General features: G+C 59.0%; 55 protein-coding genes and 1 pseudogene (1 of these 56 cut by a window edge). 26 read left to right on the forward strand and 30 right to left on the reverse strand.

The features are described 5' to 3' along the window. Positions 1-36 precede the first annotated feature (36 nt). From BFW87_RS17210 to BFW87_RS17245, 8 genes are all read right to left on the reverse strand, one after another. Entirely contained in the window at positions 37-366 is a 330-nt protein-coding gene (locus BFW87_RS17210; protein WP_176159771.1) for a GlpM family protein, read from the reverse strand. Between the two features lie 8 nt (positions 367-374). Next, positions 375-1,724: a sigma-54-dependent transcriptional regulator gene (locus tag BFW87_RS17215; protein WP_078740955.1), complete on the reverse strand. Its 1,350-nt coding sequence runs from the start codon at positions 1,722-1,724 to the stop codon at positions 375-377. Beyond that, positions 1,721-3,622 carry a sensor histidine kinase gene (locus tag BFW87_RS17220; RefSeq protein WP_078740956.1) on the reverse strand — a complete coding sequence of 634 codons (1,902 nt, stop codon included), beginning with the start codon at positions 3,620-3,622 and terminating at the stop codon, positions 1,721-1,723. Before BFW87_RS17220 ends, BFW87_RS17215 begins: the two co-directional genes overlap by 4 nt. Positions 3,623-3,794: 172 nt before the next feature. Then, complete coding sequence (locus BFW87_RS17225) at positions 3,795-4,529, reverse strand: amino acid ABC transporter ATP-binding protein (protein WP_049709764.1); 735 nt, start codon at positions 4,527-4,529, stop codon at positions 3,795-3,797. Then, positions 4,526-5,197, reverse strand: a complete 672-nt coding sequence (locus BFW87_RS17230) for an amino acid ABC transporter permease (protein ID WP_078740957.1) — start codon at positions 5,195-5,197, stop codon at positions 4,526-4,528. The genes BFW87_RS17225 and BFW87_RS17230 overlap by 4 nt, the downstream gene beginning before the upstream one ends. Next, on the reverse strand, positions 5,197-5,943 hold the full coding sequence (locus tag BFW87_RS17235; protein ID WP_078740958.1) for an amino acid ABC transporter permease: 747 nt from the start codon (positions 5,941-5,943) through the stop codon (positions 5,197-5,199). Before BFW87_RS17235 ends, BFW87_RS17230 begins: the two co-directional genes overlap by 1 nt. Before the next feature lie 193 nt (positions 5,944-6,136). Further along, positions 6,137-7,063 (reverse strand): glutamate/aspartate ABC transporter substrate-binding protein, encoded by a 927-nt coding sequence (locus tag BFW87_RS17240; RefSeq protein ID WP_078740959.1) that lies wholly within the window; start codon positions 7,061-7,063, stop codon positions 6,137-6,139. Between the two features lie 364 nt (positions 7,064-7,427). After that, positions 7,428-9,752, reverse strand: coding sequence for a TonB-dependent receptor (locus BFW87_RS17245; protein ID WP_078740960.1), 2,325 nt, complete (start codon positions 9,750-9,752; stop codon positions 7,428-7,430). A 123-nt stretch (positions 9,753-9,875) separates the two neighbouring features. Here BFW87_RS17245 and BFW87_RS17250 point away from each other — a divergent pair, with 123 nt between their 5' ends. Beyond that, the gene (locus tag BFW87_RS17250; protein ID WP_078740961.1) at positions 9,876-10,601 is read left to right on the forward strand and encodes a tetratricopeptide repeat protein; all 726 of its coding nucleotides are present in this window, start codon (positions 9,876-9,878) and stop codon (positions 10,599-10,601) included. Between the two features lie 61 nt (positions 10,602-10,662). On the opposite strand, the gene glpD is transcribed toward BFW87_RS17250, so the two are convergent. The 4 genes from glpD to BFW87_RS17270 form a co-directional block, all read right to left on the reverse strand. Continuing rightward, the gene (glpD, locus tag BFW87_RS17255; RefSeq protein ID WP_078740962.1) at positions 10,663-12,201 is read right to left on the reverse strand and encodes a glycerol-3-phosphate dehydrogenase; all 1,539 of its coding nucleotides are present in this window, start codon (positions 12,199-12,201) and stop codon (positions 10,663-10,665) included. A gap of 316 nt (positions 12,202-12,517) precedes the next feature. Beyond that, positions 12,518-13,273 carry a DeoR/GlpR family transcriptional regulator gene (locus BFW87_RS17260; RefSeq protein ID WP_010212755.1) on the reverse strand — a complete coding sequence of 252 codons (756 nt, stop codon included), beginning with the start codon at positions 13,271-13,273 and terminating at the stop codon, positions 12,518-12,520. Positions 13,274-13,368: 95 nt separating this feature from the next. Beyond that, complete coding sequence (gene glpK / locus BFW87_RS17265; RefSeq protein WP_078740963.1) at positions 13,369-14,874, reverse strand: glycerol kinase GlpK; 1,506 nt, start codon at positions 14,872-14,874, stop codon at positions 13,369-13,371. 80 nt (positions 14,875-14,954) lie between these two features. Beyond that, on the reverse strand, positions 14,955-15,812 hold the full coding sequence (locus tag BFW87_RS17270) for an MIP/aquaporin family protein (protein WP_078740964.1): 858 nt from the start codon (positions 15,810-15,812) through the stop codon (positions 14,955-14,957). 327 nt (positions 15,813-16,139) lie between these two features. Here BFW87_RS17270 and ybaK point away from each other — a divergent pair, with 327 nt between their 5' ends. Then, positions 16,140-16,610 carry a Cys-tRNA(Pro) deacylase gene (gene ybaK, locus BFW87_RS17275; protein WP_078740965.1) on the forward strand — a complete coding sequence of 157 codons (471 nt, stop codon included), beginning with the start codon at positions 16,140-16,142 and terminating at the stop codon, positions 16,608-16,610. 135 nt (positions 16,611-16,745) lie between these two features. Here ybaK and BFW87_RS17280 read toward each other — a convergent pair whose 3' ends face one another. Together BFW87_RS17280 and argF are read right to left on the reverse strand one after the other, a co-directional pair. After that, positions 16,746-17,855, reverse strand: a complete 1,110-nt coding sequence (locus BFW87_RS17280) for an ABC transporter ATP-binding protein (RefSeq protein ID WP_078740966.1) — start codon at positions 17,853-17,855, stop codon at positions 16,746-16,748. Next, positions 17,852-18,772 (reverse strand): ornithine carbamoyltransferase, encoded by a 921-nt coding sequence (argF, locus tag BFW87_RS17285; protein WP_078740967.1) that lies wholly within the window; start codon positions 18,770-18,772, stop codon positions 17,852-17,854. The genes BFW87_RS17280 and argF overlap by 4 nt, the downstream gene beginning before the upstream one ends. Before the next feature lie 433 nt (positions 18,773-19,205). On the opposite strand from argF, the gene BFW87_RS17290 reads away from it, so the two are divergent. Then, complete coding sequence (locus BFW87_RS17290; RefSeq protein WP_078740968.1) at positions 19,206-21,314, forward strand: molybdopterin oxidoreductase family protein; 2,109 nt, start codon at positions 19,206-19,208, stop codon at positions 21,312-21,314. Positions 21,315-21,398: 84 nt separating this feature from the next. Further along, positions 21,399-21,737 carry a Grx4 family monothiol glutaredoxin gene (grxD, locus tag BFW87_RS17295; protein ID WP_078740969.1) on the forward strand — a complete coding sequence of 113 codons (339 nt, stop codon included), beginning with the start codon at positions 21,399-21,401 and terminating at the stop codon, positions 21,735-21,737. A gap of 69 nt (positions 21,738-21,806) precedes the next feature. Here the strand turns inward: grxD and bfr are convergent, their stop codons facing one another. Together bfr and BFW87_RS17305 are read right to left on the reverse strand one after the other, a co-directional pair. Then, entirely contained in the window at positions 21,807-22,277 is a 471-nt protein-coding gene (gene bfr, locus BFW87_RS17300; protein ID WP_078740970.1) for a bacterioferritin, read from the reverse strand. A 200-nt stretch (positions 22,278-22,477) separates the two neighbouring features. Then, a complete protein-coding gene (locus BFW87_RS17305) occupies positions 22,478-22,696 on the reverse strand; it encodes a bacterioferritin-associated ferredoxin (protein WP_078740971.1) in 219 nt (72 codons plus the stop codon). A gap of 231 nt (positions 22,697-22,927) precedes the next feature. On the opposite strand from BFW87_RS17305, the gene BFW87_RS17310 reads away from it, so the two are divergent. Beyond that, a complete protein-coding gene (locus BFW87_RS17310; RefSeq protein ID WP_003172097.1) occupies positions 22,928-23,530 on the forward strand; it encodes a peroxiredoxin in 603 nt (200 codons plus the stop codon). A 297-nt stretch (positions 23,531-23,827) separates the two neighbouring features. On the opposite strand, the gene rnt is transcribed toward BFW87_RS17310, so the two are convergent. Both rnt and pyrC read right to left on the reverse strand, forming a co-directional pair. Continuing rightward, positions 23,828-24,499, reverse strand: a complete 672-nt coding sequence (rnt, locus tag BFW87_RS17315) for a ribonuclease T (protein ID WP_078740972.1) — start codon at positions 24,497-24,499, stop codon at positions 23,828-23,830. Further along, positions 24,496-25,542 (reverse strand): dihydroorotase, encoded by a 1,047-nt coding sequence (gene pyrC, locus BFW87_RS17320; protein WP_078740973.1) that lies wholly within the window; start codon positions 25,540-25,542, stop codon positions 24,496-24,498. The genes rnt and pyrC overlap by 4 nt, the downstream gene beginning before the upstream one ends. A gap of 156 nt (positions 25,543-25,698) precedes the next feature. Here pyrC and BFW87_RS17325 point away from each other — a divergent pair, with 156 nt between their 5' ends. From BFW87_RS17325 to BFW87_RS17335, 3 genes are all read left to right on the forward strand, one after another. Then, a complete protein-coding gene (locus tag BFW87_RS17325) occupies positions 25,699-26,607 on the forward strand; it encodes a flagellar protein MotY (protein WP_078740974.1) in 909 nt (302 codons plus the stop codon). Positions 26,608-26,736: 129 nt separating this feature from the next. Next, a complete protein-coding gene (locus tag BFW87_RS17330; protein WP_048720141.1) occupies positions 26,737-27,954 on the forward strand; it encodes an argininosuccinate synthase in 1,218 nt (405 codons plus the stop codon). 620 nt (positions 27,955-28,574) lie between these two features. Further along, positions 28,575-29,207 (forward strand): response regulator transcription factor, encoded by a 633-nt coding sequence (locus tag BFW87_RS17335; protein WP_053254650.1) that lies wholly within the window; start codon positions 28,575-28,577, stop codon positions 29,205-29,207. A gap of 84 nt (positions 29,208-29,291) precedes the next feature. Here BFW87_RS17335 and BFW87_RS17340 read toward each other — a convergent pair whose 3' ends face one another. The 4 genes and pseudogenes from BFW87_RS17340 to metG all read right to left on the reverse strand — a co-directional run bounded on the left by BFW87_RS17340 (position 29,292) and on the right by metG (position 33,547). After that, positions 29,292-29,474 carry a PA3496 family putative envelope integrity protein gene (locus BFW87_RS17340; RefSeq protein ID WP_078740975.1) on the reverse strand — a complete coding sequence of 61 codons (183 nt, stop codon included), beginning with the start codon at positions 29,472-29,474 and terminating at the stop codon, positions 29,292-29,294. Positions 29,475-29,581: 107 nt separating this feature from the next. Continuing rightward, positions 29,582-30,220, reverse strand: coding sequence for an endonuclease III (gene nth / locus BFW87_RS17345; protein WP_078740976.1), 639 nt, complete (start codon positions 30,218-30,220; stop codon positions 29,582-29,584). 629 nt (positions 30,221-30,849) lie between these two features. Further along, positions 30,850-31,236: pseudogene (gene rsxB, locus BFW87_RS32630) on the reverse strand (electron transport complex subunit RsxB); the annotation flags it as partial. A 259-nt stretch (positions 31,237-31,495) separates the two neighbouring features. Further along, complete coding sequence (gene metG, locus BFW87_RS17355; protein WP_078740978.1) at positions 31,496-33,547, reverse strand: methionine--tRNA ligase; 2,052 nt, start codon at positions 33,545-33,547, stop codon at positions 31,496-31,498. A gap of 172 nt (positions 33,548-33,719) precedes the next feature. Between metG and apbC the strand changes: the two genes are divergently transcribed. Then, positions 33,720-34,814: an iron-sulfur cluster carrier protein ApbC gene (gene apbC, locus BFW87_RS17360; RefSeq protein WP_078740979.1), complete on the forward strand. Its 1,095-nt coding sequence runs from the start codon at positions 33,720-33,722 to the stop codon at positions 34,812-34,814. 720 nt (positions 34,815-35,534) lie between these two features. On the opposite strand, the gene fdxA is transcribed toward apbC, so the two are convergent. The 8 genes from fdxA to BFW87_RS17400 all read right to left on the reverse strand — a co-directional run bounded on the left by fdxA (position 35,535) and on the right by BFW87_RS17400 (position 43,025). Next, positions 35,535-35,858, reverse strand: a complete 324-nt coding sequence (gene fdxA, locus BFW87_RS17365; protein WP_078740980.1) for a ferredoxin FdxA — start codon at positions 35,856-35,858, stop codon at positions 35,535-35,537. A gap of 142 nt (positions 35,859-36,000) precedes the next feature. Then, the gene (mutS, locus tag BFW87_RS17370; protein ID WP_078740981.1) at positions 36,001-38,592 is read right to left on the reverse strand and encodes a DNA mismatch repair protein MutS; all 2,592 of its coding nucleotides are present in this window, start codon (positions 38,590-38,592) and stop codon (positions 36,001-36,003) included. Between the two features lie 219 nt (positions 38,593-38,811). Continuing rightward, entirely contained in the window at positions 38,812-39,942 is a 1,131-nt protein-coding gene (locus BFW87_RS17375) for an acyltransferase family protein (RefSeq protein ID WP_078740982.1), read from the reverse strand. A 94-nt stretch (positions 39,943-40,036) separates the two neighbouring features. Further along, positions 40,037-40,261, reverse strand: a complete 225-nt coding sequence (locus BFW87_RS32450; protein WP_439848390.1) for a hypothetical protein — start codon at positions 40,259-40,261, stop codon at positions 40,037-40,039. A gap of 161 nt (positions 40,262-40,422) precedes the next feature. Then, positions 40,423-40,671, reverse strand: coding sequence for a hypothetical protein (locus tag BFW87_RS17385; RefSeq protein ID WP_078740984.1), 249 nt, complete (start codon positions 40,669-40,671; stop codon positions 40,423-40,425). 29 nt (positions 40,672-40,700) lie between these two features. After that, entirely contained in the window at positions 40,701-40,976 is a 276-nt protein-coding gene (locus tag BFW87_RS17390; protein WP_078740985.1) for a DUF3077 domain-containing protein, read from the reverse strand. 459 nt (positions 40,977-41,435) lie between these two features. Next, on the reverse strand, positions 41,436-41,861 hold the full coding sequence (locus BFW87_RS17395; protein ID WP_078740986.1) for a hypothetical protein: 426 nt from the start codon (positions 41,859-41,861) through the stop codon (positions 41,436-41,438). A 309-nt stretch (positions 41,862-42,170) separates the two neighbouring features. Next, positions 42,171-43,025, reverse strand: a complete 855-nt coding sequence (locus BFW87_RS17400) for a phytanoyl-CoA dioxygenase family protein (RefSeq protein WP_078740987.1) — start codon at positions 43,023-43,025, stop codon at positions 42,171-42,173. 188 nt (positions 43,026-43,213) lie between these two features. Between BFW87_RS17400 and BFW87_RS17405 the strand changes: the two genes are divergently transcribed. From BFW87_RS17405 to BFW87_RS17480, 17 genes are all read left to right on the forward strand, one after another. Then, positions 43,214-43,948, forward strand: a complete 735-nt coding sequence (locus BFW87_RS17405; protein ID WP_078740988.1) for a LexA family transcriptional regulator — start codon at positions 43,214-43,216, stop codon at positions 43,946-43,948. Positions 43,949-44,546: 598 nt separating this feature from the next. Then, the gene (locus tag BFW87_RS17410; protein WP_078740989.1) at positions 44,547-44,891 is read left to right on the forward strand and encodes a phage holin family protein; all 345 of its coding nucleotides are present in this window, start codon (positions 44,547-44,549) and stop codon (positions 44,889-44,891) included. A gap of 21 nt (positions 44,892-44,912) precedes the next feature. Beyond that, the gene (locus BFW87_RS17415) at positions 44,913-45,428 is read left to right on the forward strand and encodes a hypothetical protein (protein WP_078740990.1); all 516 of its coding nucleotides are present in this window, start codon (positions 44,913-44,915) and stop codon (positions 45,426-45,428) included. Positions 45,429-45,431: 3 nt separating this feature from the next. After that, positions 45,432-46,040, forward strand: coding sequence for a phage baseplate assembly protein V (locus tag BFW87_RS17420; RefSeq protein ID WP_078740991.1), 609 nt, complete (start codon positions 45,432-45,434; stop codon positions 46,038-46,040). Between the two features lie 12 nt (positions 46,041-46,052). Further along, on the forward strand, positions 46,053-46,385 hold the full coding sequence (locus tag BFW87_RS17425; RefSeq protein ID WP_078740992.1) for a phage baseplate protein: 333 nt from the start codon (positions 46,053-46,055) through the stop codon (positions 46,383-46,385). Next, entirely contained in the window at positions 46,382-47,377 is a 996-nt protein-coding gene (locus tag BFW87_RS17430) for a baseplate J/gp47 family protein (protein ID WP_078740993.1), read from the forward strand. Before BFW87_RS17425 ends, BFW87_RS17430 begins: the two co-directional genes overlap by 4 nt. Then, positions 47,374-48,003 (forward strand): phage tail protein I, encoded by a 630-nt coding sequence (locus BFW87_RS17435; RefSeq protein ID WP_078740994.1) that lies wholly within the window; start codon positions 47,374-47,376, stop codon positions 48,001-48,003. Before BFW87_RS17430 ends, BFW87_RS17435 begins: the two co-directional genes overlap by 4 nt. Beyond that, positions 48,004-50,127, forward strand: coding sequence for a phage tail protein (locus tag BFW87_RS32300; RefSeq protein WP_254865903.1), 2,124 nt, complete (start codon positions 48,004-48,006; stop codon positions 50,125-50,127). Positions 50,128-50,129: 2 nt separating this feature from the next. Then, the gene (locus BFW87_RS17445; RefSeq protein ID WP_078740995.1) at positions 50,130-50,768 is read left to right on the forward strand and encodes a hypothetical protein; all 639 of its coding nucleotides are present in this window, start codon (positions 50,130-50,132) and stop codon (positions 50,766-50,768) included. Positions 50,769-50,851: 83 nt separating this feature from the next. Next, positions 50,852-51,025 (forward strand): hypothetical protein, encoded by a 174-nt coding sequence (locus BFW87_RS31995; protein WP_176159767.1) that lies wholly within the window; start codon positions 50,852-50,854, stop codon positions 51,023-51,025. 2 nt (positions 51,026-51,027) lie between these two features. Further along, positions 51,028-52,194 carry a phage tail protein gene (locus BFW87_RS17450; protein WP_078740996.1) on the forward strand — a complete coding sequence of 389 codons (1,167 nt, stop codon included), beginning with the start codon at positions 51,028-51,030 and terminating at the stop codon, positions 52,192-52,194. Next, positions 52,194-52,700, forward strand: a complete 507-nt coding sequence (locus BFW87_RS17455) for a phage major tail tube protein (RefSeq protein WP_078740997.1) — start codon at positions 52,194-52,196, stop codon at positions 52,698-52,700. Before BFW87_RS17450 ends, BFW87_RS17455 begins: the two co-directional genes overlap by 1 nt. Positions 52,701-52,876: 176 nt before the next feature. Continuing rightward, positions 52,877-53,449, forward strand: a complete 573-nt coding sequence (locus BFW87_RS17460) for a phage tail assembly protein (protein WP_078740998.1) — start codon at positions 52,877-52,879, stop codon at positions 53,447-53,449. Positions 53,450-53,576: 127 nt separating this feature from the next. Next, a complete protein-coding gene (locus BFW87_RS32000; protein WP_176159768.1) occupies positions 53,577-55,334 on the forward strand; it encodes a phage tail tape measure protein in 1,758 nt (585 codons plus the stop codon). After that, positions 55,334-55,717, forward strand: coding sequence for a phage tail protein (locus BFW87_RS17470; RefSeq protein WP_078740999.1), 384 nt, complete (start codon positions 55,334-55,336; stop codon positions 55,715-55,717). Before BFW87_RS32000 ends, BFW87_RS17470 begins: the two co-directional genes overlap by 1 nt. Beyond that, positions 55,710-55,922 carry a tail protein X gene (locus BFW87_RS17475; RefSeq protein ID WP_078741000.1) on the forward strand — a complete coding sequence of 71 codons (213 nt, stop codon included), beginning with the start codon at positions 55,710-55,712 and terminating at the stop codon, positions 55,920-55,922. The genes BFW87_RS17470 and BFW87_RS17475 overlap by 8 nt, the downstream gene beginning before the upstream one ends. Positions 55,923-55,931: 9 nt before the next feature. Beyond that, positions 55,932-56,362, forward strand: the 5' portion of a protein-coding gene (locus BFW87_RS17480) for a contractile injection system protein, VgrG/Pvc8 family (protein ID WP_078741001.1). It continues 580 nt past the right edge of the window; only the first 431 of its 1,011 coding nucleotides appear in the window; its start codon is at positions 55,932-55,934; its stop codon lies off the right edge, out of view.

Below are 56,362 nucleotides of genomic sequence, written 5' to 3' on the forward strand. Positions count from 1 at the left end.
CCAAATGTGGGAGCTGGCAAGCCAGTTCCACATTTGTCAGGCGTGAACGCGCACCCAGACGCTCACCAACACGGTCGCGGCCATCAACCACGCCACCGCCGCAACGGCGAGTGAGGCCTCCAGCCGCATGCGGTCGACCATCACGTACAGCGTCGCCAAATACACAAAATACGGAATGATCGACCACATCCCGAACACGATGGTGGTCTTCAAATCCTCCGTGGAACGGCCTTTGCCGACGATGTAATGCGCGATCAGCGCAAAGGTCGGAAACAGCGGCACCAGCCCTGCGATGTAGTAGTTTTTGGTCTTGGCCAACGCGGCCAGGATCAACACCACCGCCGCGCCGATGGCGGCCTTCAGTATTAGATCCATCAGTGGCTCAACCCGTATTTTTTAACTTTGTCGAACAGGGTGGTCTTGGCCATCCCCAGTTCCAGGCTGGCCTGGGTCAGGTTGCCGCCGCTGCGTTGCAACGCGTCGTTGAGCAGGTTGCGTTCGAAAGCCTCTACCGCCTCGGTAAAGGCCAGGCCGTGGTTGCTGCTGCCGTGGCCGCTTTTCTTGAAGACCGGCAGGCCCAGAGCAAAGCGCTCGGCGACGTTGCGCAATTCACGCACGTTGCCTGGCCAATCGTGGCTCATCAGGATTGAGACGGTCTGGTTATCCAGCTCTGGCACGCTGCGGTCAAAGCGCAGGGAGGACTGCTGCAGGAAGTGTTCGAACAATTGCAGGATGTCTTCGCGGCGCTCGCGCAGGGGCGGCAGTTCAAGGGTGACCACGTTGAGCCGGTAGTAAAGGTCGCTACGGAATTGGTTGGCGCGGCTCAATTCGTCGAGGTCGGACTTGGTGGCGGCGATCACCCGGCAATCCACCGCCACGCTCTGGTTTGAACCCAGGCGTTCGAGGGTGCGTTCCTGCAACACCCGCAGCAGTTTGATCTGCAGGTTGATCGGCATGCTTTCCACTTCATCGAGGAACAGCGTGCCTTCGTGGGCGTGCTCGATCTTGCCGATACGGCGCTTGCCCGCGCCGGTAAAGGCGTTGGCCTCGTGGCCGAAGATTTCGCTTTCGAAGAGGTTTTCCGGCAAGCCGCCGCAGTTCAGCGCGACGAATTGGTGGGAGTGACGCCGGCTGAAATCATGCAGGCAGCGTGCGACCAGTTCCTTGCCGGTGCCGGTCTCGCCTTCGATCAGTACGTTGGCCGAGGTGTCGGCGACATTCGCGATCAATTCACGCAGGTTCTGCATGGCCGGCGAGCGGCCGATGATGCGGCCTTCCAGGGAGTCGCGCTCGGCCAATTGGCGGCGCAGCGACCAGACTTCCCGTGCCAGCCCGCGCTGTTCGAGGGCGCGGCGGGCCACGTCCACCAGGCGTTCGGGGGAGAAGGGTTTTTCCATGAAGTCGTAGGCGCCGTTGCGCATGGCGCCGACGGCCATGGAGATATCGCCATGGCCGGTGATCAGCACCACCGGCAGGCTTTTATCCAGGGCCTTGAGGCGGGTCAGCAGCTCCAGGCCGTCAATGCCCGGCAGGCGGATATCGCTGATGACAATGCCGGCAAAGTTCTCGCCAATGCGCTTGAGCGCTTCTTCGGCGCTGCCCACGCCTACGCTGGGAATGTCCTCCAGCGCCAGAGCTTGCTGGCAGCCGAGCAATACATGGGGGTCGTCTTCGACGATCAGCACGGTGAGGTCGTCTTTTGGCGCTGTAGTTTCTGTATTCATGTCGACTCAGCTTTTTGAGCGCCCACCAACGGCAGGCACAAGACAAAGGCAGTACCACCACTGGCCGGGTGTTCCACGGCAAGGTTGCCGCCGGTGGCCGCCGCGAGGCTGGCGGACAGGGTCAGGCCCAACCCCAGGCCTTGTTCGCCGGGTTTGGTGGTGAAGAAGGGTTCGAACAAATGTTTGCGCGCCTCGGGGTCGATGCCGTGGCCGTTGTCGCGCACTTGCAGGCGATATTTGCCTTCGCTGCTGTGGCCGTCCAGCCACAGTTCAGGGGCCGGTTGCGCCTGCATGGCGTCGAGGGCGTTGCCGATCAGGTTGACCAGAATCTGCTCCAGGCGCGTCTGGTCGATCTGCAATTGGGCGCTGGTGAAGTCGCGATGCACGTTCAGCGACAGGCCATCCACGCGCGCGCCGAGCACCTGGAACGCTGCATCCACGGCCTTGCCGAGGTTGGCTTCGCCCTGGTCATCACCGCGCCGGGCGAAGGAGCGCAGGCTGGCGGTGATGCGGCCCATGCGGTCGATCAGTTCGTTGATGGTCTTGAGGTTGGCGCTGGCGGTGTCGAGGGCGCCGCGCTCCAGGAAGCGCACGGTGTTGCCCGACAGGGTGCGCAAGGCCGCCAGCGGCTGATTCAATTCATGCGCGATGCTGGTGGACATCTGGCCGATGGCGGCGAGTTTACCGGCCTGCACCAGTTCATCCTGGGCATGGCGCAGGGTTTCTTCGGCTTGGCGTCGCTCGCGAATCTGGCCCTTGAGCCGTTCATTGCTGGCACGCAGGTCGGCGGTGCGTTCGGCAATCCGTCGTTCCAGCTGGCTGTTGGCTTCCTGCAGGGCTTCCCGCGCGGCGAGGCGGGTAGCAATGACTTTGCGCCGCTCGTTCCAGGCAATCAGCAAAAACGCGACCAGGCCAAACGCGACCGCCACCAGAATGCCTTGGTTGATCGCTGCGCGGCGCAGGTCATTGAGCGGGGTGAGCAGGGTGAAATTCCACGGCGTGTCGCTCAACGGGCGGGTTTGCGCCAGGTAGCTGACTTCGTGTTCGTCGTTGACCACTTCGCTGTTGGCGGGGAAGGTCAGTTTTTCGGTGCCTTCGTTGAGGCGCTCGCGGGCCAGGGGTTCCAGCTCGTTGAGCGTCGCCCAGTAATATTGCAGGCTGTGGGCCAGGCGTTCCTTGGTCTCGTCGCTCAGCGGGCGCACGGCCTTGAGGCGGCGGGCCGGGTCGCTGGACAGAATGATGATGCCGTTCTCGTCGCTCACAAAGGCTTCGAGACGCGCGCGCTGCCAGCGGTCTTCAAGGGCTTCGAGGCGCACTTTGACTACGGCTACGCCGATGATCTTGCCGTGTTCTTCCAGGCCGTGGGCCAGGTAGTAACCGGGTTCGCCGTTGGTACTGCCCACGCCATAGAAGCGCCCGGGCTGGCCACGTACGGCATTTTGGAAGTAGGCGCGGAAGGACAGGTCTTCACCCTGGTAACTGTCGGCATCGCGCCAGTTACTGGTGGCCAGTACGCGGCCTGTGGTGTCCATCACATAGATGGCCCGGCTGCGACTGCGGCGGTTCAGGCCTTCGAGGTAATCATTGACCGGTTGCCGGGTTTCCTGGTTAGGGTCGGCCAGCAGCGTGGACACGCTGGACTCCAATTCCAGAAGGCTGGGCAGGTAGGTGTATTTGCTCAGTTCGCTTTCGACGGTGCGGGCATGCAGCTCCAGCTGGCGTTCGCCATTGTCGCTGAGGGTGCGGATGCCATAGTACTCACTGACCCAGAAGCCGATATAACCCAGGCCGATCATCAGGGCGATGATCAGTGGCGGCAGGAACAGTTGGCGAATCAGGCGTGGTTTCACGGCAAGTGATGGCGGTGCGGCGCGAAATTGGTTGGGGTCGCATTTCATCACAGATGCCTTGGGTCAACCAGAGCTTGCCAGCCTGTGCGGTCCAATGTGGGAGCGGGCTTGCTCGCGAATACGATCTGTCAGTTGATATTTCAGTGACTGACAGACCGCATTCGCGAGCAAGCCCGCTCCCACAATAGATCCGGTTTCCACAGTGGAAGCGCTGTAATGCTTAGTGCTGCAGGATTTTCTCAAGGAAGTGCTGCGCGCGTTCGGAGCGGGCGCTGATGTCGCCGAAGAACTCTTCTTTCGGGCAGTCTTCGATGATCTTGCCGGCGTCCATGAAGATCACGCGGTCGGCCACTTTGCGGGCGAAGCCCATTTCGTGGGTCACGCACATCATGGTCATGCCTTCGTGGGCCAGTTGCACCATCACGTCGAGCACTTCGTTGACCATTTCCGGGTCGAGGGCCGAGGTCGGTTCGTCGAACAGCATGACGATCGGGTCCATGGCCAGGGCGCGGGCGATCGCCACACGTTGTTGCTGGCCGCCGGAAAGCTGGCCCGGGTGCTTGTGGGCGTGTGCCGAGAGGCCCACGCGCTCGAGCAGTTGCAGGCCTTTTTTGGTGGCTTCTTCCTTGCTGCGGCCCAGTACCTTGATCTGCGCGATGGTCAGGTTTTCGGTGATGGTCAGGTGCGGGAACAGTTCGAAGTGCTGGAACACCATGCCCACGCGCGAGCGCAGTTTCGGCAGGTTGGTCTTCGGGTCGGCAATGGAGGTGCCGTCGACCACGATGTCGCCCTTCTGGAACGGCTCCAGTGCGTTGACGCACTTGATCAGGGTGGATTTGCCCGAGCCGGACGGCCCGCACACCACGATCACTTCGCCTTTTTTGACATCAGTGCTGCAATCGGTCAGCACCTGGAAGTCGCCATACCACTTGTTGATGTTCTTGATAGAGATCATACGGCAAACCTTTTTTGCAGACGCTTGACCAGCAGCGAGGCGGAAAAGCTGATGATGAAGTAGACGACACCGGCGAAGATCAGGAACTCATTGGAGCGGCCGATGATGTCGCCGTTGGAGCGGGCGGAGTTGAGGAAATCCACCAGGCCCACGGTGTAGACCAGCGAGGTGTCCTGGAACAGGATGATCGACTGTTGCAGCAGCAACGGGGTCATCTTGCGGAACGCCTGGGGCAGGATGATCAGACGCATGGTCTGGCCATAGGTCATGCCCATCGCTTGGGCTGCGCCCATCTGGCCCTTGGGAATCGACTGCACACCGGCCCGCACGATTTCGCAGAAGTACGCGGCTTCGAACATCATGAAGGCCACGACGCAGGAGGTGAACGCGCCGATCGGGGTGTCTTCGCCGGTGATCCAGCGCAACACGAACGGTACCGCCAGGTAGAACCAGGTGATCACCAGCAGCAGCGGGATCGAGCGGAAGTAGTTCACATAAGCGCCGGCCAGGCGCGACAGCAGTTTGTTGGACGACAGGCGCATCAGCGCCAGGATCGTACCCAACGCGATGCCGCCGACCACGCCCATGACCATCAACTGCAAGGTCATGACCATGCCGTTCCACAGGCCCGGAATAGCGGGGATGATGCCGCTGAAATCAAATTCCATTATTTACCCCCCACGGAGATCAGGCCGGGCACCGCGACTTTCTTCTCGATCACGCGCATCAGCAACATCAGGCTCATGTTCAAGGTGAAGTAGATCAGCGTGGCCAGGGTGAAGGCTTCAAACAGGTTGGCCGAGAACTCGGCGGTCTGCTTGGTTTGCGCCAGCAGTTCCATCAAGCCGATCAAGGACGCCACGGAGGAGTTCTTGAAGACGTTGAGGAATTCCGAGGTAAGCGGCGGAATGATGATCCGGTAGGCTTGTGGCAGCAGCACGTTCCAATAGATCTGCGGCAGCTTGAAGCCCATGGCGCGCGCGGCGGCCTCTTGGCCACGTGGCAGCGCTTGAATACCGGTACGCACTTGCTCACAGACGCGAGCCGCGGTGAACAGGCCCAGGCACACGACAACGCTCAGGTAGGCCGAGGTGGTCGGGTTTAGGTCTTGTTTGTACCAGTCCTGCAGGTTCTGCGGCAGCATGTCGGGTATCAGGAAGTACCAGATAAACAGCTGTACCAGCAGCGGCACGTTACGAAACAGTTCCACGTAGCAGGTCGCGATGCCCGATACGATGCGGTTTGGCACGGTGCGCATGACCCCCAGAATGGAGCCAAGCAACAAGGCGATAATCCATGCCACGACAGCGATGGCAATGGTCCAGCCCAGCCCGGAGATGTACCAGTCGAGATAAGTCTCGCTGCCAACGCCGGTGGACTTGAAGAAAACGCCCCAGTCCCAGTTGTAATTCATTAGGGTCTCCCCTCGAAATCGATCGATGTACAAGCACCCGCTTGGGGAAGATCCTTTCCCGCCTGACGGTGAACGCCAGGCACACGCGATCGGCTCGAAAACCGCCAGGTCGAGTGTTCCACAGTAAAGCCAGCAGGTAGTAACAGAGGCCTGAGGGAGGGTGACTCCCTCAGGACATAAGCTTAGTCAGGTATCAGATTTTTACGTCAGGCGCCGGCTTGTCGCTCGGGTTGGCGATCAGATCTTTAACCTTGTCGCTCATCGGGAAGTTCAGGTTCAGGCCTTTTGGAGGGATCGGGCTCTCGAACCACTTGCTGTAGATCTTGTTGATCTCGCCGGACTTGTACAGGGCGACGATGGCGTCATCGACAGCTTTCTTGAAGGCCGGGTCGTCTTTACGCACCATGCACGCGTAGGCTTCGAAGGACTGCGGAGTACCGGTAATGACCCAGTCGTCCGGCTTCTTGGCCTTGGCTTCTTCACCGGCCAGCAGGGCGTCGTCCATCATGAAGGCTACGGCGCGGCCGCTTTCCAGCATCTGGAAGGATTCGCCGTGGTCTTTGGCGGAGATAACGTTCATGCCCATCTGCTTGTCGGCGTTCATCGCTTTGATGATGCGCTCGGACGTGGTACCGGCGGTGGTCACGACGTTTTTGCCTTTCAGGTCAGCGAAGTCAGCGTAGGACGGCTTGCCATCCTTGTCTTTCTTGACCAGCAGACGGGTGCCGATTTCGAAGATGTTGACGGTGAAATCAACTTGCTGGGCGCGTTCGGCGTTGTTGGTGGTGGAACCGCACTCAAGATCCGCGGTGCCGTTCTGGATCAACGGGATACGGGTTTGCGAGGTCACCAGGTTGTACTTGGCCTTCAAGTCTGGCTTGTTCAGGTCTTTTTTCAATTGTTCGACGACAGCCAGTTGAACGTCGTGGGAGTAGCCCACTGGCTTGCCCGAACCATCCGCGATGTAGGAAAACGGAATGGAGCTGTCGCGGTGCGCGAGGGTGATGGTGCCGGAGTCGTTGATTTTCTTCAGTGTGCCGGTGAGTTCGGCGGCGAAAACTGGAGTGCTGATCAGAGCAGCAGCGATAGCTGCGCCCAGGATATGGGGAACGATGCGCATCAATACTTCCTCGACATTTGTTTTTTTTATGAAGCCGGCTAAACGGCTCTCTTGTACAGCGAATGCCCGTAACGGCTCCTGAGGCGTCTCAGGCAATCGTCAGGGAGTGTAGAGCATGAGTCGTGCCATACCCGGGATAAAAGGTTATCTGGCTGATTTATATGGAGATTAAGTTTGTGTGACAGGAAATTTGTAACTGGCCGATCCGGTTAACCGAATGGTGCAGGGGATGCCGTTCGGAAAACCGAATGGTGCCGCGGGTGCTTGTGGGAGCTGGCTTGCCTGCGATGGCATCGCCACGGTCATTCAGATAAACCGAGGTGCATGCATCGCAGGCAAGCCAGCTCCCACAGGTGAAGCATTATCAGAAGGTGTAGTCAGCCGATACAACGGCGGCACGACCATCACCCGGCACCGCCCAGCCGTTATTACGGATGCGGGTCAGGTAGTCCTTGTCGAACAGGTTGTTGATGTTCAGCTGCAGGTTCAACTGTTTGTTGACCTTGTACCCGAGCATCGCACGCTGCACCGCGTAACCTGGCGCAGTCGGTGCTCCGGCGGCGCTGACCAGGTACTGCCTGGATTGCGCGGTAATGCCATATCCCACCTGGAAATCGTACGGCAGGTCGTACACCGTCCACAGGCTGGCCGCGTGTTTGGGCGTGAACGGCAGGGGTTCGCCTTTTTGCGCGTCAAAACCGGTGTTTGCCAGGGTGGCATCACTGGCGCTGCGCAGTACGCGGGTGTCCAGGTAGGTGTAGTTGGCGAAGACCTTCCAGCGATCGGTAATTGCACCGCTCAGGCCCAGTGCCACGCCGTCGGCGCGCGCCTTGCCGTCGAGCGATTGCGAGCCGCTCAGGTTGGTAGGGTCGGGGTCGGCGACTTTGTAGTTGGTGCGGTCATTGCGGAAGATCGCACCCGTGACCGAGAGGGCGTTGTCGAGGAAGTCCCACTTGGTGCCGATTTCATAGCTGACGGCAGTTTCCGGGGCGACGTTGCAGTTGTTGGTGGCCGAACCTGAGGTTTTGGCCGGTGTGAAACAGCCCCCGTTGACGCTGGATTGCGACGGCGTCTTGCTGTTGCCGTAGGCGATATAGAAGCTGCCGTTTTCCACCGGTTTGTAGACCAGTGCCAGGCGGTAAGACGTCAGGTCATCCGATTGGCCGAAACGGGTGCCAGGGGTTTCTACGCCGGTCGGTGCGTAGGCATTCGTCACCGAACTGCCAGCGTTGTGCTCGTAACGCAGGCCACCGTTGATTTCCCATTGCGGGTTGAGTTTGAGCGTGTCGAAGGCGTACGCCGCGCGGTTGTTCAGCGCACCGTCGACGTGGGCTGCGCGGGTGAAATTGACGGGGCCGGCCCAGTCGGAGTTCGGATCGCTGAAGCTGACCGGCGGCGGAACGATCGTGGTGCCATTGCTGTTGGTCAACCATTTGCCGGTGTCTGCCTGGTATTCCTCGCGGCTGATCGCGATACCGGTCACCAGCGTGTGGTCGATGAAACCGGTGCTGAAGTGGCTGGTCACGTCGGTCTGGTTGGTGATCATTTTGTTCTGGGTGTTGCGCTCGTTACCCAGCGAACCGCCAGAGGGCTGGAAAAAGCCCGGTGCGAGGCCGGCAGGGCAAGGTGCGCCGGTGATCTGGGTGCCGCTGGCCAGGCAGCCAGCCTGTGCGCCTTCGGGGCCGGAAGCGCGCAATTCCTGACGCACCCGCTCGATGCGGCTGAAGTTGCGCACCGACACGGAGTCGTTGAAGTCGTGCTCCAGCTTCAGGCTGAGCGCATCCGAGGTGATCTGCTGGTCGTTGACGTTGTGGTAGCCGTAAAAATCGCTCCAGCCCACGCCCGGCATGGGTTTGCCGTTGTAGATCGGAATACCGTATTGCGGCGTGTTGTCATCCTTTTGGTGTTCGTAGCTGACAGTTACGCGGGTTGGGGTACCCAGGCCAAAGGCGATAGAGGGCGCAATGCCCCAGCGCGAGTAATCTTCGTAATCGCGGCCGGGCACGTCGTTACCGTGGGCCATCAGGTTCAGACGAAACGCTGTGGTGTCGTTGAGCTGGCTGTTGGAGTCGAGGGTGAAGCGCTTGTAACTATCGGTGCCGATACCGGCGCTCACGGTAGTTTTGTCACGCAATTCCGGCTGCTTGGTCACCAGGTTGATGGTGCCGCCGACCGCGCCTGAGCCTGAATACACCGAGCTTGCACCGCTGACGACTTCCACCTGCTCCAGGTTGAAGGGGTCGGTGCGGCTGTACTGCGCGCTGTCGCGTACGCCGTCGACGTAGATGTCACCGCTGGCGGAAAACCCGCGCAAGTTGATGCTGTCGCCGTAACCGCTGCCGCCTTCGCCGGCGCCAAACGTGATGCCCGGCACGGTGCTGAGCACGTCGCGCAGGGTCAGCAGGTTTTGATCATGAATGACTTCCTTTGGGACAACCGTGATTGTCTGCGGCGTGTCGCGCAGGGCCTCGGTGTACTTGGGGGAAGAGGGAGCCACAGGGTTATAGGTGCTTTGGCTGGGGGCCTGGCCCTCAATGCTGGTCGCGCCGAGTTGAATTACGCCTGTGTTGTCGTCCGCTGCAGTCTCCGCTGCATAACTGAAACCTCCCTGCGCAGCCACTGCCAAACCCACCGCCGACGCGAGCAAATGCCGCGATGAAAGGGGGGCAGAACTGATCCCGGTAGCCATTGAATATTCTCGTGTGGGTGAAAGTGAGATGCGATCGTAATTGATAAAGGATCTCAAATGTAATAGTTTGTAACGAAATAATTCATGAAACTTTTGCGGTCTCGAATCGCATGCGGAGCGCGAATGCAGAGTGGGCAGGCAGACAGTGAACCGTCTGAAATCGGCGATAACCCGCGCGCGTATGTGCGCTGGGTCATGCATGCCGCACAGCTCGGTGATGCCGACGCACAGGCGACCCTGGGCCAGTTGCTGCTGGACGGGCATGGCGTGCAAAAGGATGCGCAACTGGCGTTGAGCTGGTTTCGTATCGCCGCTCGGCATCGCCACCCCATGGCAATCAATATGATCGGGCGGTGCCTGGAAAATGGCTGGGGCAGCGAGATCGATCTGACGCAGGCGGCGCACCAGTACCGGCAAGCGGCTGACCTTGGGCTGGATTGGGGCCTCTACAACTACGGGCAACTGCTGACGCGCGGTCGGGGCGTGGAGAAAGATCTGTCAGCGGCTTACGAACTGTTCTGTCAGGCCGCCGCCAAGGGCCATCCCAAGTCGATGAACCTGCTGGGGCGCTTTCACCATGAGGGTGTCGTGGTGCCCAAAGACCTTCAGTTGGCGCGGCAGTGGTATCAGCGCGCAGCCGAAGGCGGGGATTTTCGCGGGCAATACAACCACGCGGCGGAGCTGGCCGACACCGGCGATACGGCGCAAGCCTGCGTCTGGCTTGAGCGGGCGCTGATGACGGCGACACCGGGGTTTCTCCAGGCGGCTTATCCCGTGTTGCTGGGGTCGGCCTCAGACGAGATTCGCGAAATGGGCCTGCGCTACCAACGCCAATCCCTCGCCCCATAAAAAAGCCCCTGAACCTTTCGGTGCAGGGGCTTTGCTTTATGTCGCGCGAGCCTGCGGCTGATCAGGCCGCTTCAATCTTTGCACGTGTTTGCTCAACCTTGGACAGGTAGCGCTGCACGTTGTCCTGTTCCTGCGGTGTGGTGAACAGGCCCAGCTTGGTGCGGCGCCACAGCACGTCCTGAGGTTGGGTCGCCCATTCCTCGGCACACAGATAATTGACTTCGCGGGTGTACAGGCCGCCACCGAGGTGGTCGCCCAGGTCTGCCAGCGATTGCACGCCTTCCAGCAGGCGCCAGGTGCGGCTGCCGTAAGTGGTGGACCATCGACGGGCGATTTCGCTTGGGATCCAGTCGAACTTGGCGCGAATCGCTTCGGCCAGGGCCTCTGGCGTGGTCATGTTCTCGCCGCCAGGCAGGCTGGCACTAGCGGTCCAGCTCGGACGCATCTGCGTGAAGAACGGCGCCAACTGGGCCATCGCCGACTCGGCAAGCTTGCGGTAGGTGGTCAATTTGCCGCCGAACACCGACAGGATCGGTGCTTCGCCTTTAGCCCCAGACAGCGCCAGGGTGTAGTCACGGGTGATCGCCGACGGGTTATCCGACTCGTCGTTGCACAGCGGGCGCACGCCGGAGTAGGTGTGCACGATGTCGTCACGGCTCAGCTGTTTCTTGAAGTGCGCATTGACCACGTTGAGCATGTAGTCGGTTTCACCTTCGGTAATCGCAACCTTAGCCGGGTCACCGGTGTATTCGCGGTCAGTGGTGCCGATGATGGTCAGGTGGTTCAGGTACGGAATGGTGAATACGATGCGCTGGTCTTCGTTCTGCAGGATGTGCGCGTGGGCGCCTTCGTACAGCTTCGGCACGATCAGGTGGCTGCCCTGGATCAGGCGGATGCCGTAAGGCGAATCCAGCTTCAGGTCGTCCTTGATGAACTTGGCAACCCACGGGCCGGCCGCGTTCACCAAAGCACGGGCGCGGATCGAGAACAGGCTGCCGTCGGCGCGTTCCATGTTCATTTCCCACAGGCCATTGCTGCGGCGCGCACTGACGCAACGGGTCTGGGTGTGGATATGCGCGCCTTTTTCACGGGCGGCCATCGCATTGAGTACTACAAGGCGGGCGTCGTCCACCCAGCAGTCGGAGTACTCGAAGCCTTTGGTGATTTCACTTTTCAACGGGCTGTCAGCGCCGAACTTCAGGCTTTTCGAACCTGCCAGTTTCTCGCGCTTGCCGAGGTGGTCGTAGAGGAACAGCCCCGCGCGAATCATCCACGCCGGGCGCAGGTGCGGGCGGTGCGGCAGTACGAAACGCATTTGTTTGACGATGTGCGGGGCCTTGGCCAGCAGCACTTCGCGTTCAGCGAGGGCTTCGCGCACCAGGCGGAATTCGTAATGTTCGAGATAGCGCAGGCCGCCGTGGATCAGCTTGCTGCTGGCCGACGAGGTGTGGCTGGCCAAGTCATCCTTTTCGCAAAGGAATACCGACAACCCGCGACCGGCTGCGTCTGCTGCAATGCCGACGCCATTGATCCCGCCACCGATTACGGCAACGTCATAGACTTCGGCAAGCGGTGGAGCAGGCAAGGTGGAAGGGTTCATCGGCTGGCCTCGCGATCTTTTTCGTCTTGGAATTCGAACATTAATGTTCATTTGCGAAAATGGTAGCTGATAAACGCGCGCACAGCCACCCGACTTCGATTGAAAAAACTCATCGAAGGGCGGGGAAAGGAACAATTGTGAACACCCTGAGACCTGAACTCGCTTCGTGGCGAGCGGGCTTGCCCCGCGTTGGGCTGCGAAGCGGCCCCAGAAAAGGCGCCGCAGAGTGTCAGATACAGTCAGGCTGAAGGTGTTGGGGCTGCTGCGCAGCCCAACGCGGGGCAAGCCCGCTCGCCACAGTGATGCCCAGTGAGACTTAGACGACTTCCAGCCGAACCTTGTGCTGATTCAACAACTGCACCAACGCCGGCACCGGCTGCTGATCAGTCACCAAACAATCCACCAGACTGATCGGCCCCAAGCGAATCATGGCATTGCGCCCGAATTTGCTTGAGTCCGCCGCCAAAATCACTTGGCGCGCATTGGCGATGATCGCCTGTGAAACCCGTACTTCCTGATAATCGAAGTCCAGCAGGCTGCCGTCTTCGTCAATCCCGCTGATACCCACCAGCGCAAAATCCACCTTGAACTGGTTGATAAAGTCGACACTGGCCTGGCCCACCACGCCGCCATCACGGCGCACGTTGCCGCCGGTGAGCAACACATCAAAATCGTCCTTGGCACTGAGCATGGTGGCGACGTTGAGGTTATTGGTGATGATTTTCAGGTGGTTGTGATTCAGCAGCGCACGGGCGATGGACTCGGTCGTGGTACCGATATTGATGAACAGCGAGGCGTGATCCGGGATTTGCGCTGCGATGGCTTCGCCGATGCGTTGTTTCTCGTCGCGCATCTGGTCGGCCCGCATGGCGTAGGCGGTGTTTTCAACGCTGGAGTCATAGGCCGCGCCGCCGTGGTAGCGGCGCAGCAGATTGGCGTCCGCCAGCTGGTTGATATCGCGGCGGATGGTTTGCGGGGTGACAACGAACAGCTGCGCCATTTCTTCGATACTGACGTAGCCGCGTTCGCGGACCAGCTCGAGGATTTGTTGTTGGCGGGGAGGCAGATTCATGGGGCGTCCTTTGGGCTGCCATACAAAAGTGGCCCATGATGACGCAGGAATCTGCTCCCTGCCAGTTACAACCCTCTATAGGTCCGGCGCTTGGCTTATTCAGCGCCTTCGTGCGGCTCCCAGTCACGGGTGCGGCTCACCGCTTTTTGCCAGCCGGCGTAGAGTTTTTCCTTGGCGGCTTCATCCAGTTGCGGTTCGAATTCGCGCTCGATCACGGCCTTGCCGCGCAACTCGTCCAGGCTGCCCCAGAAGCCACAGGCCAGGCCTGCCAGGTAGGCGGCGCCGAGTGCGGTGGTCTCGCGCATTTGCGGGCGCTCGACCTGGGTGCCGAGGATGTCGGCCTGGAACTGCATCAGGAAATTGTTGGCGACCGCGCCGCCGTCCACACGCAAGGCTTTGAGGCGTTCGCCGGAATCCTGCTGCATGGCGTCCAGTACGTCGCGGGTCTGGTAGGCAATCGACTCCAGGGCTGCACGAATAATGTGATCCACACGTACGCCACGGGTCAGGCCGAACAGCGCACCACGGGCATACGGGTCCCAATACGGAGCGCCCAGGCCGGTGAAGGCTGGCACCAGGTACACGCCGTTGCTGTCCTTGACCTTGCTGGCGAAGTATTCGGTGTCGGTGGCGTCGGCGATGATCTTCAGCTCGTCACGCAGCCATTGCACGGTGGAACCGCCGTTGAACACCGCACCTTCCAGGGCGTAAGCCACTTCGCCGCGCGGGCCGCAGGCGATGGTGGTGAGCATGCCGTGTTTGGATTTCACCGCCTTGTCGCCGGTGTTCATCAGCAGGAAGCAGCCGGTGCCGTAGGTGTTCTTGGCTTGGCCGGCTTCTACACACATCTGGCCGAACAACGCTGCTTGCTGGTCACCGGCGATGCCGCCGATGGCGATGCCGCTCTTGGTGCGGCCGTAGATTTCCGAGGACGACTTCACTTCCGGCAGCATTTCGCGCGGCACGTCGAGGATCTCCAGCATCTTCGCATCCCATTCCAGGGTGTGGATGTTGAAGAGCATGGTGCGTGAAGCGTTGGTGTAGTCGGTGACGTGGGTCTTGCCGCCGGTAAATTTCCAGATCAGCCAGCTGTCGATGGTGCCGAACAACAGCTCACCGTTGCGCGCACGCTCGCGGCTGCCTTCGACGTGGTCGAGGATCCACTTGAGCTTGGTGCCGGAGAAGTAGGGGTCGGTGACCAGGCCAGTGGTGTCATTGATGTATTGCTCGTGGCCATCGCGCTTGAGTTGCTGGCAGATCTCGGTGCTGCGGCGGCACTGCCAGACGATCGCATTGTAGATCGGGCGACCGGTGACTTTGTCCCACACCACGGTGGTTTCACGCTGGTTGGTGATGCCGATGGCGGCGACCTGGTCATGATGCAGGCCGGCTTGTGCCAGAGCCTCGACCATCACCGCGCTTTGGGTGGCGAAGATTTCCATCGGGTCATGTTCGACCCAGCCCGGCTGCGGGTAATGCTGGGTGAATTCACGCTGGGCGGTGCAGACCACGTTGGCGTCGCGATCGAAGATGATCGCGCGCGAACTGGTGGTGCCCTGGTCAAGGGCAATGATGTAGTTCTTATTCTGAATATCGGTCATGTCGATTGCCTTGGACGGAAATAAAGAAGTGAGTAATCAGCCTGGGCCGCAAAGGGGCAGTGGGCACCAGGCTGGCGTGTTCAGGAAATACGCGTCTTGCCGTTGACAGCCGTGTCAGGTGTTTCTTCATCTATAGCAGGTGCCGCGCTGGGCAGATGGCGAGCGATCAGCCCGCGATAGGCCGCAGCGCCGAGGCATGCGCCCACGATCGGCGCGAAAATCGGCACCAGGAAGTAAGGAATATCGCGACCACCGGTAAAGGCCATTTCACCCCAGCCAGCGAAAAAGGTCATCAGCTTGGGCCCGAAATCCCGCGCCGGGTTCATCGCAAAACCGGTCAACGGGCCCATGGCGCTGCCAATCACGGCGATCAACAGGCCGATCAGCAGTGGGGCCAATGCACCACGTGGCAGGCCGTTGTTGTCGTCGGTGAGGGCCATGATCACGCCCATCAGGATGGCGGTGATGACCACTTCAACCAGAAATGCCTGGGCGGTGCTCAGCAGCGCGTGGGGGTAGGTGGAGAATACCGACGCCAGTTCCAGGCTGGCCTGGGAGCCGCGAACCATATGGTGGGTTTGTTCGTAATCGAAAAACAGGTTGCTGTAGAGCGTGTACACCAAGGCCGCCGAGCAGAAGGCGCCGGCCACCTGAGCGAGAATGTAGAAGGGCAGTTTGCGTTTTTCGAAATCGGCAAAAATGCACAGGGCGATACTGACCGCTGGATTGAGGTGAGCCCCGGAAATACCGGCGGTGAGGTAGATCGCCATGCTGACGCCGATCCCCCAGATGATGCTGATCTCCCACAACCCGAAGCTGGCACCCGCGACCTTGAGCGCAGCGACACATCCTGTACCGAAGAAGATCAGAAGCGCAGTCCCCAGGAATTCGGCCATGCATTGGCTCGAAAGTGAAGGCTGTTGAAGAGCAGTTGTCATGGAAAACCTCGATTGTTGTTCTTGTCTGGCGCACAACCTCATCGGGTTGTTGCGCGATTTTCACCGTGGCCAGGATCCCCATCCTGTCCGCGGCTTACTGCTGGAGTACTGCAGCACTATTCCTACAGTATTCGGAAACGAAAAAATATAGACAAGAATGACGGCTGTCAAAGGTCGAAAGTGAACGATCGGTCATTTTCCAACTATAGGTCTGGTGAATGATCACGCCAGGGGCGAGGTGGGCTTCTCTTTCCAGTGGGCGTACTAGAGCCTTTTGCATGGCCTTGGCCTAGAATTGGCCATCTGTTTGCCACGCCCGGAGCCTTCATGACCCCTGCATTGGATTTGTTGAAAAAAGTTCGCGCCGAACATCGCATCCATAGTTATGAACACGACCCCAAGGCTGCCTCCTATGGCCTGGAGGCCGCGGAAAAATTGGGCCTCGACCCGGCGCAGGTGTTCAAGACGCTGTTGGCCAGCAGCGAGAAAGGCGAATTGCTGGTGGCCGTGGTGCCGGTCGTCGGAAGCCTGGATTTAAAAGCCCTGGCTCAGGCGGCTGGGGTGAAAAAAGTCGAAATGGCCGACCCGGCTGCGGCGCAGCGTTCCACGGGTTACTTGTTGGGTGGCATCAGCCCGTTGGGGCAGAAGAAGCGTTTACGCACGTTTATCGATGTGACGGCGCAGCCGTTCGCGACGATTTTTGTGAGTGCGGGGAGGAGGGGGTTGGAAGTGGAGCTGCCGGCGGCGGTGTTGGCTGAGCAGACCCAGGCCAAATTTGCGGAAATTGGCCGGGCGTAATCTTATGCTACTGAAGATCTAATGTGGGAGGGGGCTTGCTCCCGATGGCGGTGTGTCAGCTACAAATAAGCTGACTGAAACACTGCTATCGGGAGCAAGCCCCCTCCCACATTTTTGATTGAGTTTCGTCAGAGATCAGTTGGCGGGGCTGTAGCGGCGCACCCCTGACTCGGCGTGAGGAATCTGCGCAGCGGTACTGCCTGAGGCCTGGAATAGAACCAAGTGTTCGGCGGCCACCCGAATCCCCACGTCCACGCCAACCTGATGATCCGCATGGCTCGGGAAAATAGACTCCAGCTGCGCACCCGTCGGCAACTGCAAACGGTATAGCGTCGAAGCGCCCAGAAACGTCTTGCCGACAATCCGTGCTTTCAACGCGCTGTCTGGCGCATAAACGATATCATCTGGGCGCAGCAACACGTCCACGGCGCCACCGGTTGGCCAGGTGTAGGCACGGTTGCCGCGCAAGTCACCCAGTTCGGTGCTGACCGATTCCGGTGAGCTCAATTGCCCGCGAATGAAATAACCCTGGCCGATAAAGCTCGCGACGTAAGGCGTCTGCGGCTCGTGATAAAGGTTGTAGGGCGTGTCCCACTGTTCAAGGCGGCCTTCCTTGAACACCCCCACCTGGTCGCTCACGGCGAACGCTTCTTCCTGATCGTGGGTGACCAGAATCGCGCTGGTGCCGCGAGCCTTGAGGATGTCGCGCACCTCATGGCTGAGCTTGCGCCGCAGTTCGCCGTCGAGGTTGGAAAACGGTTCGTCCAACAGCAACAGCTGCGGCTCCGGCGCCAGGGCGCGGGCGAGGGCGACGCGTTGTTGCTGGCCGCCGGACAGCTCGTGAGGGAAGCGTTTGCCGAGGTTTTTCAGGTTGACCAGTTCGAGCAATTCCGCGACCACGCGATCTTTTTGCGGGTGCTTGCGAATGCCGAAGGCAATGTTGTCGGCCACGCTGAGGTGGGGAAACAGCGCGTAGTCCTGGAACACCATGCCGATACGACGTTTCTCCGGTGCCAGTGTGAAACCGGCGCTGGAAATCACTTCGCCGGCCAGGCTGATTTCGCCTTCGTGCACCGGCTCGAACCCGGCAATCGCGCGCAGGGTGGTGGTTTTGCCGCAGCCCGAGGAGCCCAGCAGGCAGCCGATGTCGCCAGCGTTGAGGTGCAGGTTAAGGTTCTGCACCACCCGTTGATCTTGATAGCCGCATGCCAGATTGCGCAGGTTCAGCAGTAATGGCTGGCTCATGCGTGGCGGTACGACGGCTGCACAAGGAATTCGAGCAGCGCCTTTTGCGCGTGCAGGCGGTTCTCGGCCTGGTCCCAGGCGACCGAACGTTTGTCGTCGAGCAAGTCGAGGCTGATTTCCTCGCCGCGGTGCGCAGGCAGGCAGTGCATGAACAGCACGTCCGGTGCCGCCAGGTCGAGCAGGGCGCGGGTCACCTGGAACGGTGCGAACAAGGCGAGACGCTTGGCGGTTTCTTCTTCCTGGCCCATTGAGGTCCACACGTCGGTGCTGACCAGGTGCGCGCCGAGCACGGCGTCGCGCGGGTCGCGCACGAGGGTGACGCGGTCACCGGCTTGCTCCAGAAAGCGTGCTTCGGGCTCGTAGCCCTCAGGGCAGGCGATGCGCAACTGGAAGTCGAACTGGATCGCCGCTTCTATATAGCTGTTGCACATATTGTTGCCGTCGCCGATCCAGGCCACGGTTTTGCCCTGGATCGAGCCACGGTGCTCAAGGAAGGTTTGCATGTCGGCCAGCAACTGGCACGGGTGCAGGTCATCGGACAGGCCGTTGATCACTGGCACGCGGGAGTTGGCGGAAAATTCGGTCACGGTACTGTGGGCGAAGGTGCGGATCATCACCGCATCGAGCATGCTCGACATCACGATGGCGCTGTCGGCGACCGTTTCGCCACGACCCAGCTGGGTGTCGCGCGAAGACAGGAAAATGGCCTGGCCGCCGAGCTGGATCATGCCGGCTTCGAACGACACGCGGGTGCGGGTCGAGGACTTCTCGAAAATCATCCCGAGCACACGGTTTTTCAAAGGCTCGAACAGTACGCCGCGGTTACGCAGGTCTTTAAGCTCAATGCCTCGACGGATCACGCTGACCAGCTCTTCGGGCGTGCAATCCATCAGGGAGAGAAAGTGCCTTGCGCTCATCATTAACTACCTTTTTGCAACAGACCGCAGATACTCAAAGCCTTGTTTATTGTGACAACGGGCGAGACCTGCGGCGAAAGCCGCACGGGGCGACGAAATAGGGGAAGGCGCGATCTTATAATTAAATGTCGCGTCTTACCAATAGGGCTACGGTTTTTAAGGGTGTTCAAGAGGGGCGTAAAGACGCTTTTGAAGACAATTACCGGACAGCAGCGGGCCATTTGTACACTGGCGTCGAGATATTTTGCAATGCGCCGGGGCGGGTCCAGGCCAGACTGCGTCGGTTTCAGAGGCCTGCGGGCGGGTTTTGAAACATTTGCTCACGCTTAGCCATGCCTTGGCCTGATGCCACTCGATTCACCGGGCGAACGTTGGTGGTGCTCGCCTCGGTCGCAGCCCATAGTGAAATCAAAGCCTGATAAAGAGACTGGCCATGACCAAGACTCTCCACCACCGTGCCTGCCATCTGTGTGAAGCCATTTGCGGGCTCACCCTGGAAACCACTCGAGCCGACGACGGCAGCCTGGCGATCACTTCGATCAAAGGCGACCCGCTCGACACCTTCAGCCGCGGGCATATCTGCCCCAAGGCGGTGGCGCTGCAGGATATTCAGAATGACCCGGACCGCCTGCACCAGCCTATGTTGCGCGAGGGCAGTGAATGGCGGCCGATTGCGTGGGAAGAAGCCTTTGCGCTTGTAGCCGAACGGCTGTCAGGCATCCAGGCCCGGCATGGGCAGAACGCGGTGGCGGTGTATCAGGGCAACCCCAGCGTGCATAACTATGGGCTGATGACTCACAGCAACTACTTCCTCGGCCAGTTGAAGACGCGCAATCGCTTTTCGGCGACTTCTGTCGACCAGTTGCCCCATCACCTCACCAGCCATTTGATGTACGGGCATGGTCTGCTGCTGCCGATTCCGGACATCGACCACACCGACTTCATGTTGATTCTGGGCGGCAACCCGCTGGCGTCCAACGGCAGCATCATGACCGTGCCCGACGTGGAAAAACGCCTCAAGGCGATCCAGGCGCGAGGCGGAAAAGTGGTGGTGGTCGACCCACGGCGCAGCGAGACGGCGGCGATAGCCGACCAGCACCTGTTCGTGCGCCCGGGCGGCGATGCGGCGTTGCTGTTCGGTGTGCTCAATACCCTGTTTACCGAGAACCTGACGCGCGACAGTCATTTGCCGGTTGAAGGCCTGGAAGAGGTGCGCCATGCAATCGCCGGGTTCACCGCCGAGGCCATGAGCCGCCAATGCGCGGTGCCCGCCGAGCAGATCCGCCAGTTGGCGCGGGATTTTGCCGCAGCAGATAAAGCGGTGTGCTACGGGCGTATGGGCGTGTCGACCCAGGCTTTCGGCACGCTGTGCCATTGGCTGGTGCAGTTGATCAACCTGGTCACTGGGAACGTTGATCGCGTCGGCGGTGCTTTGTGCACCACACCGGCGGTTGATCTGGTCGCCTCCACCGGCGGCGGGCATTTCAATCGCTGGCAGAGTCGCGTATCCGGTCGCCCTGAGTACGGCGGTGAGCTGCCGGTGTCGGCCCTGGCTGAAGAAATGCTTACCGAGGGCGAAGGGCAAATCCGCGCGCTGGTGACGGTGGCGGGCAACCCCGTGCTATCGACGCCAAACGGGCGGCAACTGGAGCAGGCCCTGGAAGGTCTGGAGTTCATGGTCAGCATCGACCTCTATATCAACGAGACCACGCGGTACGCCGACCTGATCCTGCCGTCGACCTCGGCGCTGGAGAATGATCACTACGACACCACGTTCAATATGTTCGCGGTGCGCAACGTCACCCGTTTCAATCGCGCGATTCTGCCCAAGCCTGAGGGCGCGCTGCATGACTGGGAGATCTTTGTCGGCCTGGCAGAGGCGTTTTCAGCGCAGACCGGCGTCGCCCTCAAACCCACCCTGCCGCCCGCACAGATGATCGACTTCGGGTTGCGCGCGGGGACATACGGTGACGCCTCCGAACACAAACTCTCGGTGGCGATGCTGGCCGATCATCCCCATGGCGTCGATCTGGGCCCGTTGCATGCCAATCTTGCGGCGCGCTTGAAAACCACCAACGGCAAGGTGCAGGCGGCGCCGGCTGTGATCCTCGCGGACCTTGCACGCTTTGCGGCGCAACCGGTGCCGGTGGCCGACGAACTACTGCTGATCGGCCGTCGTCACGTGCGCAGCAACAATTCCTGGATGCACAACTATCACCGCTTGGTGAAAGGCAAGCCGCGCCATCAGTTGCTGATGCACCCGGATGACCTGGCCAGCCGCCAACTGAGCGACGGCCAGCGCGTGCGTGTCAGCTCGCGCATCGGCATGATCGAAGTGGAAGTGGTCGCCAGCCTGGATATGATGCCCGGCGTGGTCAGCCTGCCGCACGGTTGGGGTCACGGTCGCCCAGGCGTGCAGATGAGCATCGCCAGCGGTCAGCCGGGAGCCAGCGCGAATGACCTGACCGACGAGCGGCAACTCGACGAATTGTCGGGGAACGCCGCGCTGAACGGCGTGCCGGTGCAGGTGGCCGCCGCATAAGGCCCGAGCACCGCGCTGGAATTTTGCGTTACAATGCGCCACCGTGCCGACCTGTGAGTCGCAAAGTTCCAGCCGAGGTGTTCCATGGATATCATCGAAACGATCAAAGAGCAGATTGCTGCCAACACCATTCTGCTTTACATGAAGGGCGCGCCGAATGCTCCTCAGTGCGGTTTCTCCGCGAAGGCCTCCCAGGCCATCATGCAATGTGGCGAGAAATTCGCTTACGTGGATATCCTGCAAAACCCTGAAATCCGCGCCAACCTGCCGAAGTACGCCAACTGGCCGACATTCCCGCAACTGTGGGTAGCCGGTGAGCTGGTCGGCGGCAGCGACATCATCACTGAGATGGCAGCTGATGGTTCGTTGCAAGCGCTGATCAAAGACGCAGCGGCAAACGCGGCGGCCAAAACCGACGCTTGATTCGCCTGCAATAAAAAAGCCCCGCTTCTCGACAGAGAGCGGGGCTTTTTTGTACCTGCGCGAAGTGGGTTATTCGCCCATCTGCGATTGCAGGTAGTTTTCCAGGCTGACTTTAACGATCAGGCCCTGTTGGGTTTCCAGCCAGTCGATATGTTCTTCCTGGTCTTCCAGAATATCTTCGAGCAGTTCACGGCTGCCAAAGTCGCCCTTGGTTTCAGCGTGAGCGATGGCGGCCTTGAGGTCGCTGTGGCTCTTGCGCTCAAAACCCAGGTCGCTGCTGATCATTTCCTCGGTGTGTTCGCCGATGTTCAGCTTGCCCAGGTCCTGCACGTTCGGCAGGCCTTCCAGGAACAGGATGCGCTTGATCAGCGCGTCAGCGTCCTTCATGGCTTTGATCGATTCTTTGTATTCACGCTTGCCGAGCTTTTCCAGGCCCCAATCGTCGTACATGCGCGCATGCAGAAAGTACTGATTGATCGCGACCAGTTCATTGGCAAGGATTTTGTTGAGTTGCTGGATGACTGAAATGTCGCCTTTCATGACTGGGGTCCTGCCCTGTAATCGCTGTGTAGGGGCAGAGTTTGAGCGGCGAAAACCCGAGTGTCAAACCTAAGTTATTGAATAATAAATGAAAATTAATCGGAATAAGAATGTTTGTGTTCCGCGTCTTGGCGCTAACTAATTGAATTACGGGCATAAAAAAACCGGACACTGAGTCCGGTTCTTTAAAACACGCCTGATTAAGCGTGTGTAAATTCTGCTGTGTAGGGGAGTGCGGCCTGGGCTGTTTGCAGCTGTGTCAGGGTTTCCCGTACCACTTGCTTGGCGAGGCAAGCACATTTACCGCACTGGCTGGCAACGCCGGTGGTTTCACGCACTTCTTTGTAGCTGCAGCAACCTTCATAGATTGCTTCGCGGATTTGTCCGTCGGTGACGCCAGTACAGAGGCAGACATACATAAGGGAGAACCGTCGCGGGTTTAAGGCTTAAGTGCGATGGATCTTAATGTTAACGAGAATGATTGTCAAAGTAGATTCGCAGGACTTTGCTCGCGCTGACGAACGGTTTTTTCCGTGTATGATGGCCGGTCTTCACGAAGCGTGACTGTGTCACAGGGCTGTCGCTTGATAGCAGCAGACTTGGGCCGGTCCTTTTACTTCAATCGTCACCCTTGCATCAGGAGATACCCAATGAGCGTACTCGTCGGCAAACAAGCCCCGGATTTCGACGTACCTGCCGTCCTCGGCAATGGCGAAATCGTAGACAGCTTCAAGCTGTCTGAAGCCATCAAAGGCAAATACGGCCTGGTGTTCTTTTACCCGCTGGACTTCACCTTCGTCTGCCCGTCCGAGTTGATCGCTCTGGACCACCGCATGGACGATTTCAAGGCACGCAACGTTGAAGTGGTAGCCGTTTCCATCGACTCCCATTTCACCCACAACGCCTGGCGCAACACTGCCATCAATGATGGCGGCATCGGCAAAGTCAAATACACCATGGCTGCCGACATGAAGCACGACATCGCCAAGGCCTACGACGTTGAGTCCGAAGGCGGCGTGGCCTTCCGTGGCGCGTTCCTGATCGACGACAAGGGCGTTGTGCGCTCGCAGATCATCAACGACCTGCCGCTGGGCCGTAACATGGAAGAGCTGATCCGTCTGGTTGACGCCCTGCAATTCCACGAAGAGCACGGCGAAGTCTGCCCTGCCAACTGGAAAAAAGGCGACAAAGGCATGAACGCTTCGCCAGAAGGCGTTGCGGCTTACCTGACCGAGAACGCTGGCAAGCTGTAAGCCAGATTCGCGGGACAAAAAAACCGGCCTGAGAAGGCCGGTTTTTTTATGCGCTGCATTTGGGTGTGTGGCGAGCGGGCTTCTGTGGCGAGCGGGCTTGCCCGCGTTGGGCTGCGCAGCGGCCCCAATAAGACCGCCGCGGTTAACCTGTTAAACCACGGTGTCAGGATCTGGGGCTGCTTCGCAGCCCAACGCAGGGCAAGCCTGCTCGCCACAACAAGCCTGCTCGCCACAACAAGCCCGCTTGCCACAACAAGCCCGCTTGCCACAACAAGCCTGCTTGCTAGAAAAAGCCTGTCAGTCGCCGAAATCTTCCCAACCGCCCATCTGCTTCCAGCGGTTGACGATGCCGCAGAACAGCTCGGCGGTCTTCTCGGTGTCGTAGCGAGCCGAGTGGGCCTCACGGCCGTCAAAGTCGATACCGGCTGCCTGGCAGGCTTTCGCCAATACCGTCTGGCCATAAGCCAGGCCGGCAAGGGTCGCGGTGTCGAAGCTGGAGAACGGGTGAAACGGGTTGCGCTTCATGTCCAGGCGCGTCACGGCGGCGTTGAGGAAGCCCAGGTCGAAGCTGCTGTTGTGGCCGACCAGGATCGCGCGTTTGCAGCCATTGGCCTTCAATGCCTTGCGCACGCCACGGAAGATGTCGGTCAACGCTGCTTCTTCACTGACCGCCATGCGCAGTGGGTGATCAAGCTTGATGCCGGTGAACTCCAGCGCGGCGGCTTCAATATTCGCACCTTCAAACGGCTCGACGCGGAAGAAGTGGGTGTGCTCCGGGAACACAAAGCCCTGTTCATCCATGCCAATCGTCGTTGCAGCGATTTCCAGCAATGCGTCGGTGGCGCAGTTGAAACCACCGGTTTCTACGTCGATGACAACCGGCAGATAGCCGCGAAAGCGCTCGGCCATCGGGTGGCGAGAGCCGCCGCCACTGTGCTCGTGTTCGTCGTCGTAATGGTCTTCACTCACTTGCTTTCCTCCAGCAGGCGCCAGCGCAGTGTTTCACCGGCGCGCAGCGGGATAACAGTCAGCTCGCCAAACGGCAGGCTGGCAGGGGCGGTCCAGTCTTCACGAACCAGGGTAATGCGGTCGGTGTTCGCCGGCAGGCCGTAGAAACGCGGGCCGTTGAGGCTGGCAAAGCCTTCAAGTTTGTCCAACGCATTACGCGATTCGAACGCTTCAGCGTACAGCTCAATCGCCGCATACGCGGTGTAGCAACCGGCACAGCCGCACGCGGCTTCTTTGGCGTGCTGGGCGTGAGGCGCGGAGTCGGTGCCGAGGAAAAACTTCGGGCTGCCGCTGGTGGCGGCATCCAGCAAGGCCACCTGGTGGGTGTTGCGCTTGAGGATCGGCAGGCAATAGAAGTGCGGCCGAATCCCGCCCACCAGCATGTGGTTGCGGTTGTAGAGCAAGTGATGCGCGGTGATGGTTGCGCCAACGTTGGCCGAGGCCTCGTTCACAAACTGCACGGCATCGGCAGTGGTGATGTGTTCAAACACCACCTTCAAGGTCGGGAACAGCTCGACCACACGGCGCATATGCTCGTCGATGAAGATCTTTTCACGGTCGAACACGTCGACGTCGCCACGGGTGACTTCACCGTGGATCAACAGCGGCATGCCGACTTCAGCCATGGCTTCGATGGCGGGCAGGATCTTGTCGATGCTGGTCACGCCGGAATCGGAGTTGGTGGTCGCGCCCGCCGGGTAGAGCTTGGCGGCGTACACGAAGCCGCTGGCCTTGGCTTCACGAATTTCTTCAGGCTGGGTGCGGTCGGTGAGGTAAAGCACCATCAACGGTTCGAAGCGGCTGCCGGCCGGGCGCGCAGCGAGGATTCGCTGGCGATAGGCATCGGCTTGCTCGGCATTACGTACCGGAGGTACCAGGTTAGGCATGATGATGGCGCGGCCAAACGTGCGCGCGACATCGGCCACAGTTTGGGGTAACGCAGCACCATCGCGAAGATGAATATGCCAGTCGTCGGGACGCAGCAGGGTCAGGCGGTCGGACATTGGGGATTCCAGGCGGGTCAATCTGGTGGGAATGCTACCGGAAAAGACTCTTGCAGGCACTCGCTATCAAGTTTTGCTGCAGGCGTCCGATATCCCTGGGTATGCCTTAACGACGTATGACGCTTTGAAGTGTTGTAGAAACCAGTGGAGCCTCCCGTGCGCCAGCATTATCTAGCCCTGCTCAGTGTGTTCGCCAGCCTGCCTGCAATGGCCCTCACGTTCCAGACACGTCTGGAGAACATTGAGTGGAAGGTGGAAGGTGACCAGTTCGAGTGCCGCCTGACCCAGCCGATCACCGATTTCGGCTCGGGTGAGTTCGTGCGCCGGGCGGGCGAGCAAGCGACGTTTCGCCTCAAAGCCTACAACGGCGCACTGGGCGCGGGCTCTGCCACTCTATTGGCCGCCGCCGCACCCTGGCAGCCGGGCCGTGGTGATATCAACCTGGGCGCCGTGCGTGTCGGCAGTGGCGATGTGCTGTTCAACAGTTCCCAGGCCCAGGCGGGGCGGTTGTTCGCCGGTTTGCTCGAAGGGCGCAGCCCGACCGTGCGGCACTACGGACGCGAAGGTGGCTACTCGGAAATTCGCCTTTTACCGGTGAAGTTCAACAAGGCGTTCAATGATTATCAGCTGTGCACCACCAAGCTGCTGCCGATGAATTACGACCAGGTCAAACAGACTGAAGTCGGCTTCCCCGGTGGCGGTATCGAGCTGGACGCAGCGGCGAAGAAGAAACTGGCAGTGATTGTCGCGTTCATGAAGGCTGATCCCACGGTTAACCATATCGAGTTGAACGGCCATTCCGACAACAGCGGCAATCGCCTGACCAACCGTGACGTCTCACGCCGTCGCGCCCTCGCAGTGACGGACTACTTCAAGGAAAACGGCATCCCGGAATCGCAGATAACCATGCGTTTCCACGGCGAGAGCTACCCGTTGGCCCCCAACACCAATGCCGCCAACCGGGCACGTAACCGTCGCGTGAATATTCAGCTCGAACGCGTGGCTGCGCCTGAAAAACCGGCACCTCAGGCCACTGCCCCGAGCAACCCTGCCCACACCTCCTGAGGTGCGACCATCGGTCGCCCTCTCGACATAATCTGTCGCTTTATCTTCATTTGCTGTCGCGCCCCTGTAATTTCATGGTTTTGGTCGGTAGAATCGTCGCCTTTCCGTACAACCCCGTGGAGTGATGGCATGGCCGACGTAAACAAGGTCGTTCTCGCGTATTCCGGCGGCCTGGACACTTCGGTGATCCTCAAGTGGCTGCAGGATACTTATAACTGTGAAGTGGTGACCTTCACCGCTGACCTGGGTCAGGGCGAAGAGGTCGAACCTGCACGTGCCAAGGCGCAAGCCATGGGCGTGAAAGAGATCTACATTGACGACCTGCGCGAAGAGTTCGTCCGCGATTTCGTTTTCCCGATGTTTCGCGCCAACACCGTCTACGAAGGCGAGTACCTGCTGGGTACTTCCATCGCACGTCCGCTGATCGCCAAGCGCCTGATCGAAATCGCCAACGAAACCGGCGCGGATGCCATTTCCCATGGTGCCACCGGCAAAGGCAACGACCAGGTCCGTTTCGAACTCGGCGCCTACGCCCTCAAGCCAGGCGTGAAAGTGATTGCTCCGTGGCGTGAATGGGACCTGCTGTCCCGTGAAAAGCTGATGGATTACGCTGAAAAGCACGCAATCCCGATCGAGCGTCACGGCAAGAAGAAGTCCCCGTACTCGATGGACGCCAACTTGCTGCACATCTCCTATGAAGGCGGCGTGCTGGAAGACACCTGGACCGAGCACGAAGAAGACATGTGGAAATGGACCGTCTCCCCGGAGAACGCTCCAGACAAGGCCCAGTACCTGGAACTCACCTACCGCAACGGCGACATCGTCGCGCTGGACGGCGTCGAAATGACCCCGGCTACCGTGCTGGCGACCCTGAACCGCATCGGCGGCGAACACGGTATCGGCCGTCTCGACATCGTCGAGAACCGTTACGTGGGCATGAAGTCCCGTGGCTGCTACGAGACGCCAGGCGGCACCATCATGCTGCGCGCCCACCGCGCCATCGAGTCCATCACCCTGGACCGCGAAGTGGCTCACCTCAAAGACGAGCTGATGCCCAAGTACGCCAGCCTGATCTACACCGGCTACTGGTGGAGCCCTGAGCGTCTGATGCTGCAACAAATGATCGACGCTTCCCAGGCCCACGTGAACGGCGTAGTGCGCCTGAAGCTGTACAAGGGCAACGTGATCGTCACCGGTCGCAAGTCCGATGAGTCGCTGTTTGACGCCAACATCGCCACCTTCGAAGAAGACGGCGGCGCCTACAACCAGGCGGACGCGGCAGGCTTCATCAAGTTGAACGCCCTGCGCATGCGCATTGCTGCCAACAAGGGTCGCAAGCTGTTCTGATTGATCCCTTCGTTGTAAAAAATGGCCCCTTATTCAAGGGGCCATTTTTTTTTGCCTGAATAATAGAAACAGCTATTGAATCACCCGTGATGTTTAAAGTTTTCCGGGTCAATGTTTAAGTCTTGTTGAGTGTTGAAGTTTATTGATTGGAGACTTCCGCCCGGTTGTACGAATTTTTAACACCTCCACAGGAACTATATCTTACAGAAGTTTCACTACCTTATTACGAAGCGTCTGTAAGACGCTGAAAGTTCTGTAGGAATTAAGGAAGTTGTAGGCTATGTTGAATGGAACTAAAACAGTCGGATTATTCCCACCAGCCCGCCTGCTCGCCAGCGAGACGCAATGGGCATTTCCTGAAAATCGTGTGCGTCCCGTTTACCCTGAGCGTCTTCGAGGGCGGATATTTCCCTCAAAATATGTAAGCTCGCGGAAAGTTCTGAAAGGCTCAATAAAGTTGCAGGCCTCTGAGTTAATGTTTTTTTGTAGGTTAATTCCGATATCTCTGTGGGTTGGGTCTCTGCTTGCTGTTGCTTGGGGGTGAATGCTATCCCAACTATGAAACGACTAGGCTATTGTGCTTGCTCTAAATAATTCGAACAGCGAAAGTGGACTTTCTCATGAATAAAGTGCTGATCGTGGATGATCATCCCGTCATTCGGCTTGCTGTGCGCATGCTAATGGAGCGTCATGGTTATGAAGTCGTTGCCGAGACTGATAACGGCGTCGATGCATTGCAACTTGCACGGGAACATGTACCGGACATTGTCATACTGGATATCGGGATTCCCAAGCTCGATGGTCTTGAAGTTATCTGCCGCCTGGCGTCCACCAAGCAGCCCGCGCCCGTCAAGGTGCTGGTGCTGACGTCTCAGGCACCAGGGCACTTTTCCATGCGTTGCATGCAGGCGGGGGCGGCGGGCTATGTGTGCAAGCAGCAGGACCTGACCGAGTTGCTGAGCGCCATCAAGGCCGTGCTGTCGGGCTACAGCTACTTTCCCAATCAGGCGCTCAATTCGGTGCGCTCCACCATGGGCAATGCCAGCGAAGCGGACATGGTCGAGCGCCTGTCAGGTCGCGAGATGATGGTGTTACAGCAATTGGCCCGGGGCAAAACCAACAAGGAAATTGCCGACGGCATGTTTCTCAGCAACAAGACCGTGAGTACCTACAAGACTCGCCTGCTACTCAAGCTCAACGCGCGCTCCCTTGTCGATCTGATCGAGCTGGCCCAACGCAACGGTCTCGTCTAGGGGAGGCGCCGTACCGATCCAGCACAGGAATAACCGGCACAAAAAAGCCTCCGTCAGGGAGGCTTCCGGTCATCAACGGGTCGATCAGAGGTCGAAGTCGTAATCGGCCAGTTGTTTTTGCAAGCGCCGCTCTTCCAGAAGGTTGTCGATAGTGCGGCGTTTGCTCAAATTGGTCTTGGCCACCTCTGCAACGGGTGCTTCCCCCTCATCATCTGACTCTGCAACGAGGTCGTCTTCCACATCCAATTGTTCTTTGCCAGTGCTCATAAGGTTCACTCCGGGCTAAGACTGCCGTTGGCGCTCCTTATAACGATAATCCACGAAGGGGTAAAAAAGATTTTTTCAATCGACTGATCGAGAAAACCATTGATCCCTCAATCGTCGGACGTCTTTTCCTTGTATTCGCACAGGTCTTCGATGCGGCAACTCCCGCAGCGTGGCTTGCGGGCCTGGCACACGTAGCGGCCGTGAAGGATCAGCCAGTGATGGGAATCGAGCAGGTAAGGCTTGGGCACGAACTTCATCAGTTGCTTTTCCACCTCCACCACATTCCTGCCGCGCGCAATGCCGGTGCGATTGCTGACGCGGAAAATATGCGTGTCCACTGCCATGGTCAACTGCCGAAAGGCGGTGTTGAGCACCACGTTCGCGGTTTTACGACCCACGCCAGGGAGGGCCTCCAGGGCTTCGCGAGACTCGGGCACTTCGCTGCCATGCAGCTCGACGAGCAAGCGGCAGGTCTCGATCACATTCTTGGCCTTGCTGTTGTAAAGGCCGATGGTTTTTATGTATTCCGACAAGCCCTCGACGCCCAGCGCATAAATGGCCTCTGGCGTGTTAGCGACCGGGTACAGCTTGGCCGTGGCCTTGTTGACACCAACGTCTGTGGATTGAGCTGACAGGATCACCGCAATCAGCAACTCGAACGGCGTGCTGTAAGCCAGTTCGGTTTTCGGTTCCGGATTGTCCTCGTGAAACCTGCGGAAAATTTCCAGGCGTTTTGCGGCATTCATGGGGCTGGCGGTTCCTTGCAGAAGGTCGGCGCGATTGTAGCAACACACCGCAGGTTTTTAGCTGATCAGACGTTGCTGCAGGCATCCACTTGACGCTGCGCCTCGTCGAGATTGCGTTGCGCCTCGGCCAGTTGCTGCGGGTCGGCGTTCACATCCTGGGCTTTCTTTAACGCCGCGCGGCGCATTGCCAGCTGGATTTTGGCGCGCTTCAAATCGGCGGTGTTGCCCGTCGCTATCATCGGCGCGGTGTGGGCCTCAAGGCCCGCCAGTGCTCTCTCAGCCGCTTCGAATTGCCGCTGCAGCACGATCAACTGCGACTGTTGCTCAAAGGTCGGTGGGTGACCAAATGCCTTCAAGGATTTGTGCAGTTGGGCACGACTCATCGCCACCGTGATCCTGGCTTTCTTGACTGCCGCATCCTGAGCGGCATCAGCTTGTACAGGCACAGTCGGCGCCGGGCGCTTGGCCCGAGCCAGGCGTTCAGCGAGCTTTTGAGCCTCTTCGCGCTGCAGCCGCGCATTACGTTGTTCAAAGCGGCGCCGTGCACGGTCGCGTTTGAGGCTGCGTTCATGGCGCTGCTGATCGCTGGCAGCCACGTCACCGACAAGCGGCAACACCAGGGTCGCTGGGCGCATTTCAATGCAGTCCACAGGGCAGGGCGCGACACACAGGTCGCAACCGGTGCATTCGTCCATGATGACGGTGTGCATCAACTTGGCGGCGCCGACAATCGCATCCACCGGGCAAGCCTGAATGCATTTGGTACAGCCGATGCACTCCGCCTCACGGATATAGGCGACCTGGGCGGGGGCTTTCCCGCGGCTGGTATCCAGTTCCAGCACCGGCACGCGCAGCAATTGCGCCAGGCCTGCGATGGTCTCCTGCCCACCGGGCGGGCACTTGTTGATCGCCTCGCCAAGCGCGATGCCCTCGGCGTAAGGCTTGCAGCCCGGGTGCCCGCACTTGCCGCATTGGGTCTGCGGCAGCAGCGCGTCGATACGTTGAGTCAGGTTCATGGGAGGATCATTGGCATGCCGGTTAGACGAACAGGGCCTGGGTGGTGAGCCCGCAAGTTGTAGTGAGCGAGATTCTATCTGTTGTGGCTTGTGGGCTTGTTGTGGCGAGCGGGCTTGCCCCGCGTTGGGCTGCGGAGCAGCCCCATTACTGCCATCACGGTTTCTATAAATAGGACTGAGTCGCTGGTTTAGGGCCGCTGCGCGACCCAACGCGGGGCAAGCCCGCTCACTACAACAACCACAAGCACAGCCTTCTGGCTTACTTGATACGTTGACCCGGCTTGGCGCCGCTGTCAGGGCTCAGCAGGTAAATCTCTTCACCGCCAGGGCCTGCCGCCATCACCATGCCTTCGGAAATACCGAATTTCATTTTCCGTGGCTTGAGGTTGGCGATCATCATGGTCAGGCGACCATCGAGCTTGGACGGGTCCGGGTACGCGCTCTTGATCCCGGAGAACACGTTGCGTTGCTCGTCACCGATGTCCAGCGTCAGGCGCAGCAGCTTGTCGGCGCCTTCCACGGCTTCGGCCTTGATGATCAGCGCCACGCGCAGGTCCACGGCAGCAAAGGCGTCGAAATCGATTTCCGCAGAAATCGGGTCCTTGGCCAGCTCGCCATTGCCCGCAGGTGCCGCCGAACCTGTGTCCGTTTGGCTGGCCACCAGGTCTTCTTTCGACGCGTCTGTCATGGCCTGTACCTTGACCGGGTCGATACGGGTCATCAGCGGCTTGAACTCGTTCAGCTGATGGTTGCTGAGCAAGGTAGCGTGATCATTCCAGGTCAGCGGCGCGACGTTCAGGAACGCCTCGGCATCGGCAGCCAGCAACGGCAGCACGGGTTTGAGGAAGATCACCAGTTGGCGGAACAGGTTGACGCCCGTGGCGCAGATCGCCTGGACTTCAGCCTGCTTGCCTTCCTGCTTGTTCAGCGACCACGGCGCCTTGTCGGCGATCCAGGCATTGGCACGGTCGGCCAAGCCCATGATCTCGCGCATGGCGCGTGCAAAGTCGCGGGCCTCATAGGCGTCGGCGATGCTTGGCGCGGCGGCCAGGAACGCGTCAGTCAGCTCTGGCGCGGCGTTTTCCGCCACCAGCACACCGGCGTTGCCCTTGTGGATAAACCCGGCGCAACGGCTGGCGATGTTGACCACTTTGCCGACCAGGTCTGAGTTGACCTTCTGTACGAAGTCTTCCAGGTTCAAGTCGAGGTCGTCGACGCCACGGCCCAGCTTGGAGGCGTAGTAGTAGCGCAGGTATTCCGGCGACAGGTGGTCCAGGTAGGTGCGCGCCTTGATAAAGGTGCCACGCGACTTGGACATTTTCTGCCCGTTGACCGTCAGGTACCCGTGCACGGCAATGCCGGTTGGCTTGCGGTAGCCCGAACCTTCAAGCATCGCTGGCCAGAACAGCGCGTGGAAATTGACGATGTCCTTGCCGATGAAGTGGTACAGCTCGGCGGTGGAATCCTTGTTCCAGAACGCGTCGAAGTCCAGCTCCGGCGTGCGGTCGCACAGGTTCTTGAAGCTGGCCATGTAGCCGATCGGCGCATCCAGCCACACATAGAAATATTTGCCCGGCTCATCCGGAATTTCGAAACCGAAATACGGCGCATCGCGGGAGATGTCCCACTGTTGCAGGCCGGCGTCCAGCCATTCGGCGATCTTGTTGGCCACGGCATCCTGCAGCGTGCCGCTGCGGGTCCAGGTTTGCAGCATTTGCTGGAAGTCCGGGAGCTTGAAGAAGAAGTGCTGGGAATCCTTGAGCACCGGCGTGGCGCCCGAGATGGCCGACTTCGGATCTTTCAGGTCAGTCGGTGCATAGGTGGCACCGCATTTCTCGCAGTTGTCGCCGTACTGGTCTTCGGTTCCGCATTTCGGGCAGGTGCCTTTGATGAAGCGGTCGGCCAGGAACATTTTCTTTTCCGGGTCGAAATACTGGGTAATCGACCGCGTGTCGATGTGCCCGGCGTCGCGCAGACGCTTGTAGATCTGGCTCGACAGCTCGCGGTTTTCGTCGGAGTGGGTCGAATGGAAGTTGTCGAAATCCACCAGGAACTCGGCAAAGTCGGCGCTGTGTTCAGCCTGCACATTGGCGATCAGTTGTTCCGGGGTGATCCCTTCCTTTTCGGCGCGCAGCATGATGGCCGAACCGTGGGCGTCGTCCGCGCAGACATAAATGCATTGATTGCCGCGATGCTTCTGGAAGCGCACCCACATATCAGTCTGGATGTACTCAAGCATATGGCCAAGATGGATCGAACCATTGGCATAGGGCAGGGCGCTGGTGACGAGGATCTTGCGTGGCTCGGACATGGGGCTCGGCTACTTGATGAAACGGAGGTCGGCCACTATAAAGCGCCGGGAAATTTATTTCACCCCGTGAGGCTGTTTCAGCATCTTCCAGACCGTCGAAAGCATGCCGTTGGGCGACCGGAACGGTTAGGATAGCCGCCTGTTTCAGTCAGTCTTTTTTCGGGAGTAGCCCATGAGCGCCGTCAATCGCGCAGCGGTGGAAGCCGTTCTTCGCCAGTACACCGACCCCTATTTGAACCAGGATCCGGTCAGCGCCGGCTGTGTACGCGCCATCGAGGTCCAGGGCGACCAGGTGTCGGTCCAGTTGGAACTGGGCTATGCCGCAGGCCTGTTCAAGAACGGCTGGGCGCAAATGTTGCAAATGGCCATTGAAGGCCTTGATGGCGTGCGTTCGGCCAAGGTCGACATCCAGTGTGTGATCGCCGCGCACAAGGCCCAGGCGCAGGTTCCGGGCCTGGCCAACGTCAAGAACGTGGTCGCCGTGGCCTCCGGCAAGGGCGGCGTAGGCAAATCCACCACGGCGGCCAACCTCGCGCTGGCGTTGGCCCGCGAAGGTGCGCGCGTGGGCATTCTCGACGCCGATATCTACGGCCCAAGCCAAGGGGTGATGTTCGGCATCGCCGAAGGCACGCGGCCCAAGGTCAAGGATCAGAAATGGTTTGTGCCGATTGAGTCCCATGGCGTGGAAGTCATGTCCATGGCGTTTCTCACCGACGACAACACGCCGATGGTCTGGCGTGGGCCGATGGTGTCCGGCGCGTTGCTGCAATTGGTCACCCAAACCGCGTGGGGCGATCTGGATTACCTGGTGATCGACATGCCGCCGGGCACGGGTGATATCCAGCTGACCCTGGCGCAGAAAGTCCCGGTGGCCGGCTCGGTCATCGTGACCACGCCTCAAGACTTGGCGTTGCTCGATGCCAAGAAGGGCGTGGAGATGTTCCGCAAGGTGAATATCCCGGTGCTCGGCGTGGTGGAAAACATGGCCGTGCACATTTGCTCCAACTGCGGCCACGCCGAGCATTTGTTTGGTGAAGGCGGCGGCGAAAAACTCGCGACCCAGTACGGCGTTGAACTGCTGGCCTCGTTGCCACTGTCGATGCTGATTCGCGAACAGGCCGATGGCGGCAAACCTACCGTGGTGGCCGAGCCTGACAGCCCGGTCGCCATGATCTATCAGGAACTGGCCCGCCACGTGGGCGCCCGGATTGTGTTGCAGGAAGCCGCGGCACCGGCGATGCCGACGATTACGGTCAGCGACGACTGATTCGGCTATAAGGCAAGGATGCCTCGGCTGCGCCGTAATGCTATCGGAGTCTCGAGCGTTCGCACCCTTGTGGCGAGCGGGCTTGCCCGCGTTGGGCTGCGTAGCAGCCCCCCCGACAGCCAAAGCGGTTTGTCTGACACTATGGAGTTTGTCTTGATGGGGCTGCTTCGCAACCCAACGCGGGCAAGCCCGCTCGCCACAGGTACGGCGTCACATACCTGCCTATTCCAAAACTGAAAAGCGCCTCGGCATTGCCGGGGCTTTTTCTTGTCTGGGGATCGGTCAGCAGGGTGCAGTTACGCTTTTACGCAATTGCGCGTGTAAGCATTCACTTACTTTTTCGTAAGTGTTTGGGGTTTTTACCGGGTGTGTGCGGCTGGAAACGTCGCGAGACTTTTCTATCTTGTTGAAAAGTAACAATTATTTATACCGTGCTTGGCACTGGAGCCTGTCAGCAGCGAAGTTGGATCCCGTTGAACTTCCCCGAGAACTCTCTAACATCAGCCCTGTGTCCACGGATTGGCACAGCCATTAAGGATTGATGGTTGAAGGAACGTCGCAGGATGCGATTCATCAGGACGATGAAAAGGAATACAGGGACTAGGGAAAAAATGTGGGCGGGTCATACCGCCCCTTTTTTTTGCCTGTAGAAAAGTAAAATCCGCCCTGCAGAAACGCAAAAAGGCCCGCAAGGGGCCTTTTTATCGGGCGGCGGCGCTTTTAGCGCTCGAGGTCTGCAATCTTGCCTTTTTTGCCATCCCACTCCGCTGCCTCAGGCATCGGATCTTTGCGTTCAGTGATGTTTGGCCAGATTTCCGCCAGCTCGACGTTCAACTGAATAAATTCCTGCATCTCTGCCGGGACTTCGTCCTCGGAGAAAATAGCGACGGCCGGGCATTCTGGCTCACACAGGGCGCAGTCAATGCACTCGTCCGGGTGGATGACCAGGAAATTCGGGCCTTCGTAGAAGCAGTCCACCGGACACACTTCGACGCAGTCGGTGTACTTGCACTTGATGCAGTTGTCGGTAACGACGAAGGTCATTTCTAATTTTCTCCTCAGGCGGCGGCAGCGAAACCCTGTGTGGCAGGGCTCGCGAGGTTCGGGAGCGATAGTCTGCAGGCCAGGCTAAGAGCCCGCAGCATCCCAAACCGCGCGAGAGTCTACCAGCTTGCACGCGTCAGCGTTATATCCGAACCTTCAGTGCATATAACATTTCGAGCGCTTTGCGCGGGGTCATGTCGTCCAGATCAAGCTTGGCCAACTCATCCAGCACCGGATGGGGCAGGCTGGCGAACATATCGCTCTGGTGCGGCGCGGCAGTTTTGCCTTTCGTCTTGGCCGGGCTGGCGACCACGGTCTCGTGGGGCAACGCCGTTGTTTCCAGGCGGCTGAGGTGCTCGCGGGCGCGGGTGATGACATCGGTCGGCACGCCGGCCAGTTGCGCTACGGCCAAGCCGTAACTCTGGCTGGCAGGCCCCGGCAGCACGTGGTGCAGGAACACGATGCGCTCATTGTGCTCGGTGGCATTGAGGTGCACGTTGGCCACCAGCGGTTCGCTTTCCGGCAGCACGGTCAGTTCGAAGTAGTGGGTGGCAAACAGCGTGTAGGCGCGCAACTGCGCCAGACGCTCGGCGGCCGCCCACGCCAAAGACAGACCGTCGAAAGTGCTGGTGCCACGGCCCACTTCATCCATCAGCACCAGGCTGCGCTCGGTGGCGTTGTGCAGAATGTTGGCGGTCTCGCTCATTTCCACCATAAAGGTCGAACGGCCACCGGCCAGGTCATCGCTCGAGCCGATCCGCGTGAAGATGCGGTCCACCAGCGAAAGCTCGCAACTCGCCGCCGGCACAAAGCTGCCGATGTGCGCGAGCAACACGATCAACGCGGTCTGACGCATGTAGGTAGATTTACCGCCCATGTTCGGGCCGGTGATCACCAGCATGCGGGTGTCATCATCCAGCGACAGGTCGTTGGCGACGAACGGCGTGGTCAACACCTGCTCCACCACGGGGTGGCGCCCCTGCACGATGCGCATGCACGGCTCGCTGACAAAACGCGGGCAGTTCAGGTCAAGGTTCAGCGCGCGTTCCGCCAGGTTGCTCAACACATCCAGTTCTGCCAGAGCGCCGGCGGTGTCTTGCAGCGGCGCGAGGCGGCTGATCAGGTCTTCGAGAAGGGCCTCATAGAGCATTTTTTCCCGCGCCAGCGCGCGGCTTTTGGCCGACAGCGCCTTGTCTTCAAACTCTTTGAGCTCTGGCGTGATAAAGCGCTCGGCGCCTTTGAGGGTCTGACGACGCTGATAATCGATCGGCGCCGACTCGGCCTGCTTGCTCGGCAACTCAATAAAGTAGCCGTGCACACGGTTGTAGCCGACCTTCAAGTTGGCCAGGCCCGTGCGGGCTTTCTCGCGGGCTTCCAGGTCAATCAGGAACTGCCCGGCGTTTTCGCTCAGCGATTGCAGCTCGTCCAGCTCAGTGTCGTAACCGGTTTTCAGCACGCCGCCGTCACGGATGATCGCCGGCGGGTTATCGATAATGGCTTTTTCCAGCAGCGCCGCGAGGTCCGGGTAGGTGCCGGTGGTCACGGCCAGCTGTTGCAGGTGCGGCGTGTCCAGATCAGTCATCGCCGCTTGCAACTGCGGCAGCGCGCCGAGGGCATCGCGCAGCCGCGCCAGGTCACGGGGCCGCGCATTGCGTAGGCCGATCCGCGCCAGAATCCGCTCGATGTCGCCGATTTCTTTCAGCTGCGGCTGCAGCTTTTCAAAGCGATAGCCATCCAGCAAGCAGGTAATAGACGTCTGGCGGGCCTGCAGCACACTCAAGTCACGCAGCGGACGGTTCAGCCAACGGGTCAGCAAGCGGCTGCCCATGGCGGTCTGGCAACGGTCGACCACCGATTGCAAGGTGTTATCGCGCCCGCCGGCCAGGTTGGTATCCAGTTCCAGGTTGCGACGGCTCGCGCCATCCAGCACCACCGTGTCATCCAGGCGCTCATGGCGCAGGCTGCGCAAATGCGGCAGGGCGGTGCGCTGGGTTTCCTTGGCATAACCGAGCAGGCAACCGGCGGCGCCGATGGCCAGGGTCAGGGTTTCACAGCCGAAGCCTTTAAGGTCCTGCACCGAAAATTGCTGACACAGACTTTTCAGCGCCGAATCACGCTCAAAATCCCACGGCGCACGACGCTTGGTCCCACGACGCTTTTCCGCCGGCAAGTCCTTCGGCCAATCATCCGGAATCAACAATTCAACCGGATTGATCCGCTCCAGCTCCGCCAGCAAATTCTCCCAGCCCTTGATCTCCAGCACGCTGAAGTTGCCACTGGTGATATCCAGCACCGACAGGCCGAACAAACGCTCATCGCCCAGCACCGCCGCGATCAGGTTGTCGCGACGCTCATCCAGCAGCGCCTCATCACTCACCGTACCCGGCGTGATAATGCGCACCACCTGACGCTCCACCGGCCCTTTGCTCGTCGCCGGGTCGCCGATCTGCTCACAAATCACCACCGACTCGCCCAGCTTCACCAGCTTGACCAGGTAGCCTTCGAGCGAGTGGTAAGGAATCCCACACATTGGAATCGACTGCCCCGCCGACTGCCCGCGCGCTGTCAGGGTGATGTCCAGCAACTTGGCGGCCTTCTTCGCGTCCTCATAGAAGATCTCGTAGAAATCGCCCATGCGATAGAACATCAACTGATCAGGGTGCTGGTTCTTCAGGCGCCAGTACTGCTGCATCATCGGGGTGTGGGAGGACAGATCGGACGTGTTTTTACTCATCGGATAGTAGGCAAATTCGTTGAAAGTGGTGGGGCAACGGGCGCGCTTGGCCCAGCAGTTTTTGCGATGGGCGCAAGGTTAACACGCGAGGTCGCAGGTTCGCAGGTGGCAAGCAGACGGGGGGAAACGTAAAAGGGGCAACACCTTTATTTAAGGCGTTGCCCCCTTTTCCTTTATCTCTTGCGGATGATCGACGGGAATACCCGGCAGCTTCGTGCGCTAGATTTTTACGGCTGGAGCGGGTGGTAACGTCTGCTGTCCCTTGATCAGTTTGGTGACGCTTTTCCCAAGCTTGATTCCTGGTATCTCAATCCATTTGTGCGAGCAATAGCTGATCAACAGTATCGCGGGGATGATGATCAAGGATGCCGCCCGCTCCGAAATACCCAGCGGCGATATAAATATCAACAAGTAACTCCAGACCCATTGGTGCAACAGGTAGACGGAGAATGTCAGGTCAGACAGCGTTCTAACGACGGGCGAATCCACAAAAGCTGACTGGAATCGAAGGCTGATAAAAAATATCAGCATCGAGATGATCGCGTAATTGCTTTGCAGGAAGGATGACTGTCCTTCTGTGATTTTCATTATGTGCAGTATAAATAATAAGACAGAGAACGTAGTGCACACACGCGTGCTGACCAAGCCCGCCTGTGCCAAATAAGCGCAGGAACCAATCAGCAAGAAATAGAAGTAAATGCTGAAGTAGCCGTGGCTCCATATTTCTTTGGTTGGAAACGCGGGCAACACATAGAGCAGCACGCCAACTGCACCAAACAGGTAGGGCAGGGTTGACGGTTTGTTGATGAACCCCAAATATTTCAATGAACCCATGAAGACATAAAATAATATCTCCACGCGCAGCGTCCACTCTACCCCTGCAAGACCATAGTCACTGTTGAAGAAATCCCCAATCAGAAGGAATCTTGGCACGAGAGACGCGAGTGGGGGCACGGGTATGTCTTTGATTCCCCAATTCATCAGCAGCTCTACACAGAGTGCGAACACATACAGTGGATAAATTCGGAATATACGTTTTACATAAAAGTCCAGAGTGTTTTCTGTCTGTAAAACATGCGTGATTATATATCCGGACGTGAGGAAGAATATGATCACGCCTGCGGCGCCACCGTAGACAAGCGGTGTGATCAAGTCCAGAAATGTTCTGATCGTTATATGTACTGTCAGGTCTGTGGATAGCGCCTGAATTTCTTGAGAGTAATATCGGTGACCGATGACCACGCTGACGAAAGCGAAAATTCTCATGTAGTCAAGAAATACAATCCGGTTGTTAATGCTTTTTAGCATTGTGTACAGCTCCCTTTTTCGAGGAATAATATCAATATGCATCCATTGCGCATAGCGTGCTTATTAATCGTTGACGTTTGAGTTGCCGCCAATTGATCGTTTTTCTGAAGACAGCCCTTTGTCTACTTGTGGGGCATCAGATCGGCCCAGTGTAAGTGCGCCCTTGACTGAGCGCTGAAAGTGGGTCGGTGACGGATAATGGTGAGGCGTACCCGTTCCCGCAAAACTGGAGGCTCGACTTCGTGTCGATGGCGTCGAGCGCCTTCTTCGCGTCCTCATAGAAGGTCTCGTAGAAATCGCCCGTGCGATAGAACATCAACTGATCAGGGCGCTGGTTTTCAGGGCGCCAGTACTGCTGCATCACTGAGGTGCAGGAGGGCAGATCGGACGTGCTTTTACTCATCGGACAGTAGGCAAATTCGTTGAAAATGGTGGGGCAAAGGGGGCGCGTGGTCCAGTGTCGATCAGTTAAGGAATGCAAACATCCAAACGCCGCAGGCCGAATGTGGGAGCTGTCGAGCTTTAGCGAGGCTGCGAAGGGATCGCCGCGCTGTACCTGCCAGACCGCAGCGCCTGCATCGCAGCCTCGCTAAAGCTCGACAGCTCCCACATTTTACCTTCGGTGCTTGCCCAGTCGGGGCCGTTCAACTGATTGGCATTGGGCGCTTGGCCCAGCTTTTTTGCGATGGGCGCAAGGTTAACATGTGAAGTCAGCCCTTCGCAGGTCGCAAACGGATAGGTAAAACGTAAAAAGGGCGGCGCATTATCCAAATGCACCGCCCCTTTTTTGCTTTCGCCTTCTACTGAATGTTGCCGGGCGAATCCAGCACCTTCACCACATCATCAATCACTGCCTTGACCATCTCCTGCAAGTAGTGGGACGCCCAGGCGTAACGGTCCGTTTGCTTCGTCATCGCTGCATCTTCTGCGAGCTGTTTGGCGACATGGAGGAGGTCGGAGGCGTGGTGCAAGGCTTCGTGCAGGGAAACACCGCTGTTGATGCGGAATAGAGGTTGGTCGGAGTGAAAGGAGAAAGGGGTGACGCCGAGGGTGGTCAGATCTTGCACAGCGTTCATAAAACACCTCCGAATGCGGAGGAAGTGAACCGAGAGAGATGAGGCCGTTTGGTGCGGTAAACGTAGAGGCACATAAGTGAAAGCTCCTTGATTTGAGGAACTGCCACAAACCTTCTCACAGGTATGGGTGGCAGCTGTGCGCAGGGTGAGAAACCGGCAATCAAGGCAACCGGTAGACCCGAAGGTCTCCCACGCACAGCCGCCATAAAACGATACCGCAGACGAAAAAAAACGCCGCGATAGAGTTCTTTGGCGCTTTGCGCCTTGATTAGCTCGGGTTCTCACGCCCGGTCGCTGAATTGGCAGCGACGCAGCGGAGGTTAGCGCGGTGATGCAGTGGGTGCAACTGGGGGAGTGGGGATATCGCTTTGCGGCTGTCGAAAAGCACACGTTTTAAAGGGGGGACGGACTTCCCAGATCGGAAAATACACCGTCCTCTCTTCTATTTTTTGTCCCTGTTCAACGTGTCATGCCGTTGCACTGCTCGCGTAAATCACTGTTGCTGATGTTGGCGCAGCTGGAGCCGCTTTGTTTGGCGTTGCAGAAGGCCCGTTGATCAGAGTCACTAATGTTGGCGCACGAGCTACCGTTCACTTCGGCGTTGCACTGTGCGCGTAATTCGCTGTTGCTGATATTGGCGCAGCTAGAGCCGTTTTGTTTGGCGTTGCAGTAGGCTCGTCGCTCAGAGTCACTAATATTGGCGCATGAACTGCCATTCATTTCGGCATTGCATTCGGCGCGTAACTCACCGTTGCTGATATTGGCGCAGCTGGAACCACTTTGTCTGGCGTTGCAGAAAGCACGCTGGTCAGAGTTACTGATAGAGGCGCAACTGGCGAAGGTGTAACCGCTGAACATCAACAACACCACAAGCATGAGTTTCATCACATTCTTCCTTGGATTGCCAGGAAACAGCCAGGCACTGCTTTGCCCTGCCTCAACGAATGTGAAGGAGGGGTATCAAATTGACATCACTTTGAGTGAAAGTTCCGCCGCCCTATGGCTTGGTTCTGCGAGCTTGGAATGGGTGAGGCGGGGGCTGATTTATTTGGGGTGATCAAATCAATCAGCCCCTTCTCTGCCGTTTGCGAGTCGCTGACTATGCAGCGACGGCTGCGGTTCGTGTGATGAGGGGCTTCATTTGCTGTGGGAGTGGGTTGCTCACCCCCGCATCATCGGCACCGTGCGCCTGTTTCATGGCTTGGGAGGAAGCGAGCCCTGGGCCTCACCCGGCACCGGCTGGTGAGCCCGGTACATCCATAGGCCACCGTCTTTTGCAACAAGATCGGGGCTGTCAGTGCAATCGTTTTCACTGTAGTAGTGAAATACTAGGCTTTTGCGTGTGCGGCTCGGATCGTTTATCTGAGATCCGCCATGCAGCAAATAGCAGCTCCAGATGAAGACATCGCCTTTTTTTGCGGCGAATATTTTGGGTGCAAGCTCAAGGCGGCTGACCTCTCCTTGCATATAGTCGTGCCACTCATCCATTTCATCAGGAACGAAGTGAGTCGCGCCGCTTGAAAACACGTGTTGTTTGATTTTATGACTGCCCGGGTAGTACCTCAGCGGGCCGGCGTCCAGGTGGCAGTCTTCCAGGGCAACCCAGATGGCTATCAAGTTGTAAGGCGTTTTCGGCGTCATGTAAATGGCATCGACGTGATCGGGCTGGCTACTGCCCTGGTCGAAGCTGAGGGAGTTGCACAGGACCGTCGTCTCACCCAGCAAGTCATTCAGGATAGGCGTGATGCGTGGGTTAATCGCCAGGTTCCGGACCTCTGGAAGCTCCAGGTACAGGTCGTTGAGCTTGAATCTATGGGTGTCGCGATCCGTGCTATCGACATCTTTGAGTCTTTTGCGCAGCCCGGTGACCAGGTCATCTACCACGATGCGTTCATGGGATTGTGACCATGCGTGCTCTTGAGCCGAGCGGGCGTCATCTATCTCCTTTGCGGAGTAAAAGCCGGGGAGTGCGTAAAAGCCCTCGTTATCCCATTGCTCCTTGCTGACGTTTACCGCTTTCTTCTTTGCAAAAAAATTCAAAAAATCCATGCTTCCTGCGTTCCCGACATCTATACAAAAAATGGCGGTGATAATACATTTTTATGCGCAAAATGGTATAAAAAAGGTAGCGTAAAGCCACTACTGTACCAATAAGAGTCGTTATACACCTATCTAAATGCATAAAATATGCAAATAAGCATTTGCCAACCCCAAAAACTCTCGTCACTATCCCCGTTATGCAAAAACGCAACGTTTCAACCGTCTTAAGAGAACTGCTGGACCGCGACCGGATCTCCCCCACGGAGCTTCACCGGCGTACCGGCGTGCCTCAATCCACGCTTTCCCGCATCCTCAACGGCAAGATCGTTGACCCGTCGGACAAGCATATTTCCCGCATCGCCGACTACTTCCGCGTGAGCACCGACCACCTGCGCGGGCGCGCGGCAATGGGTGTTTCGCGTGATGATGGGCGCGACCCGATGCACTCGGAACTCAAGGACATAAGCCTGTGGGACGACGACACGCCCGTTAATGATGACGAGGTGTCGATCCCCTTTCTGCGCGAGGTTGAATTGGCTGCTGGATCAGGAAGATTCGTCATTGAGGAAAGCGAGAAGGCCAGCTTGCGTTTCGGCAAGCGCAGCCTTCGCCACAACGGCGTGCAGTTCGACCAGGCCAAGTGTGTGACGGTGCGCGGCAACAGTATGTTGCCGGTGCTGCGCGACGGCGCCACGGTGGGGGTGAATGCGGGCAAAAGTGGCATTGGTGACATCGTGGATGGCGACTTGTATGCCATCAATCACAATGGTCAGTTGCGGGTGAAACAGCTCTACCGCCTGCCTTCCGGGATTCGCCTGCGCAGTTTCAATCGTGATGAGCATCCGGATGAAGACTACAGCTTTCAGGACATCCAGGATGAGCAGATCAGCATCCTCGGTCATGTGTTCTGGTGGGGCATGTACGCCCGGTAACCTTCCTTCGTAAGACAAAGCCCGCCAATGCGCGGGCTTTTTTTTCGCCTGTAGAAAATCGGCAAACCCTTGGCCCGCAAAGCTATAAATGCATTTGTGCATTGGGTTGGCGAAAATAAATGCATTAGTGCATTGACTGTATATCCATACATGCATATTCTCCATCTCAAGCCAGCCAACAAGGCCTGGTGGAGGCGGCAAGGATGCCGCCAGGGAAGACAAGGAAGGCACGCAACACCGGCAAGGACGCCATCGCAGCGATGGCAGGGATGCCAGGCAATACCCGGCAAGGATGCCGACGCTCTTTAGTCTCACCGCATTAAAAACAGGCAGCGATGAACCGGCCTAATAACGGTTCAGAGGGTTGGCAACTGACCCGGGTGTGCAGCGTAAAGCACCAGAAGCAGTTATCCGGCAGACAGGGATCGTGGTCGGAAAAACATTGAGGAAAGGTCTGTACCGCGCCAGTAGCGCCGAAAGACCGAGGACCGCATTACTGAAAAGCCCGGGCGACCGGGCTTTTTGGAATGCCAACCTATAAATGGAATTACCCGAACCCCGGCCGTTGTGTCGGGAATGCTCAGCCAGGAGGCGTGACATGACAAACGAGCAGCAAGCGTTAGCGGAAATGCCTATCTGGCTGGTGATCGCACTGGCCCTGATCGGCGGTGTATCCGGCGAGATGTGGCGCGCAGACAAGGACGGCGCCCGTGGCTGGTCGCTGATTCGGCGCCTGGCCCTGAGGTCCGGGGCGTGCATGGTCTGCGGGGTGTCAGCGCTGATGCTGTGCTACGCCGCCGGCATGTCGCTGTGGACCGCCGGCGCGATTGGTTGCCTGACGGCCATGGCCGGTGCCGATGTGGCCATCGGCCTTTATGAGCGCTGGGCGGCCAAACGCATCGGTCTCAATGAAGCCCCACCGACCCGGCCGGATCAGCCGTAAGCGTTGCAAGGAAGCGAACAGATGACACCTATCAAAAACCCCTCCGAACTGCCGGTTGCGATCGGGGAGACGTTGAAAAACGCCTTCCCGGGATTGCGCGTCGGTAACCATCAAGACTTTCAAAACGCAGCGGACAAAACCGGCGTGCTGATTACCGTTGAGCGCAACGGCCCCGGCGTGCGCTCCTTTGAAGGCCGTAAAGCCCACGCGCTGTCGGTTTCACTCAAGGTCATGGTTGCCAGCGGCTCCGCACCTTTTGATGCCTGCGACCTGGCCAGCCAACTGATGGACCTGGCCCTGGATAACCGTTGGGGGCTGCCGGCCGACCAGTGCGAACTACCCGCCAGCATCGTGGCGGCGCCCTCCACTCAAATCAATGCCGAATTGGACTACGACACCTGGACAGTGTCCTTCAGCCAAACCCTCTATATCGGCCCGCCATTGCTCGAAGATCCTACAGGCACACCGCTGTTTGCCTGCACTTGGGAAGTCTCGAACATCAACGATCCCGACCAATATCGACCACTGCAGGAGTAGCCCATGTTCGACGCGCTGTTACGCATGCAACTGGGGCCGATCGTCGAGCGCCTGGCGGAAATGGAAGCCCAGCTCGAAGACCTTTACCGCCGTGCCGAAAGTTACTGCCGGATTGGCGTGTGCCAGGAGGTCGACCCCGCCAGCAATACCTGCAAGGTCAGCCACGGTGAGTTGCTGACGCCCGCCATCCGCTTTTTCAACCCCAGTGCCGGTGCGCAGACGGAAACGCGTATCCCCTCTGTGGGCGAACAATGCCTGTTGCTCAACTACGGCGGCGGGGAAGGCGGTGGGCAGTCTGTAGCCTTGTTCGGCCTTAACAGTAGTCAGTTTCCGCCGGTCTCCAGTGTTGCAACCTTGACCCGGCGACGCCATCAGGACGGCACCCAAAGTGACTACGACGACGCCAGCCACACCTTCAACTGGGTCAATGGGCCGACCACCTTCAGCGGCTCCCGCGAACAGGTGAACGCCACGGTTGGCGCTGCCAGCCTGACGATCACGCCCCAGAGCATCGCCCTGCAAATCGGCGGCACCGGCCTGTTGCTGGACGCCGGCGGTGCGCACTTCAGCGGCCCGGTGGTCGACCACCAGGGCCGAGTCATCAGCCCCTGACAAGGACATCCCATGATCGGCGTCGATCGCAACACCGGGGCAGCCGTCGATGACTGGCTGCAATTTGTACAGCGCGCCACCCGAGCGCTGACCACCCCCGTGGGCACTCGCCAGAAGCGTCCGTTGTACGGCTCGCTGATCCCGCAACTGCTTGGCCAGAACCTGGGTGACGACCTGTTGATCCTCGCCCAAAGCCATGCGGCACAAGCGTTCTACAACACCAGCAACGGCATTGGCGACTTTCAACCCCAGGTCATCGTCGCCACCCGCCAAGGCGCCGGCCTGTTACTGCGTTTTGCCGGCACCTGGAAAAACCGCCAACAATCCTTCGAGGTCGTGACATGAGCATGCTGATCCCTGGCCAGAACCAACTGGCGGAACCGGCCATCATCGCGGTCGACGAGTTCGAACCGTTGCTGGCCGAATTCAAGGCGTTTGTGGTTGATTACGTCGCCACCCGAGCGCCGCAAAACGCAGAAAAACTGAAGGTCAGCCTCGACAATGAAAGCGAGCTGCTGACCCTGGCGCTGGAAGCTTTTTGCGTGCGTCTGCAAACCCATGAGCGCAAATACAATGCGCGCATCAAACAGATGCTGGCGTGGTGGGCCACCGGCAGCAACCTGGACGCACGCCTGGCCGACATGGGCCTCGAACGCCAGGTGCTCGACCCCGGCGACCCGGCTGCTTTCCCACCGGTACCGCCGACATTGGAAAGCGACGACGATGCTCGCCTGCGCTACTACCTGGCACCCCACGCCCCGGCAGCGGGCTCGCGAATGCAGTACCGCCGGGAGGTGTTCACCCTCGGCGAACGGCCTTCAGTGAAGGTGCAAAGCGCCACGCCGGGCGTGGTGACCGTCAACTACACCTTCGACCCGGACGGGTATGCGGCGCAGATAAAGGATGGCAATGGGCGTCGAACTGCACCCGGCGAAGTTTTGGTTACTGTGCTTTCAAGGGAAGGCGACGGCACCCCGTCTGCCGATTTGCTTGACGGTGTGCGTCGCCATTTCGCACGGCCGGATGTACGACCGGAGACTGATCTTGTCACCGTACAGGGGGCGCAGATTCAGCCCTACAAGATTCGCGTAATCGCCAAGATCAACGCCGGCCCGGATTCGGGGCTCACCCAAGTTGCCGCCCGGAAACTGCTGCAAGACTATGCAGAATCCTGTCATCGCCTGGAGGGCCGCGTAGACCCTAGCTGGATCGACTACGCCATCCACAGCGCGGGTGCTGCGCAATTGCAAATTCTGGAACCGCTGACGCCGATCATCAGCTCCGCGTTCCAGGCCCCGTATTGCACGGGTGTCGAGGTGGAGGTGCACACGCTATGAGTGAGCCCAAAGCGAGTTTGTTGCCGGCCAACAGTTCACCACTGGAAAAAGCGTTGGACCTGGGATTTGGCCAGCTGCTTGACCGGGTTATCCCGCCGTTTCCAGCGTTGATGAATCCACTGCAAACGCCGGTCGAATTTCTGCCTTACCTGGCCGCCGACCGTGGCGTTACTGAGTGGAGTGCCAGTGCTCCGGAATCTGAGAAGAGGGTCACTGTGAAACTTGCGTGGCCGACCGCCAGGCAGTCAGGCACACGTAAGGCTTTGGAAAATGCAGCAACCGGCCTGCAATTGGTGCCCGAAATTCGCGCCTGGCATGAGCAAACACCCGTCGGCAAACCTTATAGCTTTTCCGTAAGGGCATTCACGAGTTCGGCCTACAGCGAAGAGGTGGATGCTCGCCTCGACCAACGCCTGGCGGCCGCAAAAAGCGAGCGTGACATCGTGACGGTTTCAGTAGGCCTGAGTGCATCTGGCACCCACTTTCTGGCTGCTGCAACGTTGTGCGGCGAACTTACCACCATCCATCCGATTGTGATCGACGGGCTGAAAGCCACAGGCAATGCGTTTTGCGCTGCTGGGCTTTACAGCGTTGAAACCTTCACCAGTTATCCACAGGGGTCCTAAATGGCCGACTTCTATACGCTTCTTACAAATGCCGGTATTGCTTACGAGACCGCCTGCAAGGCGGCAGGTTTGCCGATCAAGCTCTCCCAGATTTCAGTCGGTGATGGCAACGGCGCTGTCTACAACCCGGATGCGACTGCCAAAGCGCTTAAACGCGAAGTATGGCGCGGCCCGTTGAACGCCCTTTTCCAGGATGAGAAAAATCCGAGTTGGCTGTTGGCGGAAGTCACCATTCCAGCTGATGTCGGTGGGTGGTATGTACGCGAGGCGGGTATTTGGACCGATACCGGCGTGCTGTACGCCATCGTCAAGTATCCGGAGTCATTCAAGCCGGTGCTGGCAACTTCCGGGTCGGGCAAAGAGTTTTACATCCGCTCTATTTTTGAAACGAGCAATGCGTCCCTGGTGACGCTGTTGATCGATGACACCGTGGTCAAGGCGACCCGGGCCTGGGTTGTTGGATACCTCGCGGATGAGCTGGCCAAGCTTGATAACAAGCAATCGGTACGCGTTGTTTCGACAGCGAACATTGCGTTGAGCGCTGCGCAGCAGGTCGATGGCGTTGCCGTGATTGCCGGCCAGCGCGTACTGGTTGCGGGGCAATCGGTGGCGAAGGACAACGGCATCTATGTCGTTGCCAATGGTGTCTGGTCGCGCTCGCCGGATGCCGAGTCCAGCGAGTTCGTGACCCCTGGGCTTAGCGTCATGGTTGAAGAGGGCAGCGCTTACGGTGGGTCCTTGTGGCAGTTGATCACCAAGGGGCCCATAGCATTGGGCACAACGCCCTTGGCGTTCGAGATGCTTGCAGGAAGAAGCGGCGTTCAGGCGGGGGCCTACAGCGTTCTGACCGTCGACAAATACGGACGTGCCGTACGCGGTGCAAACCCGCAAACGCTTGCCGAGATGGGCATCAAGGATGCCTATACCAAAGGCGAAGTGGTCTCGATGTTCGGGAAACTGACGGATGAGTCGAAGTTGCCGCTCAGTGGCGGGACCATGGCTGGCACGATCAGCGCGGACTTTCCGGGTATGGCCGGCTATTTCGTGGATTGGCAAAAGCGCATACCTGCCGTTCAAATCAACTGCCCGAACAACGCGTATGCCTACTCCATCTGGAAAGGGACCATGTGGGGGGAGCGACATCTGGCGTCCATGGACGTTTACGCGGGCGGAACAAACACTTCGCTGCCGGTTGTGGCGCTTCACGTTGGTGGGATACCGGGTGCGTTCGTTTTTGATGGGCAGGGAAACCAGACCATCAAGGGGGCATACATTGGCGAGGGTGGCCAATTACAGAACCTCAACGCGAATGCCCTGACCCAAGGCACTGTGCCGCCTGCTCGTCTGCAAGGTTCTTACAGCATTGATGTCGCCGGAAATTCCGGTACGGCTTCCAGGTTGGCAACACCAAGGCTAATCAACGGTGTGCCGTTTGATGGCACGGCCAACATCGCGATCTCCGACAGCGCCAAGTTACCCCTCGCAGGTGGCTGGATGTCCGGTACTGCCACCTTTGAAGTACCCGACATGGGCGGTGGCTTTGTTGCATGGCGCGGTCGTTCTCCGGCCATACAAGTGAATGCGCCTGCCAACTACATGGCGTATCTGGTTTGGCGGGCAACGTGTTGGAATGAGCGACACCTCGCAGCGGTTGAAGCCTATTCCGGTGGAACCAGCACGTCGCCTCCTCAAGTCGTCACCCATGTGGGCAGCACCAACAATGCCATGACCATCACCGAAGGTGGGCATCTGTCGATTTCGGGCGTTTACAGCGGCAATGGCGCAGGCCTGACTAACCTGCCGCAAGCCACCGCCGATGTGCCAGGCGCGGTGCTGAAAAATACTGCCTCTCTGGGCCCCAATGGTTGGTGGAAGTGCGCCCAGACCGGAATGATCAAGCAGTGGGGGATCACACTGGGTGCTTCGGATAACGTCACTCATCGTAGTTTTCCTATCGCGTTTCCCAATCGTTGCACATCGCTTGTTGCAAGCCGCACGAGCCTGTTTTATTCCGACCCCGCCACAGGCACCAATACATTGATTGTCAGCAATACACAGTTTTCGGTTATTTCCGGCCCGTTCAATTCACCTGATGACATTTACTGGGAGGCCACAGGCTACTGACTATGACAATCTTCTTTCATGCCCAAACACTAGGTTTTTACGACACCCGAGCCCATGGCGAGCGAACGCTCTGGGTTCCCGATCCGACGTGGGAGAGGCCTCAGGTGAACATTCCGGATCCGGCCTGGAAGGCCGATTCAGAGAACCCTGACGCGCAACCACCTACTGTTCGCATCGCAGATGTCACGGCAGAACCACCGTTGGTGGAGGTGGTAAACCCGGCCTGTTGTCTACCGCCTGCAGCGGAGCTGTCGCAAGTCAGCGCGCAAGAATATGAGGCGCTTTTTTCGGCTCAGGCTTCTGGCAAGGTCATTGCGGCTGACGGTGTACGTCCTGTCATTTCGGCACCACCGGAGCTGACGTGGGAGCAGCGCAAACTTGAGATTACCGCCGCCGTTCAGCAGTTCCTCGATCAGACAGCCAAGTCTGCGGGATACGACGACATTAAGAATGCGATCAGCTACGCCGATGAGCCGGCAGTTCAACGCTTTCAGGCGCAAGGCCAGGCATTTCGTGCCTGGCGCTCTGTCTGTTGGGCTTACTGCCATGAGCAATTTGATGCGGTAGAGCAGAAAAAACGCGAGCTATTTAGCCCGCAATCTCTCGTTTCCGAGTTGCCGCAGCTTTCGCTTCCCGAGTGACGCGTTTCTAGACCTTCACATTCCTTTACCTGAACCCTCACACAAAACCGCTCTGCGGTTTTTTTACGCCCGGAGATCCATCTATGGCCAACCGCCAAACCTACACCGTCCTCATCCCATTCCCCACCGGAGGTGGCCATTGGTCCACCGTCGGCGAGGAGCTGGAACTGCTCGACGTCGAAGCATCCGCCCTGCGCACCGCCGGCCGCCTGGAACTGACAGGCGTCCTCAATTCCACCCCAAAGAAGGCTGACTAACTATGGCTGAGGTTCTGAACTTCGAGCACAACGGCATCACCGTGAATGCCTCCGAATCCCCCGAGGCCATGGGTGGCCTGGGCGATAACGTGATCGGTCTGGTCGGCACTGCGCCGAATGCCCATGCGTCGATCCCGAAAAACGCGCCGTTTCGCATCAACAGTTTCACCACCCAGGCGCTGCTGGACCCCACCGGCGCCGAGTCGGGCACGCTGTTTCAGGCGGTGTACCAGATTCTTAAAGTGGTCAAGGTACCGATCTACGTAGTGATTGTGGAGGAGGGCGCCACCCCGGCCGACACGCTCAATAATGTGATCGGCGGCAACGAGCCGACCACTGGCCGCAAGCTGGGCCTGGCTGCTTTGAGTAGCGTGCCTGAAGACCTGACCATCATCGGCGCCCCGGGCTTCACCGGTACCAAAGCGGTGGCCGGTGAGTTCGCCTCGTTCGGCAAGCGCATCAAGGCCCGTGTGGTGCTGGATGGCAAGGACGCCAGCGTTGCCGATCAAGTGACTTACAGCGGCGAACTGGGCGGTGCCGACCTGGGCTTCGACCGTTGCCTGCTGGTGCACAACCTGCCTTCGGTGTACTCCAAGGCGGCGAAGAAAAACGTGTTTCTGTCGCCGTCGTCCCTGGCCATCGCCGCGCTGGCCAAGGTCAAGCAGTGGGAAAGCCCGGGCAATCAGGTGACGTTCGCCGAGGACGTTTCCCGCGTGGTCGAGTACAACATCCTCGACACCTCCACCGAAGGCGATCTGCTCAACCGCTACGGCGTGAGCTACTACGCCCGCACCATCCTCGGCGGTTTTTCGCTGCTGGGTAACCGCTCCATCACCGGCAAGTTCATCAGCTACGTCGGTCTGGAAGATGCCATCAGCCGCAAGCTGGTCAAGGCCGGCCAGAAGGCCATGGCCAAGAACCTCACCAAGTCCTTCATGGACCAGGAGGTCAAGCGCATCAACGACTGGCTGCAAACCCTGGTGGCCGACGAAACCATCCCCGGCGGCAGCGTGTACCTGCACCCGGAACTGAACAGTGTCGAGAAGTACAAAAACGGCACCTGGTACATCGTCATCGACTACGGCCGCTACGCGCCGAACGAACACATGATTTATCAACTCAATGCCCGCGATGAAATCATCGAGCAGTTCCTGGAGGACGTTCTCTAATGTTTACCAACCGTGTAAGACAGGCCATTGCGGCCACCCTGCAAGGCCTGCCGTTGTCCGCGACGGTGGAAGAGTTCACCCCGCCGATCATTGATTTCGAGATGGAGCCCATGACCGGCGGCCGCTTCATCGCCGAAGAAATGGCCAAGAGCGGCAAGGTGCTCAACGCCACCCTGATGCTGCAAGGCGTGGGGCCTGAAATCATGCTGGCGCTGGGGGTGAGGCAGGGCGAAGACATCCTGCTCAACGTGCGCGAAGCCGGCCAGGACCAGGACGGCAAGACCTATTTCACCTACCACACGGTCGGCGGCAAGCTGAAAACCCTGACTGAAACCAAGTTGAAGATGGGCGATAAGGCCACGACCACTCTGGCCCTGTCCTGCCGTACTTACAGCCGCCTGGAAAACGGCATCCCGGTGATCGACATCGACGTACGCACCCAGAAGTTCGTGCTTAACGGTGTGGACATTCTTGGCGATGCCCGTCGCGCCGTGCTGATGCCTTAAGAGAAACCGTAATCTGAAGCGCGCACGGTCATTGTGGGAGCTGGCTTGCCTGCGATGGCATCGCCCCGGTACACCAGACCACCGAGTCGCCTGCATCGCGGGCAAGCCCGGCTCCCACACTGTCCGCGCCGTGCTTCAGATCGCTTATCAACCACGTTTCAATAAGGAATTGCCCTATGGCCTGGATGCCACCGCTGCACCTCCTGCTCTCGCCGATCACCGCCGACACCGGCGCGACGATCGAGCAGGTTCAGCTCAAACCGCTGTACTACGCCGCGCAAAAAGATGCGCTGGCCCGGGCCGGTGACGACGAGGACGATCAGTTCTTTGAACTGGCGAAACTCGCCACCGGCCTGTCGGAAAAAGAGCTCGACCAGCTCAAACGCCCGGACTACGTGAGCATTGCGCAATACGTACATGAAATGTCGACGCTGCCTGCGTCGTTCTTTCTCGGCAAGGCTGATGAGCCGTCGCAGTATGAACAGGTGAACCTGCTGCTGCCGCTCGATGCCGCCGGTCGAAGCCTGACTGATCTGAGCCTGGAAATGCCCGCGCTGCGCGCCACCAAAGCCATGAAAAAACTCGCCACCAATAAAGACCGTGCCGAGTTCATCACCGCTCACTGCACTGGCCTGATGATCCCTGATCTTGCTGGCCTGACCGTGCCTGACTGGACGGAATTGCAGGAGCGCATCGACGATTTTTTAAATCAACCGGCGGACTTCTTTCGCAGCGCGACATCGAAGTAATCCTCGATGTGGTGCCGCTGATTTACTCGGTCAATGAGGCGGAAATCCTCGACTGGGACTCCGGCAAAGCATTGCGCCGCTACGACATTGCGATGACTCGCCTTGGCGTCAAACAGGAGTAAGCGGGATGCAGGACACGTATTCGCTCGCCTATGCCATGACCAGGGACGGTCAGGGTGTTTTTGGCAACGCAGGCGGCCCCCAGGGGGCCGATAGCGTCAACCCGGGCCCTTTGGTGCCCAAAAGCCCTGAAGAGGCCGCGCCGTTATCTTCGATGAACCTTGCGCTCACTCACGCGGGCCTGGAACTCAGTGGTCTCTCGCTGTCCCTGGGGCTGTTGCGCACCAGCGTGGACGCGCTGGAAGTTACCTTGTCGCGGCTCAAATCGTTGGAGGTTGAACCGTCCGGGACCGAGCAGAAGTCATCCACTGAAGTGACGTCGAGCGCATCGCAAGAGCTGCGCCTGACGCGTGAAGCCCTGACACTGGGGAGCACGCAAAGTCTTGATCCGGTCGCGGCCTTTCAGCAATCGAATGCCAGCCTTACGTTTGATTCAAAAGCCACCTCGGAAAAGTCCATAACGGAGCGGCGCGAAACCTCCACAAAAAGCCAGGAGCAGCTGACCAAGACGCTCGAAACTGCGCCGGTATTGGGGGAAGACACATGGCTGCGCGCCAAGACCCATGTGCTGAACGCCACCAACGAATGGGCCGGCAGCTCACCCGCTGCCGCCGAGACGCTCAAAACCACTGAAGCGGTGATGTCCTCGGTGGTGGTGCCGCTGGTTTCCGAATTCTTTTCGGGCTTGGGCGACACGATCAAAGACCGGGTGACGGGCAACCTGGTTGATGTAACGCTGGGCAAGTTGCCTGGAGCGGCTGGCAAGCTGTTCAAGGAAGGTGGTTACGACAAGGAAAAGGGCAAGGGGAAGGATTGCTGCTGCCCGGGTGAGTCGCTGAGCAGCCCCGCGCCTCCCAGCATTATTTTGCCGGCGGGTTATGACCTTGCGCGTGACCCTTCCGGCAAAACCCAGGGCAAAGGGGCAGGTAAAAAAAGAGGCTTGCTCGGTAGTTTTCTGTCTACAGCGTCCGACAAGCTAGGCAAGCTGTTTCTGCCCAACTCACGGCTCGGCTTGGAGGCAAGCGCGAGGTCTCTGGGTGCGTTTTCCGGGGCGACTGCCTCCGGACGTAATCAAGGGCCGGCCGGCGGTTCTGGCGGACGCCTTGGTTTGATCGAGGCATTGGAACGTGGCGTGGTCGGGGTACCCGGTGACGTCGCGGCTAAACCACAGCTCCCGTTTCAACCCCCGTCGTCTGCGTTGCAAGCGCCGCCCGGCGCGAATCTGCCGCATGCCTCGACTTCGCGCCTGACCAGCACCATGACTCGGCTGGAATCGTCCGCCGCTCGCCGCCTTGGCCCACTGAGGTACGTCGACACCGCCATGGATGTTATCCAGGGCGTGCGCAACGGCGACGCTAAAGCAGTCGGCACCGGCCTCAGCACGGCCGGAGGCGCCTGGGCAGGCGCTTCTGCAGGCGCCGCTATCGGGACCCTGATTTTCCCCGGTGTCGGCACCGCTGTCGGCGGCGCGATTGGTGGTTTGCTCGGCAGCGAGGCGGGCAGTTGGCTCGGTGACAAGCTGTTCGGCTCAACCGATCGTTTGCCCGCGCCAGGTGCGGTGAGCAAAGAGATCAACAGTGCGCGAAGCGACAGCGTTCAGGTCTCTATTGCGCCGAGCATCCAGATCACCGGCGTCAACCCGGCCGATGCCCAACAGGTCGTCAACCAGGTGATTCAAGCCCTGCAATTCCAATGCATGCCGATGGTCACCGACACGCTCGGTATCCGGCGCAACGCGGCACTGGCCGACCCAGGAGGTGATTGATGCGACAGCAAATGGTGCTGGGCGACTTTATTTTTGGCCTGGCCCGAGGCTTTGCCTATTCCACGCTGGGCCGTACCAGCGATGGTGGCTGGAGCGACTTGACGATTGTTGCGAGCAAATCCTTGTCGCGCCAAAGCGGGCAGAAGCTGGAAAAGCTCACCTTTGGCGGCACCGCGATGTACGCGGTCGGCATGCAGCGGCTGGACGAATTGCGCGCCCTGCAAAACACGCGGGCGCCGTTGCCTCTGGTCGATGGTATCGGGCGCAACTGGGGCTTGTGGCGGATCAATTCGGTGGTGGAAAACCAGAGCAATGTGATCGACGACGGCACGGCCATGGTCATGACCTGGTCCCTTGAGCTGGAGGAATTCGTCAATGCGTAGAGTACGAAGTATTGCCGGTGATTCGGTCAACCTGCTGCTCTATCGCGAGCTTGGGCGGTGTGATGACGCCGCTGAGGAAACCCTCTGGCGCCTGAACCCTGAGCTCTCCGAATATGGCCCGGTGCTGCCGGCTGGCGTGTGGGTCATTGTGCCCGAGCTGTCCACGCAGCCAAGTGCCGTACGCCCCGTTCTGGCCTGGGATTAAGGAGGTTACATGGCACAGGGATTTACGCCGGTGGTGGAGTTTTACGGCGCCAACGCGGCACTGCTCAATGAGCGCTTGATGCGTTGGAGCCACACTGACGCATTGGGTGGCGAGAGTGACCGGCTTGAGCTGACGCTCAATATCGAGGGGCTCGAAGGTCTGCCCAGCTTCAGTGGCAAAATCGGCTTGCGCGCCGGGTACCGGGAGACGGGGCTGGTCGAGAAGGGCGAGTTCGTGGTCACCCAGCGAACGCCGAGGCTATTCCCCATGAGCTTGTTGGTCGTGGCAACCGCTGCGCCCTTCAGCAGGGTGGACGCTACCGGTTACCGCCAACGCCGGTCCGCCAGTCATGGGCCGACAACCTTGGGGGCGTTGTTTCGCCAGTTGGTCAGCCGTCACGGTTTTTCACCGCGAGTAGCGCCTGCGCTCGAAGGTATTTT

Source organism: Pseudomonas fluorescens, from assembly GCF_002022275.1.
GTDB lineage: Bacteria > Pseudomonadota > Gammaproteobacteria > Pseudomonadales > Pseudomonadaceae > Aquipseudomonas > Aquipseudomonas fluorescens_AJ.

What these genes read in the sequence shown, in the direction of transcription:
- pyrC (WP_078740973.1), bottom strand. Translation starts at nt 25,542, where the DNA reads ATGTCCGACCGCCTGACCCTGCTGCGTCCCGACGACTGGCATATTCAT.
- metG (WP_078740978.1), bottom strand. Translation starts at nt 33,547, where the DNA reads ATGTCCGAGCCACGCAAGATCCTCGTCACCAGCGCCCTGCCCTATGCC.
- BFW87_RS17395 (WP_078740986.1), bottom strand. Translation starts at nt 41,861, where the DNA reads ATGAAACTCATGCTTGTGGTGTTGTTGATGTTCAGCGGTTACACCTTC.
- BFW87_RS17335 (WP_053254650.1), top strand. Translation starts at nt 28,575, where the DNA reads ATGAATAAAGTGCTGATCGTGGATGATCATCCCGTCATTCGGCTTGCT.
- nth (WP_078740976.1), bottom strand. Translation starts at nt 30,220, where the DNA reads ATGAATGCCGCAAAACGCCTGGAAATTTTCCGCAGGTTTCACGAGGAC.
- BFW87_RS17235 (WP_078740958.1), bottom strand. Translation starts at nt 5,943, where the DNA reads ATGAATTACAACTGGGACTGGGGCGTTTTCTTCAAGTCCACCGGCGTT.
- BFW87_RS17435 (WP_078740994.1), top strand. Translation starts at nt 47,374, where the DNA reads ATGAGTGAGCCCAAAGCGAGTTTGTTGCCGGCCAACAGTTCACCACTG.
- ybaK (WP_078740965.1), top strand. Translation starts at nt 16,140, where the DNA reads ATGACCCCTGCATTGGATTTGTTGAAAAAAGTTCGCGCCGAACATCGC.
- BFW87_RS17340 (WP_078740975.1), bottom strand. Translation starts at nt 29,474, where the DNA reads ATGAGCACTGGCAAAGAACAATTGGATGTGGAAGACGACCTCGTTGCA.
- mutS (WP_078740981.1), bottom strand. Translation starts at nt 38,592, where the DNA reads ATGAGTAAAAACACGTCCGATCTGTCCTCCCACACCCCGATGATGCAG.
- BFW87_RS17330 (WP_048720141.1), top strand. Translation starts at nt 26,737, where the DNA reads ATGGCCGACGTAAACAAGGTCGTTCTCGCGTATTCCGGCGGCCTGGAC.
- argF (WP_078740967.1), bottom strand. Translation starts at nt 18,772, where the DNA reads ATGAGCGCAAGGCACTTTCTCTCCCTGATGGATTGCACGCCCGAAGAG.
- BFW87_RS17420 (WP_078740991.1), top strand. Translation starts at nt 45,432, where the DNA reads ATGTTCGACGCGCTGTTACGCATGCAACTGGGGCCGATCGTCGAGCGC.
- BFW87_RS17425 (WP_078740992.1), top strand. Translation starts at nt 46,053, where the DNA reads ATGATCGGCGTCGATCGCAACACCGGGGCAGCCGTCGATGACTGGCTG.
- BFW87_RS17230 (WP_078740957.1), bottom strand. Translation starts at nt 5,197, where the DNA reads ATGGAATTTGATTTCAGCGGCATCATCCCCGCTATTCCGGGCCTGTGG.
- BFW87_RS32300 (WP_254865903.1), top strand. Translation starts at nt 48,004, where the DNA reads ATGGCCGACTTCTATACGCTTCTTACAAATGCCGGTATTGCTTACGAG.
- BFW87_RS17310 (WP_003172097.1), top strand. Translation starts at nt 22,928, where the DNA reads ATGAGCGTACTCGTCGGCAAACAAGCCCCGGATTTCGACGTACCTGCC.
- BFW87_RS17305 (WP_078740971.1), bottom strand. Translation starts at nt 22,696, where the DNA reads ATGTATGTCTGCCTCTGTACTGGCGTCACCGACGGACAAATCCGCGAA.
- BFW87_RS17280 (WP_078740966.1), bottom strand. Translation starts at nt 17,855, where the DNA reads ATGAGCCAGCCATTACTGCTGAACCTGCGCAATCTGGCATGCGGCTAT.
- BFW87_RS31995 (WP_176159767.1), top strand. Translation starts at nt 50,852, where the DNA reads ATGGCCAACCGCCAAACCTACACCGTCCTCATCCCATTCCCCACCGGA.
- BFW87_RS17225 (WP_049709764.1), bottom strand. Translation starts at nt 4,529, where the DNA reads ATGATCTCTATCAAGAACATCAACAAGTGGTATGGCGACTTCCAGGTG.
- apbC (WP_078740979.1), top strand. Translation starts at nt 33,720, where the DNA reads ATGAGCGCCGTCAATCGCGCAGCGGTGGAAGCCGTTCTTCGCCAGTAC.
- BFW87_RS17430 (WP_078740993.1), top strand. Translation starts at nt 46,382, where the DNA reads ATGAGCATGCTGATCCCTGGCCAGAACCAACTGGCGGAACCGGCCATC.
- BFW87_RS17455 (WP_078740997.1), top strand. Translation starts at nt 52,194, where the DNA reads ATGTTTACCAACCGTGTAAGACAGGCCATTGCGGCCACCCTGCAAGGC.
- BFW87_RS17450 (WP_078740996.1), top strand. Translation starts at nt 51,028, where the DNA reads ATGGCTGAGGTTCTGAACTTCGAGCACAACGGCATCACCGTGAATGCC.
- BFW87_RS17215 (WP_078740955.1), bottom strand. Translation starts at nt 1,724, where the DNA reads ATGAATACAGAAACTACAGCGCCAAAAGACGACCTCACCGTGCTGATC.
- bfr (WP_078740970.1), bottom strand. Translation starts at nt 22,277, where the DNA reads ATGAAAGGCGACATTTCAGTCATCCAGCAACTCAACAAAATCCTTGCC.
- fdxA (WP_078740980.1), bottom strand. Translation starts at nt 35,858, where the DNA reads ATGACCTTCGTCGTTACCGACAACTGCATCAAGTGCAAGTACACCGAC.
- BFW87_RS17445 (WP_078740995.1), top strand. Translation starts at nt 50,130, where the DNA reads ATGACAATCTTCTTTCATGCCCAAACACTAGGTTTTTACGACACCCGA.
- BFW87_RS17245 (WP_078740960.1), bottom strand. Translation starts at nt 9,752, where the DNA reads ATGGCTACCGGGATCAGTTCTGCCCCCCTTTCATCGCGGCATTTGCTC.
- BFW87_RS32000 (WP_176159768.1), top strand. Translation starts at nt 53,577, where the DNA reads ATGCAGGACACGTATTCGCTCGCCTATGCCATGACCAGGGACGGTCAG.
- BFW87_RS17220 (WP_078740956.1), bottom strand. Translation starts at nt 3,622, where the DNA reads ATGAAATGCGACCCCAACCAATTTCGCGCCGCACCGCCATCACTTGCC.
- BFW87_RS17415 (WP_078740990.1), top strand. Translation starts at nt 44,913, where the DNA reads ATGACACCTATCAAAAACCCCTCCGAACTGCCGGTTGCGATCGGGGAG.
- glpD (WP_078740962.1), bottom strand. Translation starts at nt 12,201, where the DNA reads ATGAACCCTTCCACCTTGCCTGCTCCACCGCTTGCCGAAGTCTATGAC.
- BFW87_RS17390 (WP_078740985.1), bottom strand. Translation starts at nt 40,976, where the DNA reads ATGAACGCTGTGCAAGATCTGACCACCCTCGGCGTCACCCCTTTCTCC.
- BFW87_RS17240 (WP_078740959.1), bottom strand. Translation starts at nt 7,063, where the DNA reads ATGCGCATCGTTCCCCATATCCTGGGCGCAGCTATCGCTGCTGCTCTG.
- BFW87_RS17410 (WP_078740989.1), top strand. Translation starts at nt 44,547, where the DNA reads ATGACAAACGAGCAGCAAGCGTTAGCGGAAATGCCTATCTGGCTGGTG.
- BFW87_RS17475 (WP_078741000.1), top strand. Translation starts at nt 55,710, where the DNA reads ATGCGTAGAGTACGAAGTATTGCCGGTGATTCGGTCAACCTGCTGCTC.
- BFW87_RS17460 (WP_078740998.1), top strand. Translation starts at nt 52,877, where the DNA reads ATGGCCTGGATGCCACCGCTGCACCTCCTGCTCTCGCCGATCACCGCC.
- BFW87_RS17290 (WP_078740968.1), top strand. Translation starts at nt 19,206, where the DNA reads ATGACCAAGACTCTCCACCACCGTGCCTGCCATCTGTGTGAAGCCATT.
- BFW87_RS17400 (WP_078740987.1), bottom strand. Translation starts at nt 43,025, where the DNA reads ATGGATTTTTTGAATTTTTTTGCAAAGAAGAAAGCGGTAAACGTCAGC.
- BFW87_RS17470 (WP_078740999.1), top strand. Translation starts at nt 55,334, where the DNA reads ATGCGACAGCAAATGGTGCTGGGCGACTTTATTTTTGGCCTGGCCCGA.
- BFW87_RS17405 (WP_078740988.1), top strand. Translation starts at nt 43,214, where the DNA reads ATGCAAAAACGCAACGTTTCAACCGTCTTAAGAGAACTGCTGGACCGC.
- grxD (WP_078740969.1), top strand. Translation starts at nt 21,399, where the DNA reads ATGGATATCATCGAAACGATCAAAGAGCAGATTGCTGCCAACACCATT.
- BFW87_RS17270 (WP_078740964.1), bottom strand. Translation starts at nt 15,812, where the DNA reads ATGACAACTGCTCTTCAACAGCCTTCACTTTCGAGCCAATGCATGGCC.
- BFW87_RS17250 (WP_078740961.1), top strand. Translation starts at nt 9,876, where the DNA reads ATGCAGAGTGGGCAGGCAGACAGTGAACCGTCTGAAATCGGCGATAAC.
- BFW87_RS32450 (WP_439848390.1), bottom strand. Translation starts at nt 40,261, where the DNA reads ATGCAGCAGTACTGGCGCCCTGAAAACCAGCGCCCTGATCAGTTGATG.
- BFW87_RS17375 (WP_078740982.1), bottom strand. Translation starts at nt 39,942, where the DNA reads ATGCATATTGATATTATTCCTCGAAAAAGGGAGCTGTACACAATGCTA.
- glpK (WP_078740963.1), bottom strand. Translation starts at nt 14,874, where the DNA reads ATGACCGATATTCAGAATAAGAACTACATCATTGCCCTTGACCAGGGC.
- BFW87_RS17260 (WP_010212755.1), bottom strand. Translation starts at nt 13,273, where the DNA reads ATGAATCTGCCTCCCCGCCAACAACAAATCCTCGAGCTGGTCCGCGAA.